Source organism: Pseudomonas sp. GW821-FHT04D07, from assembly GCF_059420225.1.
The window spans coordinates 1-57,671 of record NZ_JBWKTH010000014.1 but is presented as its reverse complement, the minus strand read 5'-3'; the positions used below and the strand labels follow the sequence as shown (position 1 = coordinate 57,671).

Annotated in this window: 51 protein-coding genes and 1 pseudogene; 38 read left to right on the top strand and 14 right to left on the bottom strand. The window is 62.8% G+C overall.

Going from position 1 to position 57,671, the window contains the following annotated elements:
* Positions 1–128 precede the first annotated feature (128 nt).
* The 18 genes from AC07T0_RS17695 (at position 129) to AC07T0_RS17610 (ending at position 22,355) form a co-directional block, all read left to right on the top strand.
* The gene (locus AC07T0_RS17695; RefSeq protein ID WP_495002427.1) at positions 129–647 is read left to right on the top strand and encodes an RNA polymerase sigma factor; all 519 of its coding nucleotides are present in this window, start codon (positions 129–131) and stop codon (positions 645–647) included.
* Between the two features lie 110 nt (positions 648–757).
* On the top strand, positions 758–1,723 hold the full coding sequence (locus AC07T0_RS17690) for a FecR family protein (RefSeq protein WP_495002426.1): 966 nt from the start codon (positions 758–760) through the stop codon (positions 1,721–1,723).
* A 118-nt stretch (positions 1,724–1,841) separates the two neighbouring features.
* Entirely contained in the window at positions 1,842–4,427 is a 2,586-nt protein-coding gene (locus AC07T0_RS17685; RefSeq protein ID WP_495002425.1) for a TonB-dependent receptor, read from the top strand.
* A gap of 115 nt (positions 4,428–4,542) precedes the next feature.
* Positions 4,543–5,151: a biliverdin-producing heme oxygenase gene (locus tag AC07T0_RS17680; RefSeq protein ID WP_495002424.1), complete on the top strand. Its 609-nt coding sequence runs from the start codon at positions 4,543–4,545 to the stop codon at positions 5,149–5,151.
* A 199-nt stretch (positions 5,152–5,350) separates the two neighbouring features.
* The gene (locus AC07T0_RS17675) at positions 5,351–5,758 is read left to right on the top strand and encodes a YbaN family protein (RefSeq protein ID WP_495002505.1); all 408 of its coding nucleotides are present in this window, start codon (positions 5,351–5,353) and stop codon (positions 5,756–5,758) included.
* Between the two features lie 198 nt (positions 5,759–5,956).
* Positions 5,957–7,309: a CoA transferase gene (locus tag AC07T0_RS17670; RefSeq protein ID WP_495002423.1), complete on the top strand. Its 1,353-nt coding sequence runs from the start codon at positions 5,957–5,959 to the stop codon at positions 7,307–7,309.
* A gap of 449 nt (positions 7,310–7,758) precedes the next feature.
* A complete protein-coding gene (arcD, locus tag AC07T0_RS17665) occupies positions 7,759–9,186 on the top strand; it encodes an arginine-ornithine antiporter (RefSeq protein ID WP_495002422.1) in 1,428 nt (475 codons plus the stop codon).
* Between the two features lie 33 nt (positions 9,187–9,219).
* On the top strand, positions 9,220–10,476 hold the full coding sequence (gene arcA / locus AC07T0_RS17660; protein WP_495002421.1) for an arginine deiminase: 1,257 nt from the start codon (positions 9,220–9,222) through the stop codon (positions 10,474–10,476).
* Between the two features lie 81 nt (positions 10,477–10,557).
* Positions 10,558–11,568, top strand: a complete 1,011-nt coding sequence (locus tag AC07T0_RS17655) for an ornithine carbamoyltransferase (protein WP_495002420.1) — start codon at positions 10,558–10,560, stop codon at positions 11,566–11,568.
* Between the two features lie 152 nt (positions 11,569–11,720).
* A complete protein-coding gene (gene arcC / locus AC07T0_RS17650) occupies positions 11,721–12,650 on the top strand; it encodes a carbamate kinase (RefSeq protein ID WP_495002419.1) in 930 nt (309 codons plus the stop codon).
* A 55-nt stretch (positions 12,651–12,705) separates the two neighbouring features.
* Positions 12,706–13,065 (top strand): DUF5064 family protein, encoded by a 360-nt coding sequence (locus tag AC07T0_RS17645; RefSeq protein WP_495002418.1) that lies wholly within the window; start codon positions 12,706–12,708, stop codon positions 13,063–13,065.
* 55 nt (positions 13,066–13,120) lie between these two features.
* On the top strand, positions 13,121–14,629 hold the full coding sequence (gcsR, locus tag AC07T0_RS17640; protein WP_495002417.1) for a transcriptional regulator GcsR: 1,509 nt from the start codon (positions 13,121–13,123) through the stop codon (positions 14,627–14,629).
* A 551-nt stretch (positions 14,630–15,180) separates the two neighbouring features.
* Positions 15,181–15,558: a glycine cleavage system protein GcvH gene (gene gcvH, locus AC07T0_RS17635; RefSeq protein ID WP_495002416.1), complete on the top strand. Its 378-nt coding sequence runs from the start codon at positions 15,181–15,183 to the stop codon at positions 15,556–15,558.
* Positions 15,559–15,567: 9 nt separating this feature from the next.
* The gene (gene gcvP / locus AC07T0_RS17630; protein ID WP_495002415.1) at positions 15,568–18,417 is read left to right on the top strand and encodes an aminomethyl-transferring glycine dehydrogenase; all 2,850 of its coding nucleotides are present in this window, start codon (positions 15,568–15,570) and stop codon (positions 18,415–18,417) included.
* A 140-nt stretch (positions 18,418–18,557) separates the two neighbouring features.
* Positions 18,558–19,934: an L-serine ammonia-lyase gene (locus tag AC07T0_RS17625; protein ID WP_495002414.1), complete on the top strand. Its 1,377-nt coding sequence runs from the start codon at positions 18,558–18,560 to the stop codon at positions 19,932–19,934.
* A gap of 57 nt (positions 19,935–19,991) precedes the next feature.
* Positions 19,992–21,116: a glycine cleavage system aminomethyltransferase GcvT gene (gene gcvT, locus AC07T0_RS17620; RefSeq protein WP_495002413.1), complete on the top strand. Its 1,125-nt coding sequence runs from the start codon at positions 19,992–19,994 to the stop codon at positions 21,114–21,116.
* 425 nt (positions 21,117–21,541) lie between these two features.
* A complete protein-coding gene (locus tag AC07T0_RS17615; protein WP_495002412.1) occupies positions 21,542–21,754 on the top strand; it encodes a cold-shock protein in 213 nt (70 codons plus the stop codon).
* 115 nt (positions 21,755–21,869) lie between these two features.
* Positions 21,870–22,355 (top strand): RDD family protein, encoded by a 486-nt coding sequence (locus tag AC07T0_RS17610; RefSeq protein ID WP_495002411.1) that lies wholly within the window; start codon positions 21,870–21,872, stop codon positions 22,353–22,355.
* A gap of 63 nt (positions 22,356–22,418) precedes the next feature.
* Here AC07T0_RS17610 and AC07T0_RS17605 read toward each other — a convergent pair whose 3' ends face one another.
* The 4 genes from AC07T0_RS17605 to rpoE form a co-directional block, all read right to left on the bottom strand.
* Complete coding sequence (locus tag AC07T0_RS17605; RefSeq protein ID WP_495002410.1) at positions 22,419–23,852, bottom strand: DegQ family serine endoprotease; 1,434 nt, start codon at positions 23,850–23,852, stop codon at positions 22,419–22,421.
* Between the two features lie 206 nt (positions 23,853–24,058).
* A complete protein-coding gene (locus AC07T0_RS17600; RefSeq protein ID WP_495002409.1) occupies positions 24,059–25,036 on the bottom strand; it encodes a MucB/RseB C-terminal domain-containing protein in 978 nt (325 codons plus the stop codon).
* An 8-nt stretch (positions 25,037–25,044) separates the two neighbouring features.
* Positions 25,045–25,638 (bottom strand): sigma-E factor negative regulatory protein, encoded by a 594-nt coding sequence (locus tag AC07T0_RS17595; protein WP_495002408.1) that lies wholly within the window; start codon positions 25,636–25,638, stop codon positions 25,045–25,047.
* 31 nt (positions 25,639–25,669) lie between these two features.
* Positions 25,670–26,251, bottom strand: coding sequence for an RNA polymerase sigma factor RpoE/AlgU (gene rpoE, locus AC07T0_RS17590; protein ID WP_017127586.1), 582 nt, complete (start codon positions 26,249–26,251; stop codon positions 25,670–25,672).
* Between the two features lie 541 nt (positions 26,252–26,792).
* On the opposite strand from rpoE, the gene nadB reads away from it, so the two are divergent.
* Positions 26,793–28,409, top strand: coding sequence for an L-aspartate oxidase (gene nadB / locus AC07T0_RS17585; protein ID WP_495002407.1), 1,617 nt, complete (start codon positions 26,793–26,795; stop codon positions 28,407–28,409).
* Here nadB and AC07T0_RS17580 read toward each other — a convergent pair.
* Positions 28,378–28,830, bottom strand: coding sequence for a protein YgfX (locus AC07T0_RS17580; RefSeq protein WP_495002406.1), 453 nt, complete (start codon positions 28,828–28,830; stop codon positions 28,378–28,380). The two genes, nadB and AC07T0_RS17580, sit on opposite strands and share 32 nt — an antisense overlap.
* The gene (locus AC07T0_RS17575) at positions 28,814–29,068 is read right to left on the bottom strand and encodes an FAD assembly factor SdhE (RefSeq protein ID WP_100944438.1); all 255 of its coding nucleotides are present in this window, start codon (positions 29,066–29,068) and stop codon (positions 28,814–28,816) included. The genes AC07T0_RS17580 and AC07T0_RS17575 overlap by 17 nt, the downstream gene beginning before the upstream one ends.
* Positions 29,069–29,218: 150 nt before the next feature.
* Here AC07T0_RS17575 and ygfZ point away from each other — a divergent pair, with 150 nt between their 5' ends.
* Together ygfZ and AC07T0_RS17565 are read left to right on the top strand one after the other, a co-directional pair.
* Positions 29,219–30,160, top strand: a complete 942-nt coding sequence (gene ygfZ, locus AC07T0_RS17570) for a CAF17-like 4Fe-4S cluster assembly/insertion protein YgfZ (RefSeq protein ID WP_495002405.1) — start codon at positions 29,219–29,221, stop codon at positions 30,158–30,160.
* Between the two features lie 23 nt (positions 30,161–30,183).
* Positions 30,184–31,005, top strand: coding sequence for an HDOD domain-containing protein (locus tag AC07T0_RS17565; RefSeq protein ID WP_495002404.1), 822 nt, complete (start codon positions 30,184–30,186; stop codon positions 31,003–31,005).
* Between the two features lie 140 nt (positions 31,006–31,145).
* Here the strand turns inward: AC07T0_RS17565 and AC07T0_RS17560 are convergent, their stop codons facing one another.
* Together AC07T0_RS17560 and AC07T0_RS17555 are read right to left on the bottom strand one after the other, a co-directional pair.
* Positions 31,146–32,534, bottom strand: a complete 1,389-nt coding sequence (locus AC07T0_RS17560) for a sensor histidine kinase (RefSeq protein WP_495002403.1) — start codon at positions 32,532–32,534, stop codon at positions 31,146–31,148.
* Positions 32,527–33,198 carry a response regulator gene (locus tag AC07T0_RS17555; RefSeq protein WP_495002402.1) on the bottom strand — a complete coding sequence of 224 codons (672 nt, stop codon included), beginning with the start codon at positions 33,196–33,198 and terminating at the stop codon, positions 32,527–32,529. The genes AC07T0_RS17560 and AC07T0_RS17555 overlap by 8 nt, the downstream gene beginning before the upstream one ends.
* 247 nt (positions 33,199–33,445) lie before the next feature.
* On the opposite strand from AC07T0_RS17555, the gene AC07T0_RS17550 reads away from it, so the two are divergent.
* Both AC07T0_RS17550 and AC07T0_RS17545 read left to right on the top strand, forming a co-directional pair.
* Positions 33,446–34,423: a Bug family tripartite tricarboxylate transporter substrate binding protein gene (locus AC07T0_RS17550; RefSeq protein ID WP_495002401.1), complete on the top strand. Its 978-nt coding sequence runs from the start codon at positions 33,446–33,448 to the stop codon at positions 34,421–34,423.
* 85 nt (positions 34,424–34,508) lie between these two features.
* Positions 34,509–34,677: pseudogene (locus AC07T0_RS17545) on the top strand (tripartite tricarboxylate transporter permease); the annotation flags it as partial.
* 154 nt (positions 34,678–34,831) lie between these two features.
* Here AC07T0_RS17545 and ung read toward each other — a convergent pair.
* Positions 34,832–35,524 (bottom strand): uracil-DNA glycosylase, encoded by a 693-nt coding sequence (ung, locus tag AC07T0_RS17540; RefSeq protein WP_495002400.1) that lies wholly within the window; start codon positions 35,522–35,524, stop codon positions 34,832–34,834.
* A 130-nt stretch (positions 35,525–35,654) separates the two neighbouring features.
* Here ung and dspII point away from each other — a divergent pair, with 130 nt between their 5' ends.
* Positions 35,655–36,773 (top strand): enoyl-CoA hydratase/isomerase DspII, encoded by a 1,119-nt coding sequence (dspII, locus tag AC07T0_RS17535; RefSeq protein ID WP_495002399.1) that lies wholly within the window; start codon positions 35,655–35,657, stop codon positions 36,771–36,773.
* Positions 36,774–36,795: 22 nt separating this feature from the next.
* Here the strand turns inward: dspII and AC07T0_RS17530 are convergent, their stop codons facing one another.
* From AC07T0_RS17530 to AC07T0_RS17515, 4 genes are all read right to left on the bottom strand, one after another.
* Positions 36,796–37,116 (bottom strand): hypothetical protein, encoded by a 321-nt coding sequence (locus tag AC07T0_RS17530; RefSeq protein WP_495002398.1) that lies wholly within the window; start codon positions 37,114–37,116, stop codon positions 36,796–36,798.
* Positions 37,117–37,417: 301 nt separating this feature from the next.
* A complete protein-coding gene (locus AC07T0_RS17525) occupies positions 37,418–38,260 on the bottom strand; it encodes an ATPase (RefSeq protein ID WP_495002397.1) in 843 nt (280 codons plus the stop codon).
* A 114-nt stretch (positions 38,261–38,374) separates the two neighbouring features.
* Positions 38,375–39,373, bottom strand: coding sequence for an NAD-dependent epimerase/dehydratase family protein (locus AC07T0_RS17520; protein WP_495002396.1), 999 nt, complete (start codon positions 39,371–39,373; stop codon positions 38,375–38,377).
* Positions 39,374–39,425: 52 nt separating this feature from the next.
* Positions 39,426–40,319, bottom strand: a complete 894-nt coding sequence (locus AC07T0_RS17515) for a LysR family transcriptional regulator ArgP (protein ID WP_495002395.1) — start codon at positions 40,317–40,319, stop codon at positions 39,426–39,428.
* 95 nt (positions 40,320–40,414) lie between these two features.
* On the opposite strand from AC07T0_RS17515, the gene AC07T0_RS17510 reads away from it, so the two are divergent.
* The 8 genes from AC07T0_RS17510 to AC07T0_RS17475 all read left to right on the top strand — a co-directional run bounded on the left by AC07T0_RS17510 (position 40,415) and on the right by AC07T0_RS17475 (position 49,822).
* Positions 40,415–40,819 carry an ACT domain-containing protein gene (locus AC07T0_RS17510; protein WP_495002394.1) on the top strand — a complete coding sequence of 135 codons (405 nt, stop codon included), beginning with the start codon at positions 40,415–40,417 and terminating at the stop codon, positions 40,817–40,819.
* A 2-nt stretch (positions 40,820–40,821) separates the two neighbouring features.
* Entirely contained in the window at positions 40,822–41,424 is a 603-nt protein-coding gene (locus tag AC07T0_RS17505) for a LysE/ArgO family amino acid transporter (RefSeq protein WP_495002393.1), read from the top strand.
* A 179-nt stretch (positions 41,425–41,603) separates the two neighbouring features.
* Complete coding sequence (sodB, locus tag AC07T0_RS17500) at positions 41,604–42,200, top strand: superoxide dismutase [Fe] (protein ID WP_495002392.1); 597 nt, start codon at positions 41,604–41,606, stop codon at positions 42,198–42,200.
* A 286-nt stretch (positions 42,201–42,486) separates the two neighbouring features.
* Complete coding sequence (locus AC07T0_RS17495; RefSeq protein ID WP_495002391.1) at positions 42,487–44,538, top strand: putative bifunctional diguanylate cyclase/phosphodiesterase; 2,052 nt, start codon at positions 42,487–42,489, stop codon at positions 44,536–44,538.
* Between the two features lie 172 nt (positions 44,539–44,710).
* The gene (locus AC07T0_RS17490) at positions 44,711–46,051 is read left to right on the top strand and encodes an imelysin family protein (RefSeq protein WP_495002390.1); all 1,341 of its coding nucleotides are present in this window, start codon (positions 44,711–44,713) and stop codon (positions 46,049–46,051) included.
* 172 nt (positions 46,052–46,223) lie between these two features.
* Positions 46,224–47,645: a di-heme oxidoreductase family protein gene (locus AC07T0_RS17485; RefSeq protein WP_495002389.1), complete on the top strand. Its 1,422-nt coding sequence runs from the start codon at positions 46,224–46,226 to the stop codon at positions 47,643–47,645.
* Between the two features lie 12 nt (positions 47,646–47,657).
* The gene (locus AC07T0_RS17480) at positions 47,658–48,722 is read left to right on the top strand and encodes an imelysin family protein (RefSeq protein WP_495002388.1); all 1,065 of its coding nucleotides are present in this window, start codon (positions 47,658–47,660) and stop codon (positions 48,720–48,722) included.
* Positions 48,723–48,724: 2 nt separating this feature from the next.
* Positions 48,725–49,822, top strand: coding sequence for a DUF1513 domain-containing protein (locus tag AC07T0_RS17475; protein ID WP_495002504.1), 1,098 nt, complete (start codon positions 48,725–48,727; stop codon positions 49,820–49,822).
* 4 nt (positions 49,823–49,826) lie between these two features.
* Here the strand turns inward: AC07T0_RS17475 and AC07T0_RS17470 are convergent, their stop codons facing one another.
* On the bottom strand, positions 49,827–50,387 hold the full coding sequence (locus AC07T0_RS17470) for a cysteine hydrolase family protein (protein WP_495002387.1): 561 nt from the start codon (positions 50,385–50,387) through the stop codon (positions 49,827–49,829).
* Between the two features lie 121 nt (positions 50,388–50,508).
* Between AC07T0_RS17470 and AC07T0_RS17465 the strand changes: the two genes are divergently transcribed.
* From AC07T0_RS17465 to AC07T0_RS17440, 6 genes are all read left to right on the top strand, one after another.
* Positions 50,509–52,962 (top strand): penicillin acylase family protein, encoded by a 2,454-nt coding sequence (locus AC07T0_RS17465; RefSeq protein ID WP_495002386.1) that lies wholly within the window; start codon positions 50,509–50,511, stop codon positions 52,960–52,962.
* A gap of 441 nt (positions 52,963–53,403) precedes the next feature.
* Positions 53,404–54,183 (top strand): transporter substrate-binding domain-containing protein, encoded by a 780-nt coding sequence (locus tag AC07T0_RS17460; protein WP_495002385.1) that lies wholly within the window; start codon positions 53,404–53,406, stop codon positions 54,181–54,183.
* Positions 54,184–54,241: 58 nt separating this feature from the next.
* On the top strand, positions 54,242–54,970 hold the full coding sequence (locus AC07T0_RS17455; RefSeq protein WP_495002384.1) for an ABC transporter permease: 729 nt from the start codon (positions 54,242–54,244) through the stop codon (positions 54,968–54,970).
* Positions 54,967–55,677 carry an ABC transporter permease gene (locus AC07T0_RS17450; RefSeq protein WP_121134229.1) on the top strand — a complete coding sequence of 237 codons (711 nt, stop codon included), beginning with the start codon at positions 54,967–54,969 and terminating at the stop codon, positions 55,675–55,677. Before AC07T0_RS17455 ends, AC07T0_RS17450 begins: the two co-directional genes overlap by 4 nt.
* Before the next feature lie 11 nt (positions 55,678–55,688).
* On the top strand, positions 55,689–56,807 hold the full coding sequence (locus AC07T0_RS17445) for a succinylglutamate desuccinylase/aspartoacylase family protein (RefSeq protein WP_495002383.1): 1,119 nt from the start codon (positions 55,689–55,691) through the stop codon (positions 56,805–56,807).
* Between the two features lie 7 nt (positions 56,808–56,814).
* A complete protein-coding gene (locus AC07T0_RS17440; RefSeq protein WP_495002382.1) occupies positions 56,815–57,579 on the top strand; it encodes an ABC transporter ATP-binding protein in 765 nt (254 codons plus the stop codon).
* Positions 57,580–57,671 lie beyond the last annotated feature (92 nt).

The window sequence follows — 57,671 nt, the reverse complement described above, 5'->3', positions numbered from 1 at the left end:
AGTAGGTCGGCGTCAGCCCTGACTCATCGAATACCTCCGGCTTCGTAGGAGAAAGGAACACATTAGGACTTGACCAATAAGGCAGATGATAAGCATTATCATTAACTTGCCATCGGTCCGGTGCTTCCGTGAGTCAGTCCCACTTCAATACTGTCTTCCTCGCCCAGCGTGTCACGCTGCTGCGGACCTTGCAGCGCATGGTCAACAATCCCAGCACCGCCGAGGACCTGCTGCAGGAAACCTACCTGCGGGTCACCCGTGCCCTGAGCGAACGTTCGGTGGATCACCTCGAACCCTTCGTCTTCCAGACCGCCCGAAACCTGGCGCTGGACCACCTGCGGGCGCTGCGTATCCAGTCGCGTACGCTGATGGACGACGTGCCGCTGGATGTCATGCAAAATATTGCCGCGCCCCTGAGCACCGCGGAAGACGCCACCCATGCCGAGCAAATGCTCAAGCGCCTGAGTGTCAGCCTCAGCCAGTTGAGTGCCCGTCAGCAGCAGATTTTCATCCTCAACCGCCTCCACGGCCGCAGCTATCAGGCGATCGCCGACCAGCTCGACGTGTCCCTGAGCACCGTGCAAAAAGAGCTCAAGCTGATCATGGCGATCTGTGTCGGAGTAGCCGAAGGCCTGGATCGCCCTTAAGCTCTGGCGCCTGAGAGCGTGGACAGTCCGCTCAAAAGCCCTACAGCGCGATCGCGCCAAATCACAAGATTGTTGAACCAGACCGTGGCAAAGATTGCCGAGGAACACCCGTGACAGACAGTCAAGACCTGCGCCGCCCCGCCTCCGGGCAGGTGCCGCATGACCCCGCCATGGATCAGGCACTGGACTGGCTGATCCTGATGGAGTGCCCGAGTGCCGAGCAGCAGGCCGCCTTCGACACTTGGCTCGCCGCCGACCCGCGCCATACCCAGGCCTATGCACGCGCCAGCGGCGCCTGGAATGCGCAGCCGGTGTTCGCCGTCGCCCAGGTCCTGCAACAGCAACGGCGCCCTTCCCTGCTGCGGCGCCTGCGCCCACACTGGAAACCCCTGGCCAGCGCCGCCGCGCTGCTGATCGCCCTCGGCAGCTATAGCGACCTGCCCTTGCGCCTGCAAGCCGATCACCTCACCGTGGCCGGCGAGCGCCAGCACCTGCAACTCGAGGACGGCTCGAAAGTCCTGCTCAATACCCGTTCGGCGTTTTCCAGCAACTTCAGCGGACGCCAACACAAGGCCCGACTGTACAAAGGCGAGGCGTTTTTCGAGGTCGCCGCCGAACGCGAACAGCCGCTGGAAATCGATGCCGGGCCAGTCCGCGCCAGCGTCAGCGATACCAGCTTCGCCGTGCGCTACCTCGATGGCGAAGCACAAGTGCAGGTCCAGCGCGGCGCGGTCGACCTGCGCACCCTCGACGACAGCGCCCGCCTGCGCCTGTCCGCCGGCAACAGCGTGCGGGTCGGGCCCCATGGTTTCGGGCGTCCGGAAAAACTCGATGCGCAGAAGGACCTGGCCTGGGTCCAGGGCCGGTTGGTGTTCGAAAACTGCCCGATGGGCCAGGTACTGGCCGAACTGCGGCGCTACTACCCCGGCTGGATCGTCAACAACAACGAGCACCTGGCCCAGCTCGCCGTCACCGGCAACTACCGCCTGGACAAGCCTCTGGACGTGGTCCGCGCCCTGGCCCAGATCACTTCCGCCAAGGTTTCGGAGTACCCGGCGCTGGTGATTCTCAACTGAGAATAATTATTTTTACGCGATAGCCTTCGGTGATTCGTCTCGTTATAGCAAATGCAAGTGATTCTTATTTTGAATTGCGTAGCAACTATAACGATTCGTCCACCCGGGAGCGCTATCGATGCCCATTCGTTTCACCTCCAAGCCCCGCACCGGCGGCCTGCAACTACGCACCTTGTCCTGGCTGACCGCGGCCATCCTGCTGGCCGGCGCACAAGCCACGCCAGTGCTGGCCGCCGGTAGCGCCGAACAGCCGGCCCGGAGCCTGGGCAACTACAGTTTCTCGATCGCGCAACAACCCCTGGTCTCGGCACTCAACGCCTTCACCTCAATCACCGGCTGGCAAGTCGGTTTGCCCGCCGAACTCGGCCAGGGCGTGGCCTCGCCGGGCGTGCGCGGTGCCCTACCGCCAGAAAAGGCCCTTGAGCGCCTGCTCCTCGGCACCAACCTGAGCTACCGCAAAGTCGGCGATAACAGCATCGTCCTGGAAAAGCACGCCAGCGGTAGCACCCTGCACCTGGAGCAGGTGACCATCAGCGCCACCCGCCAGGAGCAGGACATCAACTCGGTGCCCAACACCGTAACGGTGAAGGACCGCCAGCAACTCGACCGCCAGAACGTCAATACCATCAAGCAACTGGTACGTGACGAACCCGGCGTCTCGGTCGGCGGTACCGGCCAGCGCGGTGGTGGTATCAGCAACTACAACATTCGCGGTATCGACGGCGACCGGATCCTGACCCAGGTCGACGGCGTCGAGATTCCCGACAGTTTCTTCAACGGACCCTACGCCAACACCCAGCGCAATTACGTCGACCCGGAAATCATCAAGCGCGTGGAGATCCTCCGCGGCCCGGCCTCGGTGCTCTACGGCAGCAACGCCATCGGCGGCGCCGTGAGCTACTACACCCTCGACCCGGACGACATCATCAAGCCGGGCCAGGACGTCGGCGCCCGCCTGAAAAGCGGCTACAGCTCGGCCGATAACAGCTGGTTGACCTCCGGCACCGTCGCCGGACGCAGCGGTGATTTCGACGGTTTGCTGCACCTGAGCCAGCGCAACGGGCGTGAGACCGAGTCCTATGGCGATACCGGCGGCAACGGCCTGAACCGCACCGCGGCGAACCCGGAGAAAGCTCGTGCCACCAACGTGCTGGCCAAACTGGGCTGGAACTACAACGACGATTCGCGCCTGGGCCTGACCTACGAGCGCTACAAAGACGATGTCGATACCAACCAGCGCAGCGCCGTCGGCGGCCCGTTCAACGTCGGCCAGCCGTTGGGCATGTACCGTTCGCGCACCGGCAACGACACCATCAGTCGCGAACGTTTCGGCATCGAGAACAGCTTCGGCCTGGACAGCGCCGTGGCCGATCACGTCAAGCTGAGCCTGAACTACCAGATCGCGAAAACCGACCAGAGCACCCTGGAAAACTACTTCCCGTTCACCCGTAACGTCCTGCGCAGCCGCGATACGGTCTACGAAGAGCAGCAGTGGGTCTTCGATGCCCAGGCCGACAAGGCCTTCAATATCGGTACGACCGATCACCTGTTGACCTACGGCACCACGATCAAGCAACAGCAAGTCACCGGTTCGCGCAGTGGCTCCGGCACCTGCCTGGCCGTGGGGCGGGGCTGTACCGCCGTGGGCGCCGACAGCCCGGCCGACCGCCTGGTCAAGTCCAGCGACTTCCCGGACCCGACCCTCGACAGCTACAGCCTGTTCACCCAGGACCAGATCAGTTGGAACAGCTGGACCTTCCTGCCGGGCCTGCGCTATGACTACGCCCAGCTCAAGCCACATATCACCCAGGAGTTCCTCAATACCATTGCCGCGGCGGGCGGCGGAGCCGTTGATGGCTCCAACAAGACCTGGCATCGCATCTCGCCCAAGTTCGGCCTGACCTACGCCCTGAACGACCAGTACACCTGGTACGGCCAGTACGCCGAGGGTTTCCGCACCCCATCGGCCAAGGCCTTGTACGGTCGCTTCCAGAACCTGGACACCGGCTACCAAGTCGCCCCCAACCCGAACCTGCAACCGGAAAAGAGCAAGAGCTATGAGACCGGCCTGCGCGGCAAGTTCGACGCAGGCTCGTTTGACCTGGCGGTGTTCTACAACCAGTACCGCGACTTCATCAACGAAGATGCCATCGCCCCCGGCTACACCGAGCTGACCTTCCAGAGCAACAACATCAAGCACGCCACCATCAAGGGCGCCGAGCTCAAGGGGCGCCTCAACCTGGACACCTTCGGTGCAGCGCAAGGTCTCTACAGCAAGGGTTCCCTGGCCTACGCCTACGCTCGTAACAACGACACCGGCCAGCCGCTCAACAGCGTCAACCCGCTGACTGCCGTCATGGCGCTGGGCTACGACCAGGACCGCTACGGCGGCCTGTTGAGCTGGACGCTGGTCCAACGCAAGAACAGGGTCGACAGCAGCAACTTCTTCTCGCCAGACGGCAAGGGCGAACAGTTCAAGACCCCGGGCTACGGCGTGCTGGACCTGACCGGGTATTACAAGGTCACTCACGACGTCACCGTCAACGCCGGTCTCTACAACCTGACCGACAAGAAGTACTGGAACTGGGATGACGTACGCGGCTACGACAGCGTCGGCGAAGCCGGGGTGCTGAACCCGGCCAACCTCGAGCGGCTGACCGCGCCGGGACGCAACTTCTCGGTCAACCTGGTCTGGGATATCTGATCGAACTGAACCTCACCCGGCCGTATTTCACAGGGCCTGGGTGAAGTTTTTTTACTGTCGCGCGTCTTCTGATTCGTCTAGTCACACAGCGCCTCTCATTCTCAAGGACATGCTTATGACCACCCCGGACAACACCCAGCGCCCGAGCCTGCGCTCGCAACGCCTGAACCAGATCACCCACGCGCCGCATACCAAGCTCGACCAGTTGGTCAAAGCCCATGCGCCGTTCGAAACCCAGCCGGGTTTCGCCCGTTTCGTGGTGGCCCAGTACCTGTTCCAGTCGGAGCTGGTGGCGCTGTACAACGATTCGGAACTGATCGCCATCGTGCCGGATCTGGCAGAACGCTGCCGCGCTGAAGCCGCCAAGGCCGATCTGGCAGACCTGGACACCGAAGTACCGGCGCCAGTAGCCGGTGCTGTGCATCACCCGAGCAAGGCCGAAGCCCTGGGCTGGCTCTTCGTTTCCGAGGGTTCGAAACTCGGCGCCGCATTCCTGATCAAGCGCGCCGTGGGCCTGGGCCTCAGCGAAACCTTCGGTGCCCGCCACTTGGGCGAACCGGCCGGCGGCCGCGCCGAAGGCTGGAAGCGTTTTACCAGGACCCTCGACGGTCTGGAGCTGAGCGCCGCAGAAGAAGCGGCAGCGGAGAAAGGCGCGATTGATGCGTTCGAGCGCTTTACCGTGTTGCTGGAACAGGCTTACGCCACGGCACCAGAACTGGCCTGAGTAGGCGCGAGCTTGCTCGCGATGGACGTCAACAATGACGCGGGATACCTGAAACACAGCAGCGCTCTTCAGGCCATCGCGAGCAAGCTCGCTCCTACAAGTTACGCATCGCTCCCTAATCTTGCGTACGCCTCCTTGCACAGGCAACAAAAGGATCCGGGGCTTGAGCCGTTCACTCCATCGCCGCACAATTGACGCCATGACCCAACCAAAACCCTCCTCTTCCAAACTCGCCCGCGTGCTCTTTGGCCTGCTCGCCTACGTCAGCCTGGGCATCGGTCTGATCGCCATCGTCATTCCGGGCCTACCGACCACCGAGTTCATCCTGCTCGCCGCCTGGGCCGCCACCAAGAGTTCACCGCGCCTGAGTGCCTGGCTGGAAAACCATCGGCTGTTCGGCCCGATCCTGAGCAACTGGCGCAACGGCAAGATCATCGCCCGCCGGGCCAAGGTCAGCGCCACCCTGAGCATGCTGCTCTGCGCCACGCTGATGCTGGTGATGCTCGAACCGGGTTGGCCGGTCTACCTGGCCATCGCCGGGATGAGCCTGGGCAACCTGTGGATCTGGTCGCGTCCGGAGCGGCTTGCCGTATCCGACGCACCCTGAGCCCCTTTCAGTTCCTGCGGGGGACATTTTTCGGCAAACCCCGACTTGTAGGCCCCGGCTTGCTGGCTCCTACAAGGACCGCATGGATCGGAATGGCAGGGCCAGGATCAAGAATATATTGACGGTCTGGAGGCCACACCCGACATCGACAATCGGCCGTATTTCAGGTGCAATGGCCCTTCTCACGGAGAGCCTTCGATGACCGATCTACTGACGTCCATTCAAGCCGCGCTCGACCTGCCCCTCTCGCCCCCGGTTTTTACCGGTAGCGGCGCTCTACCTTCGACTTTCGCCGTTACCGAACTGGCCGCTGCCACCCTCGCCGCCGCCGGCCAGGCAGTGGCCGAACTGCTACTGCAACAGAGCGGACTGCGTCCCTCCGTCGAAGTCGACCGACGCCTGGCCTCCTTCTGGTTCGGCAGTGCCGTGCAGCCAGTGGGCTGGGAGATCCCGCCACCCTGGGAGCCGATTGCCGGCGACTACGCCAGCGCCGACGGCTGGATCCGCCTGCACACCAACGCTCCGCATCATCGCCGCGCCGCCGAGCGCGTCCTGGGACTGGCCACGGATCGCAACGCCATGGCCAGCAAGGTTGCCCAATGGTCCGCCAGCGAATTGGAGCAGGCGGTGGTCGAGGCCGGAGGCTGCGCCGCGCAAATGCGTTCATGGGCCAGTTGGAAGAAACACCCCCAAGGGCTGGCGGTGAATGCCGAACCGCTGGTCCAGCGGGCCACGAGCGACAGCCACGGTTCACGGACCTGGCTCGGCTCGCAGGCGCGCCCATTGGCGGGCATCAAGGTCCTCGACCTGACCCGGGTACTCGCCGGCCCCGTGGCCAGCCGCCTGCTGGCGGGACTGGGCGCCGAGGTGCTGCGCATCGACCCGCCGACCTGGGACGAACCCGCCCTGACCCCGGATGTCACCCTGGGTAAGCACTGCGCCCGCCTCAACCTGCATGACACCACCGATCGTGAGGTCTTCGAAGGATTGCTCGGCGGGGCCGATATTCTCCTGCACGGCTACCGCGCCGATGCCCTGGACGGACTTGGCTACGATGCCCGGCGCCGCCAGCGCCTGGCCCCCGGCCTGATCGACGTGAGCCTCAATGCCTATGGCTGGAGCGGCCCGTGGCGCAATCGCCGGGGCTTCGACAGCCTGGTACAGATGAGCAGCGGCATCGCCCAGGCCGGCATGCTCTGGAAACAGACGGACAAGCCTGTCCCGCTGCCGGTGCAGGCGCTGGACCATGCTACCGGCTACCTGATGGCGGCCGCGGCGATCCGTGCGCTGACCGCGCGCCTGCACAGCGGGCTGGGGGGCTCGGCGCGTTTGTCGCTGGCCCGTACGGCGAAGTTGCTGCTGGAACAGGGAACGGTCAATGGCACCGAAGCGCTGTCGCCTGCTGGAGCGCAAGACTGGAACCCGGTGCTGGAACAGACCTCCTGGGGTCCGGCGCAACGCTTGCTGTCACCGCTGAAGGTCGGGGCGGTGCCGTTGCAGTGGGCTTTGGGGGCGACGAAACTGGGCGCTCATCCGCCACAGTGGTGGTGAGATCAATATCGCCTGCCGGTTAATTGTTTCAATATTTAACAAGAGAACAGCTGTTCACTTGATTAATTATCCGGCGTGTCGTTTCGTCTATTCAACAGGCATGAAAAAGATAGGCGCTTAAGATCGATAGCGCCTATAAAACCTACTTGCCTCCATCATTTCGTACCCCATTCCCAATCCATAAAATGCGTTTAAAAAGCGCCGCCGGACATTTGCACAATCCACAGGTTTGGCTAGTTAAAACCTCCCCGGCAATACGCAACACCGCGCCTAAAAACCAGCACGACAGCTCTGGGACGGCCATTTCAAGGCGCCTCTCGTTGTCTCCTCGCCAGCCCCTCAAATCGTTCATAAACAATGGAATGTGCCAATGATCTGATCTATATCATTTTTTGATTTTGCCTCTGACCTACCCTATGACCTCAATTCCCATGGATTGGAGTCATGCAATGTCTGAATCACCCGGAAAACTGCGATTAGGCGCACTGGTCGCTCTTGTGGTGGGTTCAATGATCGGCGGCGGGATCTTTTCCCTGCCGCAAAATATGGCCGCCAGTGCCGATGTCGGCGCCATACTGATTGGCTGGGCGATTACCGCCGTGGGCATGCTGACCCTGGCCTTCGTGTTCCAGACCCTGGCCAATCGCAAACCGGACCTGGACGGTGGGGTCTACGCCTACGCCAAGGCCGGTTTCGGCGATTACATGGGTTTCTCGTCCGCCTGGGGCTACTGGATCAGTGCCTGGCTGGGCAACGTCGGCTACTTCGTCTTGCTGTTCAGCACCCTGGGTTACTTCTTCCCGGTGTTTGGCGAAGGCAATACCGGCGCCGCGGTAGTCAGCGCTTCGCTGCTGCTCTGGGCCGTGCACTGGCTGGTCCTGCGCGGCATCAAGGAAGCGGCTTTCATCAACCTGGTCACCACCGTCGCCAAGGTGGTACCACTCGTACTGTTCGTGCTGATCGCACTGTTCGCCTTCAAGCTGGATATCTTCACCGCCGACATCTGGGGCGTGAAGAGTCCGAGCCTCGGTAGTGTGATGAACCAAGTGCGCAACATGATGCTGGTCACCGTCTGGGTGTTTATCGGCATCGAGGGCGCGAGCATCTTCTCCGCCCGCGCGGAAAAACGCTCGGACGTGGGCAAGGCCACGGTCATCGGCTTTATCACCGTGCTGCTGTTCCTGGTACTGGTCAACGTCCTGTCCCTGGGGATCATGACCCAGCCGGAACTGGCGAAACTGCAGAACCCGTCCATGGCCGCGGTGCTCGAACACGTGGTCGGTCATTGGGGCGCGGTGCTGATCAGCGTCGGCCTGATCATCTCGCTGCTCGGCGCCCTGCTGTCCTGGGTGCTGCTGTGCGCGGAGATCATGTTCGCCGCCGCCAGGGACCACACCATGCCGGAGTTCCTGCGTCGCGAAAACGCCAACCAGGTGCCGGCCAACGCCCTCTGGCTGACCAACGCCATGGTGCAGATCTTCCTGATCATCACGCTGTTTTCCGCCAGCACCTACCTGTCGCTGATCTACCTCGCCACCTCGATGATCCTGGTGCCCTACCTGTGGTCGGCGGCTTATGCCGTGCTGCTGGCGGTACGCGGCGAAAGTTATGAACAGGCCCCGGGCGAGCGCCGCAAAGACCTGCTTATCGGCGCCATCGCCCTGATCTACGCGATCTGGCTGTTGTACGCCGGCGGCATCAAGTACCTGCTGCTGTCCGCCCTGCTCTACGCCCCCGGCGTGATTCTGTTCGCCAAGGCCAAGCGCGAGCTGGGCAAACCGATTTTCACCGCTGTCGAGAAGCTGATTTTCGCTGCTGTGGTCATAGGCGCCCTGGTGGCGGCCTACGGCCTGTACGACGGCTTCCTGACCCTGTAACAGCCTGTTTGTTCGTTCCCTGGAGGATCTGCAATGACCACGGAAAAAGTGAAGTACGGCGTTCATTCCGAAGCCGGCAAACTGCGCAAGGTGCTGGTCTGCTCACCGGGCCTGGCGCACCAGCGACTGACCCCGAACAACTGCGACGAACTGCTGTTCGACGATGTGCTCTGGGTGGCCCAGGCCAAGCGCGATCACTTCGATTTCGTCACCAAGATGCGCGAACGCGATATCGATGTGCTGGAAATGCACAACCTGCTGACCGATATCGTCGGCCAGAAGGAAGCCCTGGACTGGATCCTCGAACGCAAGATCACCGCCAACCAGGTCGGCCTCGGGCTGGTCCACGAGGTCGACTCGTGGTTGCGCAGCCTGGAGCCACGCAAGATCGCCGAGTTCCTGATCGGCGGCGTTTCGGCCGATGACCTGCCGAGCAGCTTCGGTGGCAAGACCCTCTCGATGTTCCGCGACTTCCTCGGCCACTCCAGCTTTATCCTGCCGCCGCTGCCCAATACCCAGTTCACCCGCGATACAACCTGCTGGATCTTTGGCGGTGTGACCCTCAACCCGATGTACTGGCCGGCGCGACGCCAGGAAACCCTGCTGGCCAGTGCCATCTACAAGTTCCACCCGGAATTCGTCAATGCCGACTTCCAGGTCTGGTACGGCGACCCGGACCAGGAACACGGTAACGCCACCCTCGAAGGCGGCGACGTGATGCCCTTGGGCAACGGCGTGGTGCTGATCGGCATGGGCGAGCGCTCCTCGCGCCAAGCCATCGGTCAGTTGGCGCTGAACCTGTTCAAGCACAACGCGGTGGAACGGGTGATCGTCGCCGGCTTGCCGAAGTCCCGGGCGGCCATGCACCTGGACACCGTGTTCAGCTTCTGCGACCGCGACCTGGTGACCATCTTCCCGGAAGTGGTGAACCAGATCGTCGCCTTCACCCTGCGCCCTGACGACAGCAAGCCCGGCGGCATCGACGTGCGCCGGGAAGAAAGCAACTTCCTCGACACCGTCGCCAAGGCCCTCAACCTCAAGGCCCTGCGCGTGGTGGAAACCGGCGGCAACAGCTTCGCCGCCGAACGCGAACAGTGGGACGACGGCAACAACGTGGTGGCCGTGGAACCCGGTGTGGTGATCGGCTATGACCGCAACACCTACACCAACACCCTGCTGCGCAAGGCCGGCGTGGAAGTCATCACCATCAGCGCCGGCGAACTGGGCCGTGGTCGCGGCGGCGGCCACTGCATGACCTGCCCGATCATTCGCGACCCGATCGATTACTAACCGATATTCAACACCTGCCCTTGCCCCCACGAAGGGCCATGGCCGGACAGGCGGATAACCCATACCCGAGGAGATCCACAAATGGCTTTTAATATGCGCAACCGCAGCTTGCTGAGCTTGATGCACCACACCAACCGCGAGCTGCACTACCTGCTCGACCTGTCCCGCGACCTCAAGCGCGCCAAGTACACCGGCACCGAGCAGCAGCACCTCAAAGGCAAGAACATCGCGCTGATCTTCGAAAAGACCTCGACCCGCACCCGTTGCGCCTTCGAAGTCGCGGCCCATGACCAGGGCGCCCACGTCACCTATATCGATCCGGTGTCGTCGCAGATCGGCCACAAGGAAAGCATGAAGGACACCGCCCGCGTACTCGGACGGATGTTCGACGCCATCGAATACCGCGGCTTCGAACAGGAGATCGTCGAAGAACTGGCCAAGTTCGCCGGCGTGCCGGTGTTCAACGGCCTGACCGCCGAATTCCACCCGACCCAGATGATCGCCGACACCCTAACCATGCGCGAGCACAGCGACAAGCCGCTGCATGACATCAGCTACGCCTATCTCGGTGATGCGCGCTACAACATGGGCAACTCGCTGCTGATGATCGGCGCCAAGCTCGGCATGGACGTGCGCATCGGCGCGCCGAAGGCGCTGTGGCCCCATGCAGACTTCATCGCCCAGTGCAAGGCCTTTGCCGAGGAAAGCGGCGCGCGCATCACCATCACCGAAGACCCGCAGGAAGCGGTCAAGGGCGTGGACTTCATCCACACCGATATCTGGGTGTCCATGGGTGAGCCAGTGGAAGCCTGGGACGAGCGCATCGAGCAACTGATGCCGTATCAGGTCAATGCGAAAATGATGAAAGCCGCGGGCAATCCCCGGGTCAAATTCATGCATTGCCTGCCGGCGTTCCATAACAGCGAAACCAAGGTCGGCAAGGATATCGCGGCGCGTTACCCGCACCTGGCCAATGGGGTTGAAGTAACCGAGGAGGTGTTCGAGTCGCCGGCCAATATCGCCTTCGAGCAGGCGGAAAACCGCATGCACACGATCAAAGCGATTCTGGTCTCGGCACTGGCGGATATCTAAGACCGGCGCTCCCCCCTTGTAGGAGCGAGCTTGCTCGCGATAAACGCACGGGCGCCGTGTTGTACCTGATGCCCCGCGTTATCGTTGACCTCCATCGCGAGCAAGCTCGCTCCTACCGGAGGACTCATGCAACCTCTGGAAGGACAGTACTTATGCGTATCGTCGTCGCCCTGGGCGGTAACGCCCTCCTGCGTCGTGGTGAACCCATGACCGCGGACAATCAACGCGCCAATATCCGAATCGCTACCGAACAGATGGCCAAAATCTACTCCGGCAACCAGTTGGTCATCGCTCACGGCAATGGCCCGCAGGTCGGTCTGCTGTCGTTGCAGGCCGCCGCCTACACCCAGGTCTCGCCGTACCCACTGGACGTGCTCGGCGCCGAAACCGAAGGCATGATCGGCTACATCATCGAACAGGAACTAGGCAACGTGCTGGACTTCGAGGTGCCCTTCGCCACCTTGCTCACCCAGGTCGAAGTCGACCCCAAGGACCCGGCTTTCCAACACCCGAGCAAGCCCATCGGTCCGGTGTATACCAAGGCCGAAGCGGAACAGCTGGCCGCCGAAAAAGGCTGGAGCATCGCCCCGGACGGCGATAAGTTCCGCCGCGTGGTCGCCAGCCCCAAACCCAAGCGCATCTTCGAGATTCGCCCGATCAAATGGCTGCTGGACAAGGGCAGCATCGTGATCTGTGCCGGCGGTGGCGGCATCCCGACGATGTACGGCGAGGACGGCAAGCTCAAGGGCATCGAAGCGGTGATCGACAAGGACCTGTGCTCGGCGCTGCTGGCCGAACAGCTGGACGCCGACCTGCTGGTGATCGCCACCGACGTCAATGCGGCTTTTGTCGACTGGGGCCAGCCGTCCCAGAAAGCCATTCTCCAGGCCCACCCCGACGATCTCGAAAAACTCGGTTTCGCCGCCGGCTCCATGGGCCCGAAAGTCCAGGCCGCCTGCGAGTTCGCCCGGCACACCGGCAAGGTCGCGGTGATCGGTTCACTGGCGGATATCGAGGCGATAGTCCAAGGTAAGGCAGGGACGCGGATCAGCACGGCAAAACCCGGCATCACCTATTCATAAGAACCATCGGGCAGGCCAGCGGTCTGCCCTACTCCATGCCTTGAAGGAGAACACCATGGCCACGTTCGAACCCGGTCACCTGCATATCCAGCGCGCGGCCTTGCAACCCGGGGATTTCAGTTACGACCTAAAGATCGACTATGAGGTGGTGCAGGATCCGAAGGAAGGCACGTCCATGCAGTTCACCCTGCACGGCGACATCAACCACAAAGCCTTCGAGGAGACTTTCACGCTGCCCAAGGACCTGGCTTTCAACTTCGCCAGCGAAGCCTTCCACATCGCGGTGAAGCACGGCATACCGAAAAACGTCGATCTGCGCACCATGCACGGCCACTACGACCGGATGTTCGAAGACGTGCGCGCGCAACTCCACGCCAAATCCGGCGACCCAGTGAAACCCGAGCATTTGGAGTAACACCCCACGCCAAGGCATAATTGCCGCCCTCGCGCCCGGAACACCGAATCGCCCCATGCGTATCCATGTCAGCTTCATCGACCGCGTCGGCATCACCCAGGAAGTCCTGGCCCTGCTCGGTGGTCGCAATCTCAACCTGGATGCGGTGGAGATGGTTCCGCCCAATGTCTATATCGACGCCCCGACCCTCAGCCCGCAAGTGCTGGAGGAGTTGCGCGACGCCCTGTTCAGCGTCCGTGGCGTACAGGCGGTAACGGTGGTCGACATCCTGCCGGGACAGCGTCGACACCTGCAACTCGACGCCCTGCTCGCGGCCATGACCGACCCGGTGCTGGCCCTGGACAGTGCCGGCCATGTGCTGCTGGCCAACCCGGCACTGATCGCCCTGTACGGTCGCGAGCCAGCCGGCGAAAGCGTCGCCGAACTCTTTGCCGATCCCAAGCTCCTGGACAGCTTGCTGGAAAATGGTTTTCGCCTGCCACTGCGGGAAATCACCGTCAACGGCCAGACCCTGCTGCTGGACGCCACGCCGATCACCGATGCCGGCGCGCTGCTGACCCTCTATCAACCGAGCCGCATCGGTGAGCGCCTGTCGGCCCTGCACCACGACCATGCCGAAGGTTTCGATGCGCTGCTCGGCGAGTCCCCGGCGATCCGCACCCTCAAGACTCGTGCCCAACGGGTTGCGGCCCTCGACGCACCGCTGCTGATCCAGGGTGAAACCGGCACCGGCAAGGAACTGGTGGCGCGCGCCTGCCATGCCATCAGTACGCGCCATGGCGCACCGTTCCTGGCCCTGAACTGCGCGGCCCTGCCGGAGAACCTCGCCGAAAGCGAACTGTTCGGCTACGCCCCCGGGGCCTTTACCGGCGCCCAGCGCGGCGGTAAGCCGGGGCTGATGGAGCTGGCGAACCAGGGCACGGTGTTTCTCGATGAAATCGGCGAAATGTCGCCGTACCTGCAAGCCAAGTTGCTGCGTTTTCTCAATGACGGCAGCTTCCGCCGCGTCGGCGGGGATCGCGAGGTCAAGGTCAATGTGCGGATACTCAGCGCCACCCACCGCAACCTGGAGAAGATGGTCAGTGAGGGCAGCTTTCGCGAAGACTTGTTCTACCGGCTGAACGTGCTCAACGTCGAGGTTCCGCCACTGCGTGAACGCGGCCAGGACATCCTGCTGCTGGCGCGCTACTTCATGCAGCAGGCCTGCACGCAGATCCAGCGCCCGGTCTGCCGGTTGGCGCCCGGAACCTACCCGGCGCTGCTGGACAACCGCTGGCCGGGTAATGTGCGGCAGTTGCAGAACGTAATTTTCCGGGCGGCGGCGATCTGCGAAAGCAGCGTGGTCGACATCGGTGACCTGGATATCGCCGGAACCTCCGTGGCACGCCAGAGCGATCCCGAGATCGACAGCCTGGAACAGGCGGTGGAGGATTTCGAGAGGACCCTGCTGGAAAAGCTCTACCAGCAGTACCCCTCGACCCGGCAATTGGCCAGCCGCCTGCAGACCTCCCATACGGCCATTGCCCATCGGCTGCGCAAATACGGCATTCCCGGCAAGCCCTGACAAACCACGCCCCCCAAGGCACCAAAGAACCTTGTAGGAGCCCGGCTTGCCGGCGATGGCGTCCTCATGGCTGGTGCAAGGCTCGAGGACCTCATCGCTGGCAAGCCAGCTCCCACACAGGACGCGGCAGCCACAGTATTTTGCGGTGATACGCCGACCTGCAGGAGCCGGCTTGCCGGCGATGGCGTCCTTGTGGTCGAAGCAAGGTTTTAGAGCCTCATCGCTGGCAAGCCAGCCCACAGGGCTCGTCGACGCCAAAAACGACCTTCATCTGTACTGAAAGCGCTACAGTGGAATGATTTCGCTACACTTCGGGCCAATCCCCGTTCCACAAGGCTTTGATCCTGCTAGGCTTTTTTTCTGCTCTCCAGCTGTAGCGATTTCGCTACAGAGATTGCCGTCCGGCGCACACAAAAAACCAGCAACTCATTGATTTACAAGCCTTATTCAGTATTGGCCACAAACTTGCTAAGGGAATCCCATTCAGCGGGACGTCGATCCCGCATCCCTGCGTCCACCTGACGACGAGTCTGGCCCCCTTAGGAGTTTCCATGAGCGAGTTGCGTTTTACTGAAGACCACGAATGGCTGCGTAGCGAAGCCGATGGCAGTGTCACGGTCGGCATCACGGTGTTCGCCCAGGACGCCCTCGGCGACGTGGTGTTTGTGCAACTGCCGGAACTGCAGCACTACGACAAAGGCGCCGAAGCCGCCACCGTGGAATCGGTCAAGGCCGCCAGCGGCGTGTACATGCCCCTGGACGGTGAAGTGCTCGAATTCAACCCGGCGCTGGCGGACACTCCCGAGCTGGTCAACGAAGATCCGCTGGGCGCCGGCTGGTTTTTCCGCTTCCAGCCTACCGATGCCTCGGCAGTCGCTAGACTGCTGGATCAGGACGCCTACGACCGCCTGATCAAAGCCAACGCCTGAGGAACCGTCATGACTGTCAATCTCAGCACCGCCAACGAATTCATTGCCCGTCATATCGGCCCGCGCCAGGCGGACGAACAGGCCATGCTCGAAACCCTCGGTTTCGACTCCCTGCAAGCCCTCAGCGCCAGCGTGATCCCCGACAGCATCAAGGGCACCAGCGTCCTTGACCTCGGGGCCGGGCAAAGCGAAGCCGACGCCCTGGCGTCGATCAAGGCCATCGCCGCAAAAAACCAGCTGTTCAAGACCTATATCGGCCAGGGCTACTACAACTGCCATACGCCGTCGCCGATCCTGCGCAACCTCCTGGAAAACCCGGCCTGGTACACCGCCTACACCCCCTACCAGCCGGAAATCTCCCAGGGCCGCCTGGAAGCGCTACTGAATTTCCAGACCCTGATCAGCGACCTCAGCGGCCTGCCGATCGCCAATGCCTCGCTGCTCGACGAAGCCACCGCCGCCGCCGAAGCCATGACCTTCTGCAAGCGCCTGAGCAAGAACAAGGGCAGCAACGCCTTCTTCGCCTCCGTGCACTGCCATCCGCAGACCCTCGACGTATTGCGCACCCGCGCCGAACCCCTGGGCATCGACGTGGTGGTCGGCGACGAACACCAACTGACCGACGTCAGCCCGTTCTTCGGCGCCCTGCTGCAATACCCGGCAAGCAACGGTGATCTGTTCGACTACCGCGCCCTGACCGAGCGTTTCCACGCCGTCAACGCCCTGGTGGCGGTTGCCGCCGACCTGCTGGCGCTGACCCTGCTGACCCCGCCGGGCGAGTTCGGCGCCGACGTGGCCATCGGCAGCGCCCAACGCTTCGGCGTACCGCTGGGCTTCGGTGGCCCGCACGCGGCCTACTTCTCCACCCGCGATGCGTTCAAGCGCGACATGCCTGGCCGTCTGGTCGGCGTCTCGGTCGACCGTTTCGGCAAGCCGGCCCTGCGCCTGGCCATGCAGACCCGCGAGCAACATATCCGTCGCGAGAAAGCCACCAGCAACATCTGCACCGCCCAGGTACTGCTGGCCAACATCGCCAGCATGTACGCGGTGTATCACGGTCCAAAAGGCCTGACCCAGATCGCCCGGCGCATCCACAGCCTCACCGCGATCCTCGCCAAGGGCCTCGACGCACTGGGCCTGGCGGTCGAGCAGGAACACTTCTTCGACACCCTGACCCTGAACACCGGCGTGCATACCGCCGCCCTGCACGAACAGGCCCGCGCCCAGCGCATCAACCTGCGTGTCGTGGATGCCCAGCGCCTGGGCCTGTCCCTGGACGAAACCAGCAGCCAGGCCGATATCGAAGCCCTGTGGAAACTGCTGGCCGGCGGCAAGGCCGTGCCGGGCTTCAACGTGCTTGCCGCGTCGCTGGAAAGCCGTATCCCGGCCGCCCTGGTGCGCCAGTCGGCAATCCTCAGCCACCCGGTGTTCAACCGTTATCACTCGGAAACCGAGCTGATGCGCTACCTGCGCAAGCTGGCCGACAAGGACCTGGCCCTGGATCGGACCATGATCCCGCTGGGCTCCTGCACCATGAAGCTCAACGCCGCCAGCGAAATGATCCCGGTGACCTGGGCCGAATTCGGGGCCCTGCACCCGTTCGCCCCGGCCGAGCAGAGCGCCGGCTACCAGCAACTGACCGATGAGCTGGAAGCGATGCTCTGCGCCGCCACCGGTTACGACGCGATTTCCCTGCAACCGAACGCCGGTTCCCAGGGCGAATACGCCGGCCTGCTGGCGATCCGTGCCTACCACCAGAGCCGTGGCGATGAACGCCGCGATATCTGCCTGATCCCGTCGTCGGCCCACGGTACCAACCCGGCGACCGCCAACATGGCCGGCATGCGCGTGATCGTCACCGCCTGCGATGCCCGCGGCAACGTCGATATCGAGGACCTGCGAGCCAAGGCTATCGAGCACCGCGAACACCTTGCCGCGCTGATGATCACCTACCCGTCGACCCACGGCGTGTTCGAGGAAGGTATCCGCGAAATCTGCGGCATCATTCATGACAACGGCGGCCAGGTATACATCGACGGCGCCAACATGAACGCCATGGTCGGCCTCTGTGCCCCGGGCAAGTTCGGCGGCGACGTGTCGCACCTGAACCTGCACAAGACCTTCTGCATTCCCCACGGCGGTGGCGGCCCGGGCGTCGGTCCGATCGGCGTGAAGTCGCACCTGACCCCGTTCCTGCCGGGTCATGCCAGCATGGAACGCAAGAAAGGCGCGGTGTGCGCGGCGCCGTTCGGCAGCGCGAGCATCCTGCCGATCACCTGGATGTATATCCGCATGATGGGTGGCGAAGGCCTCAAGCGCGCCTCGCAACTGGCGATCCTCAATGCCAACTACATCGCCCGACGCCTGGAAGAGCACTACCCCGTGCTCTACAGCGGCAGCAACGGCCTGGTGGCGCACGAGTGCATCCTTGACCTGCGCCCGTTGAAGGACAGCAGTGGCATCAGTGTCGATGACGTCGCCAAGCGCCTGATCGACTTCGGCTTCCACGCCCCGACCATGTCGTTCCCGGTGGCCGGCACCCTGATGATCGAGCCGACCGAAAGCGAATCCAAGGAAGAACTGGACCGTTTCTGCGACGCCATGATCCACATTCGCGAAGAAATCCGTGCGGTGGAAAACGGCAGCCTGGACAAGGACGACAACCCGCTGAAGAACGCCCCGCACACCGCGGCGGAGATCGTCGGCGAGTGGTTCCATCCGTATAGCCGCGAACAAGCGGTGTACCCGGTGGCGTCGTTGATCGAAGCCAAGTACTGGCCACCAGTGGGACGTGTCGACAACGTGTTCGGCGACCGCAACCTGGTCTGCGCTTGCCCGTCGATCGAGAACTACGCCTGACCCCCCGTGGGAGCCGGCTTGCCGGCGATGAACGATGACACGGTCTTGCTGAAGGACCGCGTCGCCCCAATCGCCGGCAAGCCGGCTCCCACAGGAGAGCGTATCCATCACCATAATAAGAATGATCCCGGAGAACCCACATGTCCCTGAGCGTGTTCGACCTGTTCAAGATCGGCATCGGTCCCTCCAGCTCCCACACCGTCGGTCCGATGCGCGCAGCCGCGCGTTTCGTCGAGGGCTTGCGGCGCGAGCAACTGCTGTCACAGACCACCAGCGTCAAAGTCGAGCTGTACGGCTCGCTCGGCGCCACCGGCAAAGGCCACGGCAGCGACAAGGCCGTGCTCCTGGGCCTGGAAGGTGAACACCCGGATACCGTCGATACCGAAACCGTCGCCGCCCGCCTGCAGACCATCCGCAGCAACGGACGCCTGAATCTGCTCGGCGAACACTCCATCGAATTCAATGAAAAACTCCACCTGGCGATGATCAGGAAACCCCTGGCCTATCACCCCAACGGCATGATTTTCCGCGCCTTCGACGCCGCCGGCATCCAGATCCGCAGCCGCGAGTACTACTCGGTGGGCGGCGGTTTCGTGGTCGATGAAGACGCCGCCGGCGCCGACCGCATCGTCGAGGACAGCACACCGCTGACCTTCCCGTTCAAAAGCGCCAAGGAACTGCTCGGCCATTGCACCACCTACGGCCTGTCCATCAGCCAGGTGATGCTGACCAACGAAAGTGCCTGGCGCCCGGAAGCGGAAACCCGCGCCGGCCTGCTGAAGATCTGGCAGGTCATGCAGGACTGCGTCGACGCTGGTTGCCGCAATGAAGGCATCCTGCCCGGCGGGTTGAAGGTCAAACGCCGCGCCGCCGCACTGCACCGGCAATTGTGCAAGCACCCGGAAGCGGCACTGCGCGATGCGCTGTCAGTGCTGGACTGGGTCAACCTCTATGCCCTGGCGGTCAATGAGGAAAACGCCAACGGCGGCCGTGTGGTCACCGCGCCCACCAATGGCGCGGCCGGGATCGTCCCGGCCGTGCTGCATTACTACATGCGCTTCATTGCCGGCGCCAACGAGGACGGCGTGGTGCGGTTCCTCCTCACCGCCGCCGCCATCGGTATTCTCTACAAGGAAAACGCCTCGATCTCCGGTGCCGAAGTCGGCTGCCAGGGCGAAGTCGGCGTGGCCTGCTCGATGGCCGCCGGGGCCTTGTGCGAAGTGCTCGGCGGCACGGTGCAACAAGTGGAAAACGCCGCCGAAATCGGCATGGAACACAACCTCGGCCTGACCTGCGACCCCATTGGCGGATTGGTACAAGTGCCGTGCATCGAACGCAACGCCATGGGTTCGGTGAAAGCCATCAACGCCGTGCGCATGGCCTTGCGCGGCGACGGCCAGCACTTCGTCTCCCTCGACAAGGTGATTCGTACCATGCGCCAGACCGGCGCCGACATGAAAAGCAAATACAAGGAGACCGCCCGCGGCGGTCTGGCCGTCAACATCATCGAGTGCTGACCCTCATTCAAGGGGAGTGGCTTTGCCTATCCCCTCCACACCCTACAAGGAGCTGCAATGTCCACCGAATCCCTCAAGCAAACCCCGCTGCACGCCCTGCACCTGCAACTCGGCGCGCGCATGGTGCCATTTGCCGGCTATGACATGCCGGTGCAATACCCTCTGGGTGTGATGAAAGAACACCAGCACACCCGTGAAAAAGCCGGGCTGTTCGATGTCTCGCACATGGGCCAGATCCGCCTGGTCGGCGCCGCTGCCGCCAAGGCCCTGGAAGCCCTGGTGCCGGTGGACATCGTCGACCTGCCGGTGGGCATGCAGCGTTATGCGATGTTCACCAACGAATCCGGTGGCATCCTCGATGACCTGATGGTCGCCAACCTGGGCAACGACGAACTGTTCCTGGTGGTCAATGCCGCCTGCAAGGAACAGGATCTGGCGCACCTGCAAAAACACCTGGGCCATCTGTGCCAGGTCCTGCCCCTGTTCGAGGAGCGCGCCCTGCTCGCCCTGCAAGGCCCGGCCGCGGTCAGCGTGCTGGCGCGCCTGGCCCCGGAAGTGACAAAAATGACCTTCATGCAGTTCGCCGCCGTGCGCCTGCTGGGGGTCGACTGCTACGTCAGCCGCTCCGGCTACACCGGCGAAGACGGTTTCGAGATTTCCGTACCGGCGGCCAGCGCCGAGGCCCTGGCCCGCAGCCTGCTGGCCGAAGCCGAGGTCGAGGCCATCGGCCTGGGGGCCCGTGACTCGCTGCGCCTCGAAGCCGGCCTGTGCCTATACGGGCACGACATGAATACCGACACCTCCCCGGTAGAGGCCAGCCTGCTCTGGGCAATCTCCAAAGTGCGGCGCGCCGACGGTGCGCGGGCCGGCGGATTCCCTGGCGCCGAGGCGATCTTTGCCCAGCAGCAACAGGGTGTGTCACGCAAACGTGTGGGCCTGTTACCGCAAGAACGCACACCGGTGCGTGAAGGCGCGGAAATCGTCGATCAGGACGGCAAGGTGATCGGCAACGTCTGCAGCGGCGGCTTCGGTCCGACCCTCGGTGCCCCTCTGGCCATGGGCTATGTAGACAGCTCGCAGGCCGCCCTGGAGAGTGAAGTCTGGGCCATCGTGCGCGGCAAGCGCGTCCCCCTCAAGGTGAGCAAAATGCCGTTTGTGCCACAGCGTTACTACAGGGGCTGATACACCGCTATCAACAGGGGTTGATACCCCCTGTTGATACTTACAGTAACAACTAAGCCTTAGACGAAACAACGCACTACCTTGTCACGCAACCGCCACAAAACAGTGCATATATTCATTCATGAACTTGTTTTATAACAGTCGACAATAAGCCCCCCCCAGCTGGGGCACAGCGACAATCTGCAAGGCCAGACACCCCCTGTAAACAGGCGTAAACCCGGGTTTGCGCAGGGCTTGTTTTTTCTCCCGGAGTTGGCGTAGAGTTTCTCTACTGTGTTTGCATGGGTCGCTTGGAATCGTGACCTGGGCAGTAGCCTGAAGTTTGCTACAACCCGTTCGACGTCTCTTACTTTCCTGCAACCCAGCCCAGTACTCTTTCATATGAAAGGGACTGTCATTAATTTTAGCGTCAAGGAAATAAGAAAATGGCTGATCGTCAGAAGGGTATCGTCAAGTGGTTTAACGACGAGAAAGGTTTTGGTTTTATCACTCCAGAAAGCGGTCCGGATCTGTTCGTCCATTTCCGCGCTATTCAGGGCAACGGTTTCAAGAGCCTGAAAGAAGGCCAAAAAGTGACCTTCATCGCCGTGCAGGGCCAGAAAGGCATGCAGGCGGATGAAGTGCAAGCGGAAGCCTGATCCCCCGGGAACCAACCTTCTTGCAATGAAAAGCCCCTGATATTGATATCAGGGGCTTTTTTATTGACGCAATTTCGTAAAATGGCTTTTTTCAGCCCCCACAGAGAGAGCCGCCATGTCGAAACACGCGCTGAGCCCCCAGGGCGATTTTCCCGCCGCCGGCCTGGGCCGTCGCCTGGCCGCGATGTTCTATGACTTCTTGCTGTGTACGGCGCTGCTGATCGTCACCGGCTTTGTCTACAAGCTGGTGCAGATGGCGATCGTCGGCGAGCAGCAACTGCGCAAGCTATCCGATGCCGGGGCACTGGACGGCGACCCGCTGCTATCGACGATCCTGGTGTTCGTGCTGTTCGGCTTTTTCGCCAAGTTCTGGACCTACAAGGGCCAGACCCTGGGCATGCAGGTCTGGGGGATTCGCGTACAGAACGCCGACGGTACGGCCATCAGCCTCTGGCAGGCGCTGCTGCGGTTTATCGTGTCCATTGCCTCCTGGCTGTTCGGCCTGGGTTTCCTCTGGTCGCTGGTCGACAAGCAAAAACGCAGCTGGCACGACATCTACTCCAATAGCCAGTTGGTCCGGCTGCCCAAGCCAGCCAGGTGAGCAGGCAAAAAAAAGCCCACCTGTTCCGAGGCGGGCTTTTTCATACGGCGACTTCAGTCGGGCTTATTCAGCCAGCTTGAAGGTAATGAAGCTGGCACGTCCCTGACGCAGCACGCGCATGGACACCGAACGATTCTTCGGCAGAGCCTTGGCAATCTCGGTGAACTGCGCCGCGCTGGTGATCGCCTGGTTGTTCAGGTGGGTGATCACATCGCCTGGCTGCAGGCCGATCAAGGCCGCGGGACCGTCCTGGACGTCCTTGATGACCACGCCACCCTTGAGGTCATTGTCTTTCTTCTGGTCATCGCTCAGCTCGACCACGGAAATCCCCAGGCGGTTGCTGCTGCGCTCGGCGCCGTTGGCCTTGGCGATATCCATTTCCTTGCCTTCGTCCGGAATCGCACCGACCGTCAGGTCCACGGTCTTGCGTTTGCCTTCACGAATCACTTCCAGGGAGGCTTTCTCACCGGCTTTCAACGCGCCGACCAGATGCGGCAGATCGGCCGACAGCTCGATCGGCTGGCCGTTCATGCTGAGGATCACGTCACCGACCTGCAAGCCACCCTTGGCGGCCGGGCCACCGTCCTGCACCTGGGCAACCAGGGCACCGGCCGGTTTGTCCAGGCCGAACGACTCGGCCAGGTCCTTGTTGACCTCCTGGATCACCACCCCCAACCAGCCACGGCTGACCTTGCCGCCGGCCTTCAGTTGATTGGATACGTCCATGGCCACATCGATCGGGATCGCGAAGGAAACCCCCATGAAGCCACCGGAACGGGTGTAGATCTGCGAGTTGATCCCGACCACTTCACCCTTGAGGTTGAACAGCGGACCACCGGAGTTACCCGGGTTGATCGGCACGTCGGTCTGGATGAACGGGACATAGTTCTCGTTCGGCAGGCTGCGTCCCACGGCGCTGACGATGCCCTGGGTCACGGTATGGTCAAAGCCAAATGGCGAACCGATGGCCACGACCCACTGGCCGGCCTTCAGGTCCTTGGACTTGCCCAACGTGAGGGTCGGCAGGTCCTTGCCGTCGATCTTCAGCAGCGCCACGTCGGAACGCGGATCGGTGCCTACCAGCTTGGCCTTGAGCTCACTGCGATCAGCCAGGCGTACCACGATCTCGTCCGCGTCGGCGACCACGTGGTTGTTGGTCAGGATGTAGCCGTCCTTGGAGATGATGAACCCCGAGCCCAGGGACTGGGCTTCACGCTGGCGACCACCGCCACTGCCACCGCCTTTTGGACTGCGCGGCTGCGGGAAACCACGGAAAAATTGCTGGATTTCCGGCGGCAGGCCTTCCAGGCCCTGTATGTCGGAGACCTTGCGATCCGGCAGTTTCTGGGTGGTGCTGATGTTGACCACCGCAGGCGAAGCCTGCTCCACCAGTTGGGTGAAGTCGGGCAAGTCAGCGGCCTGGGCGGTCAACGCCTGGCCGAGCACCAGGACGGTGGCGACAATGGACAGATAAGACTTCAAGCGTGGCATCGACATATGGCTCCCGTGAACAACGAGCATGATTAAGCGATAGGCCCCAGCAAACCCCGGGCATGACACGCCGGGACTTCTGGACCGGAAACAGCAAACAAGGCCAGAGCCGAGAAGCTCTGACCTATAGGAAAATTCAGGGATATTTGCAAATGAATTTGATCACCAGACATTTCCGCACCAGCCCCCAGCAAGCCTCATGATTCAGCTGCTCATTGCTTGGCCTGAGCGTCACCGGAACGCATGGACAGCGCAATCCGTTCGGCGGTACCGATCGGAATCTCCCCCACCACCGTGACCATGATATCGCCGCCCGGCGTGGTCAGGCGTCGAGACACCGCGACCGTCGGCCCCAACTGGGCCCGGGCGTCTGTCACCGAGGCACCGTTGAGGGGTTCAAGGAACACCGAAAACCGTGAAAGACCGTCGTCATACATCAAGCTGCTGACCTGGACCTTGGTCGCCGGGTCGACCCGCGCCGTGCTGCTGACCAGTTCAAAACCCGCTGGCAGCCAGTCCGAATGCCACAACTGGGCTGCCGCAGCCCCCAGTGCCTGCGCCTTGGGCTGGGCCTGGTTGGTCAACAGGACCACCGGCTTGCACTCGGCACTTGGCTGCACCTGGCTCTCCTCGGGAGGCTGGGTGGTATTCAATTCAGTGAACTGGAAGCGTTCGAGCAACTGCCCCTTGTCATTGAGCAACAATGACTTCAAGGGCAAACCGGTCTCACGGTCCAGATGCAGTTCAAAACCATAACGGTGCTGGTCACGCGGCGTCAGCGAAACCACCACGGCCGGACGACCGGCCACGCGCGACTTGCCGACGACAGCGATGTCATACCAGGTCTTGAGTGTTTGCGGATCCAGCGGGCGGGTATGGGAATCGGGCATATCGCCGAGCCCCGCCACCAGTGCACCACTGACGCACTGGGTGTGACCATCGACGCGAACAACCTCTTGTGCCGAGCCATCGAGCTGGATCAGACGTTCACGAACCTTGCCATCGCGCACCAGGTGCCAGATGCCATGGGTAGAAAAACTACCGTTGCGTTCGTAGACGAAAGTGCCCTGAAAGCTTTGCTGCTGCTCGGCTTGCCCAAGACGGTTCAACCAGTCCTGGGCCTCATCGGCCTGGGCTGGAAGAACCCACCAGCCACTGAGCACCAGCGTTAGAAGAGGTAGCGCGCGCATGATCCTCCTTAACGGTTTTCCAGGCTGGCGGCACGGGCATAAGGCAGAGCGCTTTCAGTGCCCTTGAGTGCGGCCTGTTGCGCATGCTGGCGCAGGTAGCCTGGTAGACGCTGGTCGTGCCAGCCGGACTGGCCTTGCTGCAACACGCCATTGGCCATCGGGCCAGTCGCCTGGTCGCGGCTTTCAGTGTAGCCGGCCAGCACCGCAGGGCCTTTGGCCGTCGGCGCAACCAGACCTGGCTGGTTCGACTGCTGGGCCAGTTGGGCACCGACGATGTCATCCTGGTTGTACAGACGTACACCGGCCAGCACGGCCAAGGTGACCGAAGCCGCCACGGCCAGACGCCCGAGGGTACGCCAGGGACCACGAGTAGTTTTCGCCGGGACTTCCTCACCGGCCAGGGCCGCGGAAACAGCCGAGGCGAGATCCAGGCGCGGGTCCAACAGTTCTTTGTGCATCACTGCCCGGGCGATTTGGTAACGAGACCAGGTGGCACGGGTCTCGGCATCGTCAAGGGCATTGAGCACCCGACGCAATTCCAGTTCATCCGCTTCGTTATCCATCACCGCGGACAGCGATTCCTGCAGGGCTTCACGACTCATGGCGGTTCCTCTCTTGGCTGTCGCCGCTGTCTCAGGTTTCCTGCAACAACGGCTGCAGGGCTTTATCGATGGCCTCCCGAGCGCGGAAAATCCGGGAGCGCACGGTGCCCACCGGACACTGCATGACCGCTGCAATGTCCTCATAACTCAGACCGTCGAATTCACGTAAAGTTAAAGCCGTACGCAAATCTTCTGGCAGCTGCTGGATGGTCCGATGGACAGTGCCTTCGATCTCATCCCGCAGCAATGCACGCTCCGGCGACTCGAGGTCCTTGAGGCCATGATCGCCGTCGTAGAACTCCGCGTCCTCTGAACTCACATCGCTGTCTGGTGGCCTGCGACCGCGGGACACCAGATAGTTCTTCGCCGTGTTGATGGCGATGCGGTAGAGCCAGGTGTAAAAGGCACTGTCACCGCGAAAATTGCCCAACGCACGGTAGGCTTTGATAAAGGCTTCTTGTGCAACGTCCTGGGCTTCATGGGTGTCGTGCACGAATCGCACGATCAACCCGAGAATTTTGTGCTGATACTTCAGCACCAGCAGATCAAATGCCCGCTTGTCGCCGCGTTGAACGCGCTCGACCAGCTGCTGATCCTCTTCCTGGGTTAGCATGAACACTCCTCATAGGACCTGAAGGAGGCGCGCATCGCTAATTGACCAGGCTTGCAAACATAGACTCGGGCTTCTGGCAAAAGTTCTCCCCCTTCAAGCAAGTTTCCTGTGATCCGCCGAACGGACACACACGAAAAACGCAGCACGGCCAGCGCCGACTGCGTGAATAATCTGGTCGTCGAATCTGCTTGCGCGGGCCGTCTCAGGCACCTCGCACAAAGCCGACGCTGTCCCCTTCTTTCAGGCACCCCGCATGGGAGCCCGGAGCCCCGTAAAAGTTCCCGGAACCCCCAGCGGGTGATGGCATTGTGATGGTTATGCTGACCACGGCTGCCTGAGCCTTGGTTATAGCTGAAAAATCATCGCCTTACCCTGCAAAAGCGCATGCATGGCGGCATGGACTGGCGCACACTCAACGCCCACAGCCCTTTCACAATGCCACAAAGGCCCGGCTATTGTGCCGCTCCCCCCAGCCATATACTAGTGGGCTGTCGGGCGGGGCCCGGTAACTGCCCCCGGGCGCTTTTTTCGGATGTTTCAGATGAGCCGACATTTTCAACACGATGTGCTGGTGATTGGCAGCGGTGCCGCCGGCCTGAGCCTGGCGCTCACCCTGCCCAGCCATCTGCGCATTGCCGTACTGAGCAAGGGCAACCTGGCCAATGGTTCGACCTTCTGGGCCCAGGGCGGGGTCGCCGCGGTGCTCGACGACACCGACACCGTGCAGTCCCACGTCGAGGACACCCTCAACGCCGGCGGCGGCCTGTGCCACGAAGACGCCGTGCGCTTCACCGTCGAGCACAGCCGCGAGGCCATCCAGTGGTTGATCGACCAGGGCGTGCCGTTTACCCGCGACGAAGCAGCCAGCGCCGATGACGGCGGTTTCGAGTTCCACCTGACCCGCGAGGGCGGCCACAGCCATCGGCGCATCATCCATGCCGCCGATGCCACCGGCGCGGCGATCTTCAAGACCCTGCTGGAGCAAGCCCGCCAGCGCCCCAATATCGAGCTGCTGGAACAACGGGTCGCCGTCGACCTGATCACCGAAAAACGCCTGGGCCTGGCCGGCGACCGCTGCCTGGGCGCCTACGTACTCGATCGCGGCACCGGTGAGGTCGACACCTATGGCGCGCGCTTCACCGTGCTCGCCTCGGGTGGCGCAGCCAAGGTCTACCTCTACACCAGCAACCCCGACGGCGCCTGCGGCGACGGCATCGCCATGGCCTGGCGTTCAGGCTGCCGGGTGGCGAACCTGGAGTTCAACCAGTTCCACCCCACCTGTCTGTATCACCCGCAGGCCAAGAGTTTCCTGATCACCGAGGCGCTGCGTGGCGAAGGCGCGCACCTGAAGCTGCCCAACGGCGAACGTTTCATGCCGCGTTTCGACCCACGGGCCGAGCTGGCGCCACGGGACATCGTGGCCCGGGCCATCGACCATGAAATGAAGCGCCTGGGGATCGACTGCGTCTACCTGGATATCAGCCACAAGCCTGAAGCCTTTATCAAGGCGCACTTCCCGACGGTGTACGAGCGCTGCCTGGAATTTTCCATCGACATCACCAAAGGCCCGATCCCGGTGGTCCCGGCCGCGCACTACACCTGCGGCGGGGTGCTGGTGGACCAACAGGGCCGCACCGATGTCCCCGGCCTGTACGCCATCGGCGAGACCAGCTTCACCGGCCTTCACGGCGCCAATCGCATGGCCAGCAACTCGCTACTCGAATGCTTCGTCTACGCCCGCTCGGCGGCGGCCGACATTCTCCAGCAGCTGCCGCAGGTCGCCGTACCGGCCGCGCTGCCGAGCTGGGATGCGAGCCAGGTAACCGACTCGGACGAGGACGTGATCATCGCGCACAACTGGGACGAGCTGCGGCGTTTCATGTGGGACTATGTCGGCATCGTGCGCACCAACAAGCGCCTGCAACGGGCACAACACCGGGTGCGCCTGCTGCTGGACGAGATCGATGAGTTTTATAGCAACTACAAAGTCAGCCGCGACCTGATCGAGTTGCGTAACCTGGCCCAGGTCGCCGAACTGATGATTCGTTCGGCGATGGAACGCAAGGAAAGCCGGGGCCTGCATTACACCCTCGACTATCCGGACCTGTTGCCCGAAGCGCTGGACACTATCCTGGTGCCGCCCACCTACGCCGACTGAATTTCAAGCGTACGCGCAGGCGCCGATGCATGTCCGGCGCCTGTGCATCCCAGGGCACACACAGCGCACGGACCCGGCGCTCACCCGGCAAACGAAAACGCAGCACCACCAGCCACGGCAAGGCCAGGCTGTCGCGGCACAACTGCACCGACTGCCAACCCGTGGCCCGACTCCACAGTTGCCAGCCCTGTTCGTCGCGGCGCAAACCGGTAAAAGCCGACGGATGACTCAGCAACAACTGCCGTGGCAGCACCCAGGCGCCATGGACCAGGCACAGCAAAGCCCCGGACAGACTTGCCCAGAGCGGAATATCCAGCAGACAAAGCGAAACCAGGGCCAGGCCGAGAGCCCCGAGATAGGCCGCCGGCAACAGCCGTGAGGCCTGCCAGCGACATTCGAACAGATTACTTGGGCTGGACACGATCCAGGATCATGCGAACCATTCGCTGCAACTCAGGATCTTCCGACTCGGAGCGCTCCATGAACCAGCCGAACATGTCCTGATCTTCGCATTCGAGCAGGTTGCGATAGCAGTCGCGGTCGGCCTGGCTCAGATGCGGGTACACCTCCCTGACGAACGGTACCAGCAACACATCCAGCTCCAGCATACCGCGGCGGCTGTGCCAATAGAGGCGATTGAGTTCTACATCTTCGACCATGGAGCGCTCCTCAAATTTGAGCGCAAGTATACAGCCCCGCGCGCGCGCCGACAGTCGGCTTTGGTCGGGGGCGCCGGCAGCGTTGTGAACTACCCATTTGCCAGGCGCCCCTCTATGATGTCTCCCATCCTTTTGCCGCTGCGATGACCCATGGCCGATTCCGCTTTTTTCTGCACGCTGACCCACGAAGGCGTTCTTGCCGTTCGCGGCACCGACGCCGCCAAGTTCCTCCAGGGCCAACTGACCTGCAACCTCAACTACCTGAGTGACGCCCGGGCCAGCCTCGGTGCGCGCTGCACGCAAAAAGGCCGCATGCAGTCGAGTTTTCGTATCCTGCTCGAAGGCGACGGCGTGCTGCTGGCAATGGCGAGCGAGCTGCTGGAAGCGCAACTGGCGGACCTGAAAAAATACGCCGTGTTCTCCAAATCCAAACTCACCGACGAAAGCGCCGGCTGGGTCCGCTTCGGGCTCGGCGACGCCGACGCCGCCTTGCGTGGCCTGGGCCTTGAGCTGCCGAGCGAGACCGATGCGGTGGTCCGCGCGGACGGCCTGATCGCCCTGCGGGTTTCCCCGGCGCGCAGCGAACTCTGGGTCCCGGCGGACCAGGCCGCTCGGGTCCGCGAGCAACTGGCCGGAGCGTTGCGCGAAGCCGATCTGAACACCTGGCTGCTGGGTCAGGTGCGGGCCGGGATCGGCCAGGTCATGCCACAGACCCGCGAACTGTTTATCCCGCAAATGCTCAATTTGCAGGCTGTCGGTGGCGTAAGCTTCAAAAAAGGCTGTTATACAGGGCAGGAAATCGTCGCCCGCATGCAGTACCTGGGCAAGCTCAAACGCCGCCTCTATCGTCTGGCGCTGGTCGCCGAGCAACTGCCGGAGCCGGGTAGCGCGCTGTTCGCCCCCTCCCATGGCAGTGCCATCGGTGAAGTGGTGATTGCCGCCCAGGCGGAAAATGGCATTGAACTACTGGCCGTTCTGCAGGCCGAAGCTGCAGAAGCAGGTCATGTCCATCTGGGTGATTTGCAAGGTCCGGCCCTGACACTGCTGGACCTGCCCTATCAACTGGATCGCGACAGCGAAATCCAGCGTTAACCGCACCGCCCTAGAGAATTGAAATGAACAAGCTGGCGGAAAAGGTCCAACAGGATTTGGTCAAGGCCATCGACAACGATGATCTGGTTCTGCCGACCCTGCCGGAAGTGGCCCTGAAGATTCGCAAGGCAGCCGAAGATCCGGAGATCAGCGTCAGCACCTTGAGCAAAGTGATCGGTGGCGATACCGCGTTGTCGGCACGCCTGATCAAGGTGGTCAACAGTCCGTTGCTGCGGGCCAGCCATGAAGTCACCGACCTGCACACCGCCATCACCCGGCTGGGGGTCAACTACAGCAGCAACCTGGCCATCGGCCTGGTCATGGAGCAGATTTTCCATGCCCGCTCCGAAGTGGTGGAGCAGAAGATGCGTGAGGTCTGGCGCAAGAGCCTGGAGATCGCCGGGGTCTGCTACGTGCTGTGCCGCAACTTCACCTTGCTCAAGCCGGACCAGGCGGCGTTGGGCGGTTTGGTGCACCAGATCGGCGTCCTGCCGATCCTGACCTATGCCGAGGATCACTACGAGTTGCTCGCCGATCCGCTGAGCCTGGATCACGTGATCGATAGCATTCATCCGCTGCTCGGGGATGAGTTGCTGAAGGTCTGGGAGTTTCCGGAAATGCTCGCCAAGCTGCCCGGGCAATACCTGAACCTGGAACGTGACAGCAAAAACATCGACTATATCGGTCTGGTGCAGATTGCCAGTGTGTTTTGCCATCAGGGCACGGAGCATCCTTTCGGGCAGATTGCCCTGGGCGACTTGAAAGCCTTTATCAAGTTGGGGCTGGACGCGGAGAGCAGCACCCTCAGTGATCAGCTCAACGAGGCACGGGAGATGTTCCGCTAGAAACGGGCCCCCTACACAAAATCTGTGTCCGATGACGGATTATTGTGGGAGCCGGCTTGCTGGCGATGACCGCCGATCAGACGATGCAAGGCCCACGGGCCTCATCGCTGGCAAGCCAGCGACAAAGTTTTGTGGTGTTTTCAGGAAGTGGCGATAAAGCTCACGCGGACCTTCAGGCCGTGGGGCTGCGCATCATGCAAAGTGATCTGCGCCAGGTGCGCCCGACAGATCTCGCCGACAATCGCCAGTCCCAGCCCGGCGCCGACGCCCTGCTGATGGCGCCGGTAAAAGCGCTCGAAGACCCGCCCCCGCTCTTCCCACGGAATCCCCGGCCCGTCGTCCTCCACCTCGAGCACCGCCGGCAAACCAACCCGCAGGATCACATTGCCCCCGGACGGCGTATGGGCCAGGGCGTTGTCCACCAAATTACTCAACAGCTCGTTGAGCAAGGTCGGCTCGCCCCGCAGCCACACCGGTTCATCGGCCTCCAGTGCCAAGGCCACGCCCCGCGCATGGGCCAACGGCGCCATCGCCATGCCCAGCTCCCGCGCCAGCTGACTGAGGTCGAGCAACTGCGCGCCGCCCTCGGCAATCGCCCGTGCGCCATTTTCGATCCGCGCCAGCGACAACAACTGGTTGGCCAGGTGGGTCAGGCGGTCCGTGCCCTGGGCCGCGGCCTCCAGGGTCTCGCGCCAGGTCGCCGACTCCGTCGCCCGCAAGCCCAGTTCAAGACGCGCCTTGAGCGCCGCCAGAGGCGTGCGCAGCTCATGGGCGGCATCGGCGATAAACTGCCCCTGGCGCTCGAACTGTCGACGCAGGCGCTCGGTGAAGTGATTGAGCGAGCGCACCAACGGCTGGAGCTCATGCTGCACCTCCACCAGCGGCAAGGGCCGCAGATCATCCGGCTGACGCTCCTCCACAGCCGCGCGCAAACGTTCCAGCGGACGCAACGCCGCGCTCACGGCAAACCCCACCAGCAATAGCGCCCCCAGCGCCAGCATCCCCACGCGCAACAGCGTGTCGGCCATCAGGCTGCGGGCCATGTTCTCCCGGACCTCAACGGTCTCGGCCACGCGAATTTCCGCCGTGCCGTTCATATTCGGCTCGCTGACCACCTTGAGCAGGCTCACCACCCGCACCTTCTGCCCCCGATATTGGCCATTGTAGAACCGCGCCAGCGCCGGATAGTCATCGGTGCGCGGCGTTCCGGGCGGTGGTACAGGGAGGTTTTCGTAACCGGAAATCAACTGCCGGTGGATGTCGTTGACCTGATAGTAGATCCGCCCGGCGCTGTCATAGGCAAAAGTGTCCAGAGCGACATACGGTACATTGACGCTCAGGCTGCCGTCGTGTTGCGACAGGCCCGCGGCAATGGTTCGCGCCGAGGCCAGCAGGGTGCGGTCATAAGCCGTGTCCGCGGCCTCGCGACCATTGTTGTAGGCACTCCAACCGCTGGCGAGCATCAACACCACCAGCAACAGCGCCAGGTCGCGCAGCAGCCGCCAGCGCAGGCTGCCGGCCTTATGCATCGCGATGCTCGAGCAGATAGCCGAGACCGCGAAAGGTGACGATGGCCACCGCCTGGCCGTCGAGCTTCTTGCGCAGACGATGCACGTAGATTTCGATGGCATCGGTGCTGGCCTCCTCGTCCAGTCCGAAGACCTGCGCGGCCAACTGCTCCTTGCTCATCACCCGACCGGGTCGGGCAACCAACGCTTCGAGCACCGCCTGTTCACGAGACGTTAGGGTCAACAGTTCGTCGCCGAGGGTAAAACGCCGGGTGTCCAGGTCGTAGACCAACGCACCGCAACGCTGCTGACGCTCACCGCCCAGAACGCTGCGCCGTAACAACGCCTTGACCCGCGCCTCCAGCTCGCTGAGCTCGAACGGCTTGGCCAGGTAATCGTCCGCCCCCAGGTTCAGCCCATGGACGCGGTCCTTCACATCACTGCGCGCGGTCAGCATCAGTACCGGCAGGTTCTTGCCCCGTGCACGCAAACGGGCCAGCACCTCGAACCCGTCCAGGCGCGGCAGGCCCACGTCAAGAATCGCCACGGCGTATTCCTGACTGCTCAATGCCAGGTCAGCGGCCACCCCATCGTGCAGCACATCCACGGTCAACCCCGCGCTCTTGAGCGCCTGGGCCACACTTTCAGCCAATTGGGGATGGTCTTCGACCAGAAGCACACGCATGGTTTTCCTACCTCGACAAGGGTGACGTCAAACGCCCTTCCGGGGCCGGAGTCTACCGGATAAACAAACCACCGCTAGTCATCACCGCCTCTGTTTGCAGGGCCTATCACACTGAAAGCATAGTGAAAGATTGATCCGTTATAATCCCTTAACGGGAAGTTACGAGCACTGCCCACCACCACCCCTGAAGCCGAAAGCACTTCAACGTGGTGGCGCCCGCACAAGAACAATAACGGAGTACTCCACCATGCCGCCATTACGCACCTTCGCCCTCGCCGCCGGGTGTTTACTGCTTGCCGGACAGCTCTTCGCCGGCGAACCCGAACACCCCGAATGCATCGCCCCGGCCGCCCCCGGCGGTGGGTTCGACCTGAGCTGCAAGCTGGCGCAAAGCGCGCTCCTCAACGAACAAATCCTCAGCACGCCCATGCGCGTCACCTATATGCCCGGTGGCGTCGGAGCCGTGGCCTACAACGCCGTGATCACCCAGCACCCGGCCGATGCCAACACCCTGGTGGCCTGGTCCAGCGGTTCGCTGCTGAACCTGGCGCAAGGCAAGTTCGGCCGTTTCGATGAAGGCGCCGTGCGCTGGCTGGCCACCGTTGGTACCAGCTACGGCGCCATCGCGGTGAAACGCGACTCACCGTATAAAACCCTCGCCGACCTGGTCAAGGCACTGAAGGCCGACCCGAGCAAGGTGGTCATCGGTTTCAGCGGCACCGTTGGTGGCCAAGACTGGATGCAGGCCGCGCTGATCGCCAAGATTGCCGGGATCAACCCGCGCAACCTGCGTTACGTGGCCCTCGAAGGGGGTGGCGAAATCATCACGGCCTTGCTGGGCGGGCAAACCCAGGTCGGCAGTACCGACACTGCCGACTCCATGCCGTACATCCAGAGCGGCGACATGCGCCTGCTGGCGGTGTTAGCCGAACAACGCCTGGACAAGCCGGAAATGAAGAACATCCCCACCGCCAAGGAGCAAGGCTACGACATCGTCTGGCCGGTGGTGCGCGGCTTCTACCTGGGGCCCAAGGTCAGCGACGAAGACTACGCCTGGTGGAAAGCCGCCTTCGACAAACTCCTGGCCTCGGAAGAGTTCGCCAAGCTGCGCGACCAGCGCGCGCTGTTCCCCTTCGCCATGACCGGCCCCGAGCTCGACACCTACGTGAAGCAGCAGGTCGCCGACTACAAGGTGCTGGCCAAGGAATTCGGCCTGATCCAGTGATCACCTGCGCCTAGCGTTCGTGCCCCTGCAAAGGGGCGCGCCACAGGAGTTCGCCATTGTCTGCCTCGGCGGCATGGCCGGCGAGCGGATGATGTTCAACTGCAAGGAAGCCGCCTCGGTGTTCGTGGTGAACATCCGTTGCGGCCTGCTGGGGTTCATCATGGGCGTGCTGCCGGGTGCCGGGGCGACACTGGCCAGTGCCGTGGCCTATATGACCGAAAAGCGCCTGGCGGGTGCCGGTGGTACGTTCGGCCAAGAATGCTTGAGAACTGACGAACTGTCACTTCTCCCTGTAGGAGCGAGCTTGCTCGCGATGGTGGTCAACGATAACGCGGGTAGTCTGATGCCCCGTGGTGTCTGGTCGTCCATCGCGAGCAAGCTCGCGCCTACAGGGGGTGGCCAAGGCCGTCAGAGCGGCGGCAACGCCCACTGAATCGGCGTCAGGCCATTCTGTTCGAGAAACTTGTTGGTCCGGCTGAAATGCCCACAGCCGATGAAGCCGCGATAGGCCGACAGCGGCGATGGATGCACCGACTTCAACACCAGGTGCTTGGTCGCATCGATCAACTTCTGCTTGCCCTGGGCATGGGCGCCCCACAGCAGGAACACCAGTTTGTCCTGGCGTTCGCTGACCACCTCGATAATCCGATCGGTAAAGAACTGCCAGCCGCGATTGGCGTGTGAGGCGGCAATGCCGCGCTCCACGGTCATGGTGGTGTTGAGCAGCAACACGCCCTGCTCGGCCCAGCTTTGCAGGTAGCCGTGCTGGGGGATGTCGATATTCAGGTCGCGCTGCAACTCTTTGTAGATATTGACCAGCGACGGCGGCGCCGGGACGCCCGGCTGCACCGAAAAACACAGGCCATGGGCCTGGCCGGGACCGTGATAGGGGTCCTGGCCGATGATCACCACCTTCACCTGATCCAGCGGCGTGCTGTTCATGGCATTGAAGATCAACGGGCCCGGCGGGTAGATCTCCTTGCCGGCGGAGCGCTCCTGGCGCAGAAATTCTCGCAACTCGCTCATGTAGGGCTTGTCGAACTCTTCACGTAGCGCCTGCTTCCAGCTGGGCTCGAGTTTGATGCGGTCGTCGTCGGTCATGATCGTGTCCGGAAATAACAATGGGGCGGACACTAGGAAAGCCCATCACGCTTGTCAATTGATCCGCGACAGAACCGGCACTTTCCCACACAAGGATCATACTGTGCATTCAACGAGTAGCGAGGTCACGATGAACCTGCATTTCGAAGAACTCACCGGTATCAACGGTGCCCGCCTGGGTATCGCCACGCTGGATGCCGAACACACCCTCAATGCGCTGTCACTGCCGATGATCCAGGACCTGGACGAACGCCTGGAGACCTGGGCGCGGGATCCGAACATCGCTTGTGTGCTGCTGCGCGGCAACGGTACCAGGGCTTTCTGCGCCGGCGGCGAGGTGCGTAGCCTGGCCCAGGCCTGTCAGGCACATCCGGGCGCGGTACCACCGCTGGCCAGCGTGTTCTTTGCCTCGGAGTACCGCCTCGACTACCGTCTGCACACCTACCCCAAGCCCGTGCTGTGCTGGGCCCATGGCTATGTTCTCGGCGGCGGCATGGGCCTGCTGCAAGGCGCGGCCATTCGCATCGTCACCCCGAGCAGCCGCCTGGCGATGCCGGAGATCGGTATCGGTTTGTACCCGGATGTCGGCGCCAGTTGGTTCCTGTCGCGGCTACCGGGCAAGTTGGGGCTGTTCCTCGGTCTGACCGGCGCGCAGATGAACGCGCGCGACGCCATCGACCTGGGCCTGGCCGACCGGCTACTGGGCGATGAGCAACAGGAAGAACTGATCGAGGGACTGTTGCGACTCAATTGGCAGGAGCAAACGGCGATGCAACTCAACAGCCTGCTCAAAGCGCTGGAGCGTCAGGCCCGCGATCAGCAAGCACAACCGCAAGCGCAATGGCTGCCGCTGCGCGAGCGCATTGATGAGCTGCTGGACGTCAGCGATGTACGCTGTGCCTGGAAGGCCATTGCGCTGTTGACCGAAGACGCCGACAAACGCCTGGCCCGGGCGGCCCGGCAACTCAAGGAAGGCTGTCCGCTGACCGCACACCTGGTCTGGGAACAGATCGCCCGGGCCCGGCACTTGTCACTGGCGCAGGTGTTCCAGATGGAATACACCCTGAGCCTCAACTGCTGCCGTCATCCGGAGTTCAGCGAAGGCGTGCGGGCCCGGCTGATCGACAAGGACGGCGAACCGCGCTGGCATTGGCCGGATATCGCCGCCGTGCCGGACGCGGTGGTCGAGGCGCATTTCCACAAGGCCTGGGAGGGACGCCACCCATTGGCGGACTTGTCAGACTACTGAACGGCGTCTCGAGCGCTCCTGGCTAATCCTCCCGGTCGCCATGACCACGGCCATCGCCGCCACGGTGACCGTGACCGCCGTCGTTGTCGTCACCGCGCCATTGATGCCGATCCCAGCCCCAACCCCGGTGCGGATAAGGGCGGTAGGTCGGTGCCGGGGCGTAATAGCGTGGCGCAGGCACATAGTAGTCACGCCGGTAGTAGGAACCGCCGCCGTAGTAATAGGCCGGTGCCGGGGCGGTGTAGACATCGGAGCGGTAGTAGCTGGCTTCGCCATCGTAGTAGGGCACGCACGCGGACAGCGCCAGGGACAGGCTTGCAGCGAGAAGGGTTCGAGGGTGCATGGCGGCCTCCTGGACCGCTAAAGGGCGCCGGACAGCGACGCTGACCGACGTAGGTTGGCCAATTGCCCGCCTACACCAGATCAGACCGCGAAACCCTCGCTGAGTGCCCAGGCGGCGAAAATTCCGCGCCGCTGCAGTCAGCACCTACACCACAAAACCTGTGCCGAACCGAGACGCCTCATACCACCGAAGATCTATGTGGGAGCGATGCTTGTCGGATCGTCGCACTGCCGCGAAGCTTTTGGTGATCTTATGGACGCCATCGCCGACAAGCCGGCTCCACACAGTTGATTGCGCGCGATCAGGGCTTGGCGCTGATCTGCTCCTGCAGGTTCTGGATCTGGCTCTGCAGGGTGTTGATATTGCGCGTGACCTGCCCACGGAAGGCATCGAACTCCGCCGTGTTGGCACCCGCCTGCCCACCCGCGGCCTGACGGTTGTCCTGCTCACTCTTGAGCACGACCAGCTCTTGCTCGATACGCTCGACCGCGGCGCTGGAGTTGCCCTGCTTTTTCAAGGCCGCGATATCGGCGGCATTGCTCTTCACTTGCGCGTCGAGCTTGCCACCATCACCCTGGGCGCCTTTCAGGCTGGCCAGCTCCGCCGTCAGGCTTTTGACCTGGGCCTGCAACTGGGTGTTGGCGGTCTGCTGCTCCGCCGTCTGCGCGCTCATCTGCTGCAACCGCTGCTCCAGGCCAGTGGCCTGCCCGGCCACGCCCTGTTGCTGGCGGCCCTGCTCGAGCAACTTGCCTTCAAGCTGGCGGATCTGCAATTTCAGCGCTTCGCTGTCACTGTTGACGCTTGACTCGCTGGCGACCACCTTGCCGGAAATCGCCTGCAAGCGCCCCGCCGCTTCCTCGCTGATGCGCGCGAAGCTTTCCTGGGTCGCCACCAGTTGCTGCTCCATCAGGCTGATCTGCTGGAAACTCCACCAGGCCAGGCCGGCGAAGGCAATGAACAAGGCCCCAACCAGCGCCCACAACGGCCCGGTGCTCGGCACCTTGACCTTGAGCCGTGGCGTGGCCGCGACCTGGTTACGCGCGCGCTCACGCACAGGCGCGGTGCCCACATGCTCCTCATGGTCGTCCGCATCGGCGCGCAGGCTGGGCACATCATCGAAATCGTCGTTGGCATCGTTACGCATGAAGGAACCTTTCTGAACCGCAGTGAGAGCGAAATGCAGCGAGTATAACCGCCCAACCCGCCGCTCTGATCGACCCTGAACCCGGAACCGGGTTCAGTCGTGGTAACCGAATATTTAACCGACCGCCGGCTCCTGGGCTTTCCACCAGGCACAAAACTCGTCGAGGGCCGCCCACAGGCTGACCTTGGGGTCGTAACCGAGATAATGCCGTGCGCGGCTGATGTCCAGGGTGAAATCCTTGTTCATCACCTGCATGCCCAGGCGCGACAGGGTCGGCTCCGGGCGTCCCGGCCAGAGGGCACAGGCACTTTCGTTCAAGGCCGCGACGCTGTAGGCCAGGCCGAAGGAGCGGTAGCGGGTCACTGGCGGCACCTGCATCTGACGCATCACGTAGTTCACCACATCCCACAACGGAATGGGGCTGCCGTTGCTGATATTGTAGGCCTTGCCCAGGGCCGAGTCGCCAACCTGCAGGCTGCTCAGCAAGGCTTCGTTGAGGTTGTGCACGCTGGTGAAATCGACCTTGTTCAGGCCATTGCCGACAATCGATAAGCGCCCCTTGCGCTGCATCCTCAGCAGGCGCGGGAAGAGGCTCATGTCGCCGGCGCCGGTGACGAAGCGCGGACGTAGCGCCAGCACTTCAAGCCCGAATTCCTGGGCGCCGAAGACTTTCTGTTCAGCCTGGTACTTGGTGGCCGCGTAAGGGTGCTTGAAACGCTTGGGCACCTGCTCCTCGGTCAAGCCCAGGTGCGAGCGGCCGTCGAAATAGATCGATGGTGACGACAGGTGCACCAGGCGCCGGACCTGCTGCTTGAGACAGGCCTCGACGACATTTTCGGTGACCAGCACATTGCCCAGGTGGAAATCCTGGTAACGCCCCCACAGGCCCACCGCGCCGGCGCAATGCACCACGGCCTCGACATCGCGGCACAGCTCGCGCACCAACCGCGGGTCAGTCAGGTCGCCCTGAACGAACTCGGCGCCACGCCGCACCAGATGTTCGACGCTCTCGGCCCGGCGCCCATTGACCCGCACCTCATGGCCCTGCTCCAGGGCGCAACGGGCAAAGCGCCCGCCGATAAAGCCGCTTGCGCCGGTGACCAGAATTTTCATCGCTTGCTCCACATACCTTGATTCGTCCTACCTGCTACTTGAACGCCGCCGATCACGCCAAAGGCACCAGCCACTGCGCCGCCGAATGCGCCAGTTGTTCGGTCAACTGGCCGAGCAATTGCCCGCCGTTGCGCCAATGATGCCAGTACAACGGCACATCGATGGTTTTATCCGCGATCAATTCCACCAGAGAACCCCGAGCAAGCTGCCCGCGCACCTGCAGTTCAGGCACCAGCCCCCAACCCAGGCCGGCCTCGGTCAGGCGAATGAAACCTTCCGATGACGGGCACAGATGATGTTCGAAACCACCCTCCACGCCCAGTGCCGCGAGGTAACGGTGTTGCAGGAAGTCGTCCGGGCCGAACACCAGCGCCGGTGTCCGGGCCAGCGTTTGCGCGTCGATCCCGTGGGGAAAGTGTCGGGCGATAAACGCCGGGCTGGCCAGCGCCCGATAACGCATCGCCCCCAGCAACATGCTGCGCGCGCCAGCCACCGGGCGTTCGCTGGCGCAGACACAGGCGGCGACCTCGCCGGCGCGCATGCGCTTGAGGCCCACGGTCTGGTCCTCCACCACCAGGTCCAGCAGCAGGTGCTGGCGAGCACAGAAATCCCCCACCGCCTCGCCCCACCACGTTGCCAGGCTATCGGCATTCAGGGCGATGCGCAGGCGTTCCGGCAAGCCCTCCTCATCCAGCGCCGGCACCTGGCTCTGCAGGTCGCGTTCGAGCAGGCGGACCTGCTGCACGTGGTTGAGCAGGCGCCGACCAATCTCGGTCGGGCTCGGTGGCGTGGTCCGCACCAGCACCGGCTGGCCGACCCGGGCTTCGAGCAACTTGATGCGCTGGGAAATCGCCGACTGCGACAACCCCAGTACCTGGGCCGCCCGTTCGAAGCCGGCCTGCTCGACCACGGCCGCCAGGGCGGAGAGCAATTTATAGTCGAACATCAGTTTTCCTAATGAGCGATCAGCATTATTGGTTTTTCTTATACAACATCACCCCGCAGAATGCCCGTATTCACTGATTACCCGAGGACACCGACATGGCCGGAGAAACTTCCCTGAGCGTACTGCTGCGCAGCATGAGCCCCGAACTCCACGAGGGCGACTACGTCTTCTGCTCCCTGACCGATGCGAGCCAGCTCAACGGCCGCGAGCCCATCGGCAGCTTTCGCGAACGCGAAGGCCTGAGCGTGATCCTGCGCCGCGAAGACGCCCAGGCCCTGGACCTGGCGTTCGACTACCTGGCGGCCTGGATCACCCTCGACGTGCACTCGGCCCTGCAAGCGGTCGGCCTCACCGCCGCTTTCGCCGGTGCCCTGGGCCAGGCCGGGATCAGTTGCAACGTGATCGCCGGCTATTATCACGACCACCTGTTCGTCGGCCGCGATGACGCCGAGCGCGCCATGCAAGTGTTGCGGCAACTGGCCGAACACGGGGAGTCGTAGTCATGTGGCAGAGCTATCTGAATGGCATGCTGGTGGCCGCCGGCCTGATCATGGCGATCGGCACGCAGAACGCCTTTGTCCTGGCCCAGAGCCTGCGCCGCGAACACCACCTGCCGGTAGCGGCTTTGTGCGTGCTCTGCGATGCGCTCCTGATGGCGGCGGGGGTCTTCGGTCTGGCCAGCGTCCTGGCGCATAACCCGACACTGCTGGCGTTCGCGCGCTGGGGTGGCGCGGCCTTTCTGCTCTGGTACGGCAGCCTGGCGCTACGCCGGGCCTTTTCCCGCCAGAGCCTGCAACAAGGCGAAGGGCAGACCGCGCGTTCACTGCGCGTGGTGCTGCTCAGCAGCCTGGCAGTCACCCTGCTCAACCCCCACGTATACCTCGACACCGTGCTGCTGATCGGCTCCCTCGGCACCCAGCAGACCGAGCCCGCTGCCTACGTGGTGGGCGCGGCCAGCGCGTCGCTGCTGTGGTTCTTCAGCCTCGCCCTCGGCGCCGCGTGGCTGGCCCCGTGGCTGGCGCGCCCAGCCACCTGGCGTCTGCTCGACCTGCTGGTGGCCGTGATGATGTTCAGCGTCGCCGCCCAGTTGATCGGCGCTGACTGACTTATTCCAAAAGGCTCTGGAACCTCTATTCCACACAGTTGTTGCGTGGTTAAGCCGTCCCCCCGGTGCTATGATCCGAGTCTTGCGCCGCAAAGAGTACAAACTCCCCGGCGCACGCCTGTATGGCCGCCGTGATCGGCCTTGCGCTCACCGCAACTGACCTGATTAGGAGAATCACCATGGCTTTCGAATTGCCTCCGCTGCCTTATGCACATGATGCCCTGCAGCCGCACATCTCCAAGGAAACCCTGGAGTACCACCACGACAAGCACCACAACACCTACGTCGTGAACCTGAACAACCTGGTGCCAGGCACCGAGTTCGAAGGCAAGACCCTGGAAGAAATCGTCAAGTCTTCCTCCGGCGGCATCTTCAACAACGCCGCTCAGGTCTGGAACCACACCTTCTACTGGAACTGCCTGGCGCCAAACGCCGGCGGTCAACCGACCGGCAAGCTGGCTGAAGCCATCAACGCCGCCTTCGGTTCCTTCGACAAGTTCAAGGAAGAGTTCACCAAGACTTCCGTCGGCACCTTCGGTTCCGGTTGGGGCTGGCTGGTGAAAAAGGCTGATGGCTCCCTGGCCCTGGCCAGCACCATCGGTGCCGGTAACCCGCTGACCGGCGGCGACACCCCGCTGCTGACCTGCGACGTCTGGGAACACGCCTACTACATCGACTACCGCAACGTCCGTCCGAAGTATGTCGAGGCGTTCTGGAACCTGGTGAACTGGAAATTCGTCGCCGAGCAGTTCGAAGGCAAAGCCTTCACCGCTTGAGATTGAACCCGCTTCGCAAAAAAACCCGGCCTCGCCGGGTTTTTTTATACCTGCCGCGCCGACAGGAACTAACCTGAATAATCCTGGAAAATGAAGCGCCACCCCTCAAGTAGAGGGCTCGTGCGACCGACACAGTAGCCATGGCCTGAAAGGGTCCGGGATCAACCTGATCGGCCAAGCATGAGCACGGGTTCTCGCCGCTTGCATTGTCCCTTTGACTGACCGGGCCGGATTGCCAATACTCATGGCAACTTGATGCCATCCGAACGGAACAAGGAATAGCCCTTTGAAGCTGGAATTCAAGAACAGCTTGTCGGTGAAGTTGCTCCGGGTCGTACTGCTGTCGGCGCTGATCGTCGGCGTTGTACTGAGTTGTGCGCAGATTGTCTTTGATGCCTACAAGACTCGCCAGGCCGTAGCCGGCGATGCCCAGCGTATTCTCGACATGTTCCGCGACCCCTCGACCCAGGCCGTCTACAGCCTCGACCGCGAGATGGGCATGCAAGTCATCGAGGGCCTGTTCCAGGACGACGCCGTGCGCATGGCCTCCATCGGCCATCCCAACGAGGCCATGCTCGCGGAAAAATCCCGCGACCTGCAAAAAACCGCCAGCCGCTGGCTGACCGACCCTATCCTCGGCCAGGAAAGCACCTTCAGCACGCAACTGGTCGGTCGCGGCCCCTACAGCGAGTATTACGGCGACCTGAGCATCACCCTCGACACGGCCACCTACGGCCAGGGTTTCCTGATCAACTCGGTGATCATCTTCATCTCCGGCGTGCTGCGGGCACTGTTCCTCGGCCTGGTGCTCTACCTGGTCTATCACTGGCTGCTGACCAAACCGCTGTCGCGAATCATCGAGCACCTGAGCAACGTCAATCCGGATCGTCCCAGCGAACACCAGTTGCCCCAGCTCAAGGGCCATGAGAAGAACGAGCTGGGCATCTGGGTCAACACCGCCAACCAGTTGCTGGCGTCCATCGAGCGCAATACCCACCTGCGCCACGAAGCGGAAAACAGCTTGCTGCGCATGGCCCAGTACGACTTCCTCACCGGTCTGCCCAATCGCCAGCAGTTGCAGCAGCAGTTGGACAAGATCCTGGTCGACGCCGGCCGCCTGCAACGCCGGGTGGCGGTACTGTGTGTCGGCCTGGACGACTTCAAGGGCATCAACGAACAGTTCAGTTACCAGGTCGGCGACCAGCTGTTGCTGGCCCTGGCCGACCGCCTGCGCGCCCACAGCGGTCGCCTCGGCGCCCTGGCCCGGCTGGGCGGCGACCAGTTCGCCCTGGTCCAGGCCGATATCGAACAACCCTATGAAGCCGCGGAGTTGGCCCAGAGCATCCTCGACGATCTGGAAGCGGCGTTTGCCCTCGATCACCAGGAAATCCGCCTGCGTGCCACCATCGGCATCACCTTGTTCCCGGAAGACGGCGACAGCACCGAGAAGCTGTTGCAGAAAGCCGAACAGACCATGACCCTGGCCAAGACCCGCTCGCGCAACCGCTACCAGTTCTATATCGCCAGCGTCGACAGCGAAATGCGCCGCCGTCGCGAACTGGAAAAAGACCTGCGCGAAGCCCTCAACCGCAATCAGTTCTACCTGGTCTACCAACCGCAGATCAGCTACCGCGACCACCGGGTGGTGGGCGTCGAGGCGCTGCTGCGCTGGCAACACCCGGAACACGGCCTGGTACCGCCGGACCTGTTCATTCCCCTGGCCGAGCAAAACGGCACCATCATCGCCATCGGCGAGTGGGTACTGGACCAGGCCTGCCGCCAGTTGCGCGAATGGCACGACCAGGGCTTCAGTGACCTGCGCATGGCGGTCAACCTGTCCACCGTACAATTGCACCACGCCGAGCTGCCGCGAGTGGTCAACAACCTCCTGCAGATGTACCGCCTGCCGCCGCGCAGCCTGGAGCTGGAAGTCACCGAAACCGGCCTGATGGAAGACATCAGCACCGCCGCCCAGCACTTGTTGAGCCTGCGCCGCTCCGGCGCGCTGATCGCCATCGATGACTTCGGCACCGGCTACTCTTCGCTGAGCTACCTCAAGAGCCTGCCACTGGACAAGATCAAGATCGACAAGAGCTTCGTCCAGGACCTGCTCGATGACGACGACGATGCGACCATCGTCCGGGCGATCATCCAGTTGGGCAAGAGCCTCGGCATGCAGGTCATCGCCGAAGGCGTGGAAACCGTCGAGCAGGAGGCCTACATCATTTCCGAGGGTTGTCACGAGGGCCAGGGCTACCACTACAGCAAACCCCTGCCAGCCCGCGAGTTGGGCGCCTATCTCAAGCAGGCGCAGCGCAGCAATGCGGCGATCTTGTGAGGCCCGGCGCCAAGCCGCTCGCCGCGACAAAATCCGCCGGGATCGACTATTGATTTAATACCAAATATTTCAATCACTAAGCCCTTTACACCGAATGCAAATCCTTCGCATTATGTGTCGGCTTTGCGGGGCCCTGCGCCCCCATCCACCCTCTCGAAGCAGGATGTTCGCCATGATTCGCATGCCTCTGGCCACCGCCAGTCTGTTGGCTATCGCCATCGCCCTCGCCGGTTGTGGCGACAAGGACAAGGAAAAATCCGCAGCGGCCACCCAGGCCCCAGCTGCCGCGGCCCAGGCAGCCGCCGACGATGCCAGCGCCAAGGTCGACGAAGCCGCCGCCAAAGCCGTGGTCGCCCACTACACCGAGATTGTCTTCGCTGTATTCAGCGATGCCGAATCCACCGCGAAGAACCTGCAGGCCGCTGTCGACGCCTTCCTCGCCAAGCCGAACGAAGAGACCCTCAAGGCCGCCCGCACCGCCTGGATCGCCGCGCGCGTGCCGTACCTGCAAAGCGAAGTGTTCCGCTTCGGCAACACCATCATCGACGACTGGGAAGGTCAAGTGAACGCCTGGCCACTGGACGAAGGCCTGATCGACTACGTCGACGCCTCCTACGAACATGCCCTCGGCAACCCGGCCGCAAGCGCCAACATCATCGCCAACCCGCAAATCCAGATCGGCGAAGACAAGGTCGATGTCAGCGAGATCACCCCGGAAAAACTCGCCAGCCTGAACGAGCTGGGCGGTTCCGAAGCCAATGTCGCCACCGGCTACCATGCCATCGAATTCCTGCTCTGGGGCCAAGACCTGAACGGCACCGGCCCTGGCGCCGGCAACCGTCCGGCCTCGGACTATCTGGAAGGTGCCGGCGCCACCGGCGGTCACAATGACCGTCGGCGCGCCTACCTCAAGGCCGTAACCCAACTGCTGGTCAACGACCTGGAGGAAATGGTCGGTAACTGGAAGCCGGATGTGGCCGACAACTATCGCGCCAGCCTGGAAGCCGAGCCGGCGGAAAGCGGCCTGCGCAAAATGCTCTTCGGCATGGGCAGCCTGTCCCTCGGCGAACTGGCGGGCGAGCGCATGAAAGTTTCGCTGGAAGCCAACTCGCCGGAAGACGAGCAGGATTGCTTCAGCGACAACACCCACAACTCGCACTTCTACGATGCCAAGGGCATTCGCAACGTCTACCTGGGTGAATACACCCGTGTCGACGGCACTCAGCTGAGCGGCCCGAGTCTGTCCGCCCTGGTGGCCAAGGTCGATCCGGCGACCGACGAAGCGCTGAAGAACGACCTGCAAGCCACCGAAACGAAGATCCAGATCATGGTCGACCACGCCAACAAGGGTGAGCACTACGACCAACTGATCGCGGCCGGCAACCAATCCGGTAACAAGATCGTGCGTGACGCCATCTCGGCGCTGGTCAAGCAAACCGGCTCCATCGAGCAGGCGGCGGCCAAGCTCGGCATCAGCGACCTGAACCCGGATAACGCCGATCACGATTTCTGATCGGCCCTTGTCCCCCCTCATGTAGGAGCGAGCTTGCTCGCTCCTACATGAGGGCAAGCCAGCCCCCACAAAGCCGCGCAGTGTCATAAATCAAGTAAATGCTAATCCCTCTTATTCAAATGTATCGAGACTGATAAACTCGCGCCCGGTCTTTCTCACGCCTTGGACACCGATGCCCTCGCCGCCCCTTCGCCTGTCGACACTGCTCCTGGCCCTTGGCCTGACCGCCTGCGACGACGCTCCGCACTTTACCCAGCCCGAACCCGGCGAAGCCCGATCCGGCGGCAGCACCACAGTGGGCAAACAGGATCGCAACGCCTTCTCGCAGCCCTCGGCCAGCCTCTCCCCAGAGCGGCGCCTGGACTTCAGCGTCGGCAACAGTTTCTTCCGCAGTCCCTGGGTCATCGCCCCTTCGACCACCACCGCCCGTGACGGCCTCGGCCCGCTGTTCAATACCAACGCCTGTCAGAACTGCCATATCAAGGACGGGCGCGGCCATCCGCCGGCAGCGGGTGCGGATAACGCGGTGTCGATGCTGGTGCGCCTGTCGATTCCCAACAGCCCGATGTACGCCAAACTGATCGAACGCCAGGGCGTGGTGCCGGAACCGGTCTATGGCGGGCAGTTGCAGGACATGGCCATCCCCGGCGTCGCCCCGGAGGGCAAGGTACGGGTCGACTATGAAGCGGTACCGGTGCGCTTCAAGGACGGCACGGAAATCGAACTGCGCCGCCCGACGCTGCGCATCACCCAGCTGGGCTATGGCCCGATGCACCCGCAGACGCTGTTTTCCGCGCGCATCGCCCCGCCGATGATCGGCCTCGGCCTGCTCGAAGCGATTCCCGAGGAGGCAATCCTGGCCAACGCTCGTTTGCAGCAACGCCTGGGGGTAAATGGACGACCCAACCGGGTCTGGGACGATGCCCAGCGCAAGACCGTACTGGGCCGCTTTGGCTGGAAGGCCGGACAACCGAATATCAATCAACAGAACGTCCACGCGTTTTCCAGCGACATGGGCCTGACCAGCAGCCTGCGGCCCTTCGACGACTGCACCCCGACCCAGACCGACTGCCTGCAAGCGCCCCACGGTGGCGGCGCGGACGGCGAGCCGGAAGTCAGCGACAACATCCTGCGCCTGGTGACTTTCTACACGCGCAACCTCGCGGTGCCAGCGCGGCGCGACGTCGGTTCCGTGCAAGTGCTGGCCGGCAAGAGCCTGTTCTACCAGGTCGGTTGCCAGGCCTGTCATACCCCGCAGTTCACCACCTCGGCCACGGCCGCCGAACCCGAGCTGGCCAACCAGTTGATCCGGCCCTACAGCGACCTGCTGCTGCATGACATGGGCCCCGGCCTCGCCGACCAACGCAGCGAGTTCCTGGCCGACGGCAATGACTGGCGCACCCCGCCGCTGTGGGGCATCGGCCTGACGCAAACCGTCAGCGGCCACACCCAGTTGCTGCATGACGGCCGCGCCCGCAACCTGCTCGAAGCCATACTCTGGCATGGCGGCGAGGCCTTGCCGGCGCAGCAGCAGGTGCTGTCTTTCAATGCCGAACAACGCGCTGCGTTACTGGCCTTCCTGAATTCTTTATAAGAGGAGACGGGCATGTTCCGCCCCAAACTATTGTTCACCAGCCTGGCCGCGCTCGCCCTCGGCGCCTGCTCGCCCCAGGACCCGCAAGCAGTGACCTCGGCCGCGATCGCCCAGCAGGTGATCCTGCCAACCTACAGCCGCTGGGTCGACGCCGACCGCCAGCTGGCGATCAGCGCCCTGGCCTTCTGCGAAGGCCAGGAGAGTCTGGAAACCGCCCGCGCCGACTTCCTTCACGCGCAGAACGCCTGGGCCGAATTGCAGCCGCTATTGATCGGGCCATTGGCCGAAGGCAATCGTTCCTGGCAGGTGCAGTTCTGGCCGGACAAGAAAAATCTGGTGGGTCGTCAGGTCGAGCAACTGGTCACGGCCCAGCCGCAGATCGATGCCGACGCCCTGGCCAAGTCCAGTGTCGTGGTCCAGGGCCTCTCGGCCTACGAATACATCCTCTACGACAGCAAGATCGACCTCGCCGACAGCGCCCGGAAAGCCCGCTATTGCCCACTGCTGAGCGCCATCGGCAAACGCCAGAAAGTCCTCGCCGAAGAGATCCTCTCGCGTTGGGAAACCAGCGACGGCATGCTCGCGCAGATGAGCAAGTTCCCCAACCCGCGCTACGCCGACGCCCACGAAGCCATCGCCGATCTGCTGCGGGTCCAGGTCACCGCCCTGGACACCCTGAAGAAAAAACTCGGCACGCCCATGGGCCGCCAGACCAAGGGCATCCCCCAACCGTTCCAGGCCGATGCCTGGCGCAGCCAGTCGTCCCTGCAAGGCATGCGCGCCAGCCTGACCGCCGCCCGGACCGTCTGGGTCGGTGTCGACAACAAGGGCCTGCGCAACCTGCTGCCGGCACAACAGAAACCCTTGGTGGACAAGATCGACGCCGCCTACGCGGCGTCCCTGAAGCTGTTCGACAGCACCCAGCGTTCGCTGACCGACCTGCTCGGCGATGACGCCGGGCGCCAGCAACTCAACGACCTCTATGACAGCCTCAATGTCATCCACCGCCTGCACGAAGGCGAACTGGCCAAGGCGCTGGGCATCCAACTGGGCTTCAACGCCAACGACGGGGACTGATGATGTTGCGACGCCAGGCCCTGACCCTCGGCAGCCTGCTGCTCAGCGCCTTGACGCTGGGCGGCTGGAGCCTGTTCCGGCAAAAAGGCCAAGGCCCGCTGCTGCTCTCCGCCCGTGACGACGCTGACGGCAAACACTATGCCGTGGGCTATCGGCTGGACGGCACCGAGGTTTTCGCCACTCAGGTCGGCCAGCGTTGCCACGACATCATCAACCACCCGTCCCAGCCCCTGGCGCTGTTCGTCGCGCGACGTCCGGGCACCGAAAGTTACCTGGTCGACCTGCGTGACGGCCGCCTGCGGCAGACCATTGCCTCGCAACCGCACCGGCATTTCTATGGCCATGCGGTGATCCACAAGAGCGGCGACTGGCTGTACGCCACCGAGAACGACACCAGCGATCCGGGCCGTGGCCTGTTGGGTGTGTATCGTTTCGAAGGTGAGCGATGGGTCCATGCCGGCGAGACTTCGACCCATGGCATCGGCCCGCACCAGGTGTCGTGGATGCCCGATGGCGAGACCCTGGTCGTCGCCAACGGCGGCATTCGCACCGAAGCCGAAAGCCGGGTGGAAATGAACCTCGACGCGATGGAGCCGAGCCTGGTACTGATGCGGCGCGACGGCACCCTGCTGAGCAAGGAAACCCTGTCCCAGCCAATGAACAGCGTGCGCCACCTGGGCGTGGCCAGCGACGGCACCATCGTCGCCGGCCAGCAATTCATGGGCGCGTCCCACGAGTCGGCCGAGTTGCTGGCGATCAAGCGTCCCGGTCAACCCTTTGTCGCCTTCCCGGTGGCCGAGCCGCAATTGCAGGCCATGGCGCATTACACCGCCAGCGTCGCGCTGCACAGCGAATTGCGCCTGGTGGCGTTGACCGCGCCACGGGGTAACCGTTTCTTTATCTGGGACCTGGACAGCGGCGCCGTGCGCCTGGATGCGCCATTACCGGACTGCGCGGGTGTCGGCGCGGTGGCGGATGGCTTCGTCGTCACTTCCGGCCAGGGCCGCTGCCGTTTCTACGATTGCCGCCAGAAGGAACTGACAGCCCAACCGCTGGAACTGCCGGCGGGGCTGTGGGACAACCATCTGCATCTGGTCTGATGGATCACACCCCAAGCAGCAAACGGCTGGACACCACCGTCGCATACTCGCCATGCAAATTGCCCAGGGACATGGCATGGACCTCCTGGGCACTGTGCGGCGCACCGAAATAATCCGTCTTGTCGAAGGTGTAGCAAGCGTCTTCCACCACCCAGGTGTCAAACCCGAGGTTGCCGGCTGTACGCGCGGTCGCCTCCACGGAGTTATGGGTTGCCACACCGACGATCACCAACTGTTCAATCCCCTCCTGGCGCAGCCAATCTGCCAAACCGGTCGCACAAAACGCATCCGGCACCCGCTTCTGCACCAGCCGTTCGCCCTCCCCCGGCCTAAAGCGCGGTTGGAACTCGACTCCGGACTGCCCGGGCCAGAATACCGACTCCGGTGAATGCGACAGATGCTGGACATGCACCACCGGCCGCGCACTCTCACGCCAGTGCTGCAACAACTCAAGCATCCGCGCCTCGGCCTCGGGATTGTTGCGTGGCCCCAGCCTGGGATGGAGGATGCCCTGCTGCTGGTCGATCAGGATCAACGCCGCGTTTACCTGGATATCCCTGTTCATTGCTTTTTCCTTCCGATTTATCGCTCAAAACTCGAAATAAGCCCGCCCGCCGTCTTGCGCGCCTTCCTCCTGCTCACTAACGTAGCGCCTTTACTGACGCTACCCCCGCAGGAGCTTTGCCATGGCCTCGCCAGCCTCTTCCTTCTCTCTCAAGCAATGTGGCGTTGCCGCCGCCATGGCGGGCCTGCTCGGCCTGACGGGTTGCCAGACCTGGAACGCCCAGGACAGCCTGCCACCGACCGCCGGCGTCCAGCCGCTCAAGGGCCTGGCACAGAACGTCTCGGTGCGCCGCAACAGCCTCGGCATGCCGCTGATCGAAAGCAACACCTTTCACGACGCGCTGTTCACCCTCGGTTACGTCCACGCCAGCGACCGCATCACCCAGATGGTCACCCTGCGCCTGCTCGCCCAGGGCCGACTGGCCGAAATCAACGGCCCCGACGCCCTCGACAGCGACCGCTTCATGCGCGCCGTCAACCTGAAGAAAAGCGCCGGCGAGTTGTACAACGCCGCGTCGCCACGGCTCAAGCGCTTCTTCGAAGTCTACGCGCGTGGTGTCAACGCCTACCTGTTCCGCTACCGCGACAAGCTGCCGCCGGACCTGGTCAGCAGCGGCTACAGCCCGGAATACTGGAAACCGGAAGATTCGGCGCTGATCTTCTGCCTGCTCAACTTCAACCTGTCGGCCAACTTGCAGCAAGAGATTGCCAGCCTGGTCCTGGCGCAGAAAGTCGGCGTCGACAAACTCGCCTGGCTGACCCCGGCCGCCCCGGACGAACCGCTGCCCCTGGCCGAAGCCGAGAAACTCAAGGGCATCGCCCTGAGCCAGGTTTCGGGCCTGGGTGCGCTGAACAAGGCCGCCGAGCAAGTGGCGGCACTGAATATCCTCGGCGCCGGCACCTCGACCAACTGGGCCATTGGCCCGCAGCGCAGCCGCAGCGGCAAGAGCTTGCTGGCCGCCGACCTGCAACAGCCAACCAGCGCCCCCGCGGCCTGGAACTACGTGCAGATCCACGCGCCGAAGTACCAGGCCGCCGGGACCTCGATCGCCGGCCTGCCGATGCTGCTGTCCGGCTTCAACGGCAAGGTGGCCTGGAGCATGGCCGCCGTACCGGGGGACAACCAGGATCTGTTCCTGGAAAAACTCAAGCGCCAGGGCAATGCGCTCTATTACGAAGCCGACGGCAAATGGCTGCCAGTGATCGTGCGCAACGAAACCTACTTCATCAAAGGCCAGCGTTCGATCCGCGAGACGGTGTTCGAAACCCGCCATGGCCCGCTGCTTAACAGTGCACTGGACAACACCCCCTTGACCGGCGGCTACGGCCTGGCCCTGCAGAGCTCATCGTTCAAGGACGACAAGAGCCTGGATGCGTTCTTCGACCTGTCCCGCGCCCAGAGCGCCGAGAGGGCCTCGGATGCCAGCCGGGAAATCCGCGCCATCGCCCTGAACATGGTCTTCGCCGATGCCAGCCATATCGGCTGGCAGGTCACCGGACGCTTCCCCAACCGCCGCGAAGGCGAAGGCCTGCTGCCATCGCCGGGCTGGGACAGCCGCTTCGACTGGGACGGCTACGCCGACGCGATGCTCCACCCGTATGACCAGGACCCGGGCCAGGGTTGGCTGGGCACCGCCAACCAGCGCAGCGCGGCGCGCGGCTACGGCATGCAGCTGTCCAACGCCTGGTACTACCCGGAACGCGGCGAACGCCTGGCGGAACTGGCCGCGGCCGGCAAGCAGGACAGCCGCAGCACCATCGCCATGCAGTACGACCAGAGCACCACATTCGCCAACAAGCTGAAGAAAATGTTCCAGGCGCCGGGCATGGCCACGCCGCTCAAGCAGGCCATCGAGGCCCTGCCGGAAGCCGAACGCAGCAAGGCCCGCGAGGCCCTGAGCCGGTTGCTGGCGTTCGACGGCAAGCTCAGCGCGACGTCGGCCGATGCCGCGCTGTATGAGCTGTTCCTGCAGGAAAGCATGAAGCAGATCTTCCTCGACAAGCTCGGCCCGGAGAACGGTCCGGTGTGGCAAGCCTTTGTCGCCAACGGCAAGCTGTCCTACTCGGCCCAGGCCGATCACTTGCTGGGGCGCGAGGACAGCCCATTCTGGGACGACAGCCGCACACCTCAGAAAGAAGACAAGCCGGCGATCCTGGCCCGCAGCCTGGCCGCGGCGATCAGCGCCGGTGACAGCCTGCTGGGCAGCGATCACAAAGCCTGGCAATGGGGCACGCTGCACCGTTATAGCTGGAAAAACGCCGCCGGCCAGGTCATCCGCGGACCGATCCAGGCTGGCGGCGACCACACTACTCTGAACACCTCGGCCTACGCCTGGGGCAGCGCGAATTTCGACGTCATCCAGGTGCCGGGCGTGCGCATGATCATCGACTTTGGCCAGATCGAACCGATGAGCGGCCAGCAGAGCCCCGGACAGTCCGGCAACCCGGCCAGCCCGAGCTATGCCAGCGGTGTCGATGGCTGGTTGAAGGCCCAGTACGTCAGCTTCCCGATGCAGCAACAGAACTTCGACAAGGCCTACGGCACCACGCGATTGACCCTGGTGCCCGGCAAATAACCCCATTGGAGCCGGCTTGCCGGCGATCGCGATCTGACAGTCGGCATCCCTGTCGCTAGATAAATCGCCATCGCTGGCAAGCCTGCTTGCACAGAGTCCTGGCGCGACGATAGGGCATGGTGAAACACCGGCTGGCGATGGCACCATTCGCCACACCGCCTCATCGCTGACAAGCCAGCGCCCACAGGTTTCCGCATCTGTGTTACCCCTTCAGCCTGTAATTGCACCCTTTTCTCACCTACGAGCGCACCAATATTGTGCATTTATTTTTCAATGCCCAATTTCGGGCATCATTAGCTGGCTCGTAGCCATATTCCTGCCTTTTAAAACACTTGTTCGTGACTCTGGTTCGGAAATTGCTACTTTTATCAGGTCATACGCGTTCCAGTAACAGTACTCAGTGCGCCACAAGCGCTCATATTGGTTTTTAGGGAATAAATAATGAAAAAAGCATTGCTGACCCTTTCTGCACTGGCTCTCTGCATGGCCGCCGGTTCCGCTATGGCCAAGGAATACAAGGAACTGCGCTTCGGCGTCGATCCTTCCTACGCGCCATTCGAATCCAAGGCCGCAGACGGCAGCCTGGTCGGCTTCGACATTGATCTGGGCAACGCCATCTGTGCCGAGCTGAAGGTCAAGTGCAAATGGGTCGAAAGTGACTTCGACGGCATGATTCCAGGCCTCAACGCCAACAAGTTCGACGGCGTGATTTCGTCGATGACCGTGACCGAAGCCCGCCAGAAGGCCATCGACTTCTCCAGCGAGCTGTTCTCCGGCCCGACGTCCCTGGTGTTCAAAAAGGGTGCAAACTTCTCCACGCCTGAGTCCCTCAAGGGCAAAACCGTGGGCTACGAGCAAGGCACCATCCAGGAAGCCTACGCCAAGGCCGTACTGGACAAGGCGGGTGTAACCACCAAGGCCTACGCCAACCAGGACCAGGTGTACGCTGACCTGACCTCCGGCCGCCTCGACGCCTCGGTGCAGGATATGCTGCAAGCCGAGCTGGGCTTCCTGAAGTCGCCAGCGGGCGCCGGCTACGAAGTCAGCAAGCCGATCAACGATCCGCTGCTGCCGGCTAAAACCGCGGTGGGTATCAAACAAGGTAACAAAGAGCTGAAAGCCCTGTTGGATAAAGGTATCGCAGCGTTACACAAAGATGGCAAGTACACTGAAATCCAGAAAAAACACTTTGGTGATCTGAACCTGTACAGCGGGAAGTGATCCCTTGGCGCCCCTCGTCCGAGGGGCGCCTTTTCGACTGCCAAAGGTCTGATTTTTCATGTTCGACAACCTCCTGCAAATTCTGGGGCTCTCGGCCTTCAGCCTGAAGGGCTTTGGCCCGATCCTGCTGCAAGGCACCTGGATGACCGTCCAGCTCTCCATCCTCTCGCTGCTGGTCAGCGTGTTACTGGGCCTGCTCGGCGCCAGCGCCAAATTATCCAGCATCAGCCTGTTGCGCATTCCGGCCCAGCTCTACACCACGCTGATTCGCGGGGTCCCCGACCTGGTGCTGATGTTGCTGATTTTCTACAGTCTGCAAACCTGGCTCTCGACCCTGACCGACGCCATGGATTGGGACTACATCGAGATTGACCCGTTTGCCGCCGGGGTCATCACCCTGGGCTTTATCTACGGTGCCTATTTCACCGAAACCTTCCGTGGTGCGATTCTCGCCGTGCCGCGCGGACAGCTCGAAGCCGCCACCGCCTATGGCCTGACCCGGGCCCAGCGGTTCCGCTTCGTGACCTTTCCACAAATGATGCGCTTCGCCCTGCCGGGGATCGGCAACAACTGGATGGTGATCCTCAAGGCCACCGCACTGGTCTCGATCATCGGCCTGGCCGACCTGGTCAAGGCTGCTCAGGACGCGGGCAAGAGCACTTATCAACTGTTCTACTTCCTGGTACTCGCCGCCTTGATCTACCTGCTCATTACCAGCGCTTCGAACTATGTCCTGCGCTGGCTGGAACGCCGCTATGCCGCGGGCGCCCGGGAGGCCGTGCGATGATCGAACTCCTGCAGCAATACTGGCGGCCGTTCCTCTACAGCGACGGCCAGCACATCACCGGCCTGGCCATGACCCTGTGGCTGCTCAGCGCCTCGATCTTCATCGGTTTCCTGGTGTCGATCCCGCTGTCCATCGCCCGGGTTTCGCCCAAGCGCCGTATCCGCTGGCCGGTGGAGTTCTACACCTACCTGTTTCGCGGCACGCCGCTGTATATCCAACTGCTGATCTGCTACACCGGGATCTACAGCCTGGAAGCGGTGCGCGAACAACCGTTGCTGAACTCGTTCTTCCGCGATGCGATGAACTGCACCATCCTGGCCTTCGCCCTGAACACCTGCGCCTACACCACGGAGATCTTCTCCGGGGCAATCCGCAGCATGAACCACGGTGAAGTCGAGGCGGCCAAGGCCTATGGCCTGAGCGGCTGGAAACTCTACGCCTATGTGATCATGCCCTCGGCCCTGCGCCGCTCGTTGCCCTATTACAGCAACGAAGTGATCCTGATGCTGCACTCCACCACCGTGGCGTTCACCGCGACCATCCCGGACATCCTGAAAATCGCCCGGGACGCCAACTCGGCGACCTACATGACCTTCCAGTCGTTCGGTATCGCCGCGATCATCTACCTGACGATCACCTTCACCCTGGTCGGTCTGTTCCGTCTGGCCGAGCGCCGCTGGCTGGCCTTTCTTGGCCCGGCACACTAGGACTCCAGAGCATGCGTCATCTGACTCACGAGCTGCTGGCTCCCCTGCCGGGTACCGCCCGGCAGATCCACAGCTTTCATTTCGGGCCGGAACAGGCCACGGGGAAGATCTACATCCAGTCGTCCCTGCACGCCGACGAACTGCCCGGCATGCTGGTGGCCTGGCACCTCAAGCAGCGCCTGGCCGAGCTGGAACAGGTCGGCGCCCTGCGCTACGAAATCGTGCTGGTGCCAGTGGCCAACCCAATCGGCCTGGAACAGGTGCTGATGGACGTGCCGCTGGGTCGCTACGAGCTGGAAAGCGGGCAGAACTTCAATCGCTGGTTCATCGACCTCAGCGACGAGATCGGCCAGCAGATCGAAGACCAGCTCACGGACGATCCGGTGCACAACCTGCAGTTGATCCGCGCTCACCTCAAGGCCGCCCTGGCGGCGGAGGTGCCCGCGACCCAGTTGCAATCCCAGCGCCTGACCTTGCAACGACTGGCTTGCGACGCGGACATGGTGCTGGACCTGCACTGCGACTTCGAAGCCGTGGCCCATCTGTACACCACGCCCGAAGCCTGGCCGCAGGTTGAACCGCTGGCCCGCTATATCGGTTCGCAAGCCAGCCTGTTGGCCACCGACTCCGGCGGCCAGTCGTTCGACGAATGCTTCACCCTGCTCTGGTGGGACCTGCGCCAGCGCTTTGGCGAGCGTTTCGCGATTCCCCAGGGCAGTTTCTCGGTGACCGTGGAGCTGCGCGGCCAGGGCGATGTGAATCACCCGCAAGCGCGTCTCGACTGCCAGGCGATCCTCGACTACCTGACGCACTTCGGCGCCATCGTCGGCGAGTCCGCGCCCTTGCCGGAGCTGCCGTACCCGGCAACGCCGCTGGCCGCTGTCGAACCGGTGAGCACGCCGGTGGGTGGCCTGCTGGTGTTCTGCGCGGTGCCGGGGCAATACCTGGAAGCCGGGCAACTGATCGCCGAGATCATCGACCCGCTCAGCGACAGCGTCACCCCTATTCATTGCAATGCGGCGGGCCTGCTCTACGCCCGTTCGTTGCGCCGCATGGCCACCGCCGGCATGGTGATTGCCCATGTCGCCGGCCGCGAAGCCTATCGCAGCGGCTATCTACTTTCTCCTTGAGGTGCCCATGTACAAACTGACCATTGAAGGCCTGCACAAGAGCTATGGCGAACACCAGGTGCTCAAGGGCGTCTCGCTCAAGGCCAAGACTGGCGATGTGATCAGCCTGATCGGCGCCAGCGGCTCGGGCAAGAGTACCTTCCTGCGCTGCATCAACTTCCTCGAAACGCCCAATGACGGTGCCATGAGCCTCGACGGCCAGGCGATCCGCATGGTCAGCGACAAGCACGGCATGCGCGTCGCCGACGACGCCGAATTGCAGCGTCTGCGCACCCGCCTGGCCATGGTGTTCCAACACTTCAACCTGTGGAGCCACATGAGCGTGCTGGAAAACATCACCATGGCCCCGCGGCGGGTACTGGGGGTGAGCAAGAAAGACGCCGAGGAGCGTGCCCACCGTTACCTGGAAAAAGTCGGCCTGCCGGCCCGGGTGGCCAGTCAGTATCCGGCGTTTCTGTCCGGCGGCCAGCAGCAGCGCGTGGCGATTGCCCGGGCGCTGGCGATGGAACCGGAAGTGATGCTGTTCGACGAACCGACCTCGGCACTGGACCCGGAACTGGTGGGTGAAGTGCTCAAGGTGATCCAGGGGCTGGCCGAAGAAGGCCGGACCATGATCATGGTGACCCACGAGATGAGCTTCGCGCGCAAGGTCTCCAGCCAGGTGCTGTTCCTGCACCAGGGGTTGGTGGAAGAACAAGGCGCGCCGGACGATGTGTTGGGCAATCCGCAGAGCGAGCGGCTGCGTCAGTTCCTCAGCGGTAACCTCAAGTAAGTAAAACCGGCCTCGCGGGGACTGCTTTTGTGGGAGCGGAGCTTGCCCGCGAAGGCGTCCTTGAAATCGCTAAAAGCTTCGCGGGCAAGCTC

Excerpts from the sequence above, each read along its gene's own strand:
- AC07T0_RS17490 (WP_495002390.1), top strand. The coding sequence starts at position 44,711 with ATGATTCGCATGCCTCTGGCCACCGCCAGTCTGTTGGCTATCGCCATC.
- ung (WP_495002400.1), bottom strand. The coding sequence starts at position 35,524 with ATGACCGACGACGACCGCATCAAACTCGAGCCCAGCTGGAAGCAGGCG.
- AC07T0_RS17445 (WP_495002383.1), top strand. The coding sequence starts at position 55,689 with ATGCGTCATCTGACTCACGAGCTGCTGGCTCCCCTGCCGGGTACCGCC.
- AC07T0_RS17525 (WP_495002397.1), bottom strand. The coding sequence starts at position 38,260 with ATGCGTAACGATGCCAACGACGATTTCGATGATGTGCCCAGCCTGCGC.
- AC07T0_RS17530 (WP_495002398.1), bottom strand. The coding sequence starts at position 37,116 with ATGCACCCTCGAACCCTTCTCGCTGCAAGCCTGTCCCTGGCGCTGTCC.
- AC07T0_RS17610 (WP_495002411.1), top strand. The coding sequence starts at position 21,870 with ATGTCGAAACACGCGCTGAGCCCCCAGGGCGATTTTCCCGCCGCCGGC.
- AC07T0_RS17485 (WP_495002389.1), top strand. The coding sequence starts at position 46,224 with ATGCCCTCGCCGCCCCTTCGCCTGTCGACACTGCTCCTGGCCCTTGGC.
- AC07T0_RS17460 (WP_495002385.1), top strand. The coding sequence starts at position 53,404 with ATGAAAAAAGCATTGCTGACCCTTTCTGCACTGGCTCTCTGCATGGCC.
- AC07T0_RS17560 (WP_495002403.1), bottom strand. The coding sequence starts at position 32,534 with ATGCATAAGGCCGGCAGCCTGCGCTGGCGGCTGCTGCGCGACCTGGCG.
- arcC (WP_495002419.1), top strand. The coding sequence starts at position 11,721 with ATGCGTATCGTCGTCGCCCTGGGCGGTAACGCCCTCCTGCGTCGTGGT.
- AC07T0_RS17480 (WP_495002388.1), top strand. The coding sequence starts at position 47,658 with ATGTTCCGCCCCAAACTATTGTTCACCAGCCTGGCCGCGCTCGCCCTC.
- AC07T0_RS17555 (WP_495002402.1), bottom strand. The coding sequence starts at position 33,198 with ATGCGTGTGCTTCTGGTCGAAGACCATCCCCAATTGGCTGAAAGTGTG.
- AC07T0_RS17575 (WP_100944438.1), bottom strand. The coding sequence starts at position 29,068 with ATGGTCGAAGATGTAGAACTCAATCGCCTCTATTGGCACAGCCGCCGC.
- gcsR (WP_495002417.1), top strand. The coding sequence starts at position 13,121 with ATGCGTATCCATGTCAGCTTCATCGACCGCGTCGGCATCACCCAGGAA.
- AC07T0_RS17605 (WP_495002410.1), bottom strand. The coding sequence starts at position 23,852 with ATGTCGATGCCACGCTTGAAGTCTTATCTGTCCATTGTCGCCACCGTC.
- AC07T0_RS17615 (WP_495002412.1), top strand. The coding sequence starts at position 21,542 with ATGGCTGATCGTCAGAAGGGTATCGTCAAGTGGTTTAACGACGAGAAA.
- AC07T0_RS17475 (WP_495002504.1), top strand. The coding sequence starts at position 48,725 with ATGTTGCGACGCCAGGCCCTGACCCTCGGCAGCCTGCTGCTCAGCGCC.
- AC07T0_RS17670 (WP_495002423.1), top strand. The coding sequence starts at position 5,957 with ATGACCGATCTACTGACGTCCATTCAAGCCGCGCTCGACCTGCCCCTC.
- ygfZ (WP_495002405.1), top strand. The coding sequence starts at position 29,219 with ATGGCCGATTCCGCTTTTTTCTGCACGCTGACCCACGAAGGCGTTCTT.
- AC07T0_RS17645 (WP_495002418.1), top strand. The coding sequence starts at position 12,706 with ATGGCCACGTTCGAACCCGGTCACCTGCATATCCAGCGCGCGGCCTTG.
- AC07T0_RS17470 (WP_495002387.1), bottom strand. The coding sequence starts at position 50,387 with ATGAACAGGGATATCCAGGTAAACGCGGCGTTGATCCTGATCGACCAG.
- sodB (WP_495002392.1), top strand. The coding sequence starts at position 41,604 with ATGGCTTTCGAATTGCCTCCGCTGCCTTATGCACATGATGCCCTGCAG.
- AC07T0_RS17685 (WP_495002425.1), top strand. The coding sequence starts at position 1,842 with ATGCCCATTCGTTTCACCTCCAAGCCCCGCACCGGCGGCCTGCAACTA.
- AC07T0_RS17515 (WP_495002395.1), bottom strand. The coding sequence starts at position 40,319 with ATGTTCGACTATAAATTGCTCTCCGCCCTGGCGGCCGTGGTCGAGCAG.
- AC07T0_RS17450 (WP_121134229.1), top strand. The coding sequence starts at position 54,967 with ATGATCGAACTCCTGCAGCAATACTGGCGGCCGTTCCTCTACAGCGAC.
- AC07T0_RS17655 (WP_495002420.1), top strand. The coding sequence starts at position 10,558 with ATGGCTTTTAATATGCGCAACCGCAGCTTGCTGAGCTTGATGCACCAC.
- AC07T0_RS17550 (WP_495002401.1), top strand. The coding sequence starts at position 33,446 with ATGCCGCCATTACGCACCTTCGCCCTCGCCGCCGGGTGTTTACTGCTT.
- AC07T0_RS17510 (WP_495002394.1), top strand. The coding sequence starts at position 40,415 with ATGGCCGGAGAAACTTCCCTGAGCGTACTGCTGCGCAGCATGAGCCCC.
- AC07T0_RS17625 (WP_495002414.1), top strand. The coding sequence starts at position 18,558 with ATGTCCCTGAGCGTGTTCGACCTGTTCAAGATCGGCATCGGTCCCTCC.
- arcA (WP_495002421.1), top strand. The coding sequence starts at position 9,220 with ATGACCACGGAAAAAGTGAAGTACGGCGTTCATTCCGAAGCCGGCAAA.
- AC07T0_RS17520 (WP_495002396.1), bottom strand. The coding sequence starts at position 39,373 with ATGAAAATTCTGGTCACCGGCGCAAGCGGCTTTATCGGCGGGCGCTTT.
- gcvT (WP_495002413.1), top strand. The coding sequence starts at position 19,992 with ATGTCCACCGAATCCCTCAAGCAAACCCCGCTGCACGCCCTGCACCTG.
- AC07T0_RS17600 (WP_495002409.1), bottom strand. The coding sequence starts at position 25,036 with ATGCGCGCGCTACCTCTTCTAACGCTGGTGCTCAGTGGCTGGTGGGTT.
- nadB (WP_495002407.1), top strand. The coding sequence starts at position 26,793 with ATGAGCCGACATTTTCAACACGATGTGCTGGTGATTGGCAGCGGTGCC.
- gcvP (WP_495002415.1), top strand. The coding sequence starts at position 15,568 with ATGACTGTCAATCTCAGCACCGCCAACGAATTCATTGCCCGTCATATC.
- AC07T0_RS17680 (WP_495002424.1), top strand. The coding sequence starts at position 4,543 with ATGACCACCCCGGACAACACCCAGCGCCCGAGCCTGCGCTCGCAACGC.
- arcD (WP_495002422.1), top strand. The coding sequence starts at position 7,759 with ATGTCTGAATCACCCGGAAAACTGCGATTAGGCGCACTGGTCGCTCTT.
- rpoE (WP_017127586.1), bottom strand. The coding sequence starts at position 26,251 with ATGCTAACCCAGGAAGAGGATCAGCAGCTGGTCGAGCGCGTTCAACGC.
- AC07T0_RS17455 (WP_495002384.1), top strand. The coding sequence starts at position 54,242 with ATGTTCGACAACCTCCTGCAAATTCTGGGGCTCTCGGCCTTCAGCCTG.
- AC07T0_RS17440 (WP_495002382.1), top strand. The coding sequence starts at position 56,815 with ATGTACAAACTGACCATTGAAGGCCTGCACAAGAGCTATGGCGAACAC.
- gcvH (WP_495002416.1), top strand. The coding sequence starts at position 15,181 with ATGAGCGAGTTGCGTTTTACTGAAGACCACGAATGGCTGCGTAGCGAA.
- AC07T0_RS17505 (WP_495002393.1), top strand. The coding sequence starts at position 40,822 with ATGTGGCAGAGCTATCTGAATGGCATGCTGGTGGCCGCCGGCCTGATC.
- AC07T0_RS17465 (WP_495002386.1), top strand. The coding sequence starts at position 50,509 with ATGGCCTCGCCAGCCTCTTCCTTCTCTCTCAAGCAATGTGGCGTTGCC.
- AC07T0_RS17595 (WP_495002408.1), bottom strand. The coding sequence starts at position 25,638 with ATGAGTCGTGAAGCCCTGCAGGAATCGCTGTCCGCGGTGATGGATAAC.
- AC07T0_RS17675 (WP_495002505.1), top strand. The coding sequence starts at position 5,351 with ATGACCCAACCAAAACCCTCCTCTTCCAAACTCGCCCGCGTGCTCTTT.
- dspII (WP_495002399.1), top strand. The coding sequence starts at position 35,655 with ATGAACCTGCATTTCGAAGAACTCACCGGTATCAACGGTGCCCGCCTG.
- AC07T0_RS17565 (WP_495002404.1), top strand. The coding sequence starts at position 30,184 with ATGAACAAGCTGGCGGAAAAGGTCCAACAGGATTTGGTCAAGGCCATC.